Here is a 57671-nt window from a genome sequence, read left to right on the forward strand (position 1 = left end):
TGCGCGGATTGATTGGCAACGCGCCGGCCACGGTTGCGCTCGACGCGTCCGACCCGGCCGTCCTCTACGGCACGGCGATCCGCTGGCCCGAGCCGATGCGGATGACCGCGGTGCAGAACGCGGACAGTGCCGATGACGCGGACGACGCGGCGTGTACAGGCGGAGCCAAGCCGATGCGTCGCGCGGGGTCGATCGTCGTGTTGCGCGGCGGCGACGCGCTGCTGTACGCGGCGCCGAAGTCGGGACGACTCGTCATGTTCGACGAGCCGATCAGCCTCGCCGAACGCGCATGCACGGCGCTCGCGGACATGCTGCGGCGCCTGCCGGGCGGATCGGTCACGTTCCGCGACTGCAACGGCGTGCCGCTCACGGCGAGGCTCGCGGTCACGCCGGCGTTGCGCGCCGCCGGTTTCGCTCCATCTCCGCAAGGCATGAAGCTCTACCGGTGAGCTCGCTGCAGACGGGCGCGTCGGAGCAATGCCGCGACGCTATGAGCAAAAGACGGCCACGTCCTGCCACATGACGGGCATAGAATAACTGACGTCGTGCCGCCGTTCGTCCCGATATACGGCGGACGGCGCCCCCGCGCGCCGCCGTGGCGTTCGTGGATTCGCGACGACGGACACTCGCACACGGAAAGGCAAGGGAGGGCGTCTTTCGCATGGACATGCTCATCGCGCTGCTGCCGGCGCTGTTCCTCGGATCGAACAGCGTCATCACGGCGAAAATCGACGGCAAGCCGAGTCAGGGAACACTGGGCACGACGATCGGCGCTGTCATATTCGCCGTGCTCGTCTCGGTGTGCTACACGGTGCCGAACGCCGGACTGGCCTTCGCATTCAATCCCAGCATCTGGCTCGTAGGCCTGTACTCGGGCGTCTTCTGGACGATCGGCTCCTTCGGCCAGTTCTCCGCGCTCAAGCCGTTGGGCGTCTCGATGGCGATGCCGATTTCGACGGCCGGACAGGTCGTCGGCAACGCGCTGCTCGCCGCGATCGTGCTCGGCCAGTGGCGCACGCTCAACGTCTGGATCATCGGTGTCATCGCGATCATCCTCGTCACATCCGGCGCCGTGCTGTGCTCGGCGAAGGACTCGGCCGCTGACGCGCGCCGGATCAGCGCGAAGGACATGCGTTTCGGTCTGGGCGCGCTGCTGTTCTCGACGATCGGCTTCATGCTGTACTTCATCTTCCCGAACCTGCTGCACCATACCGGATTCATCTCCGACGCCATCTACGATGCGCCGAGCGGCGACGGACTCTATTACATGACCGCCGTCATCCTGCCGCAGTCGATCGGGCAGATCATCACGGCGCTCGCGATCGTCAACTTCGTCGAACGCGACCGCACGCTCATCCTGCACCGCAAGACGGCGTTCAACATCATCACCGGCCTGCTGTGGGCGGTCGGCAACATGCTCATCTTCGTGTCTGCGGCGAACCCGCACGTCGGACAGGCGATCGCGACGACGTTCTCGCAGCTCGGCGTCATTGTCTCCACCTACGGCGGCATCGTCGTGCTGCACGAACACAAGACGAAACGCCAGATGGTCGCGATCCTGCTCGGCACGTTGCTCATTGTCGCCGGCGCCGTCCTGATGGGCCTCTATACGACGACCTGAGGCCGGCGCACGCGAAGTCCGCGAACGCGGCATATGCATGATGCACCCGAACCGTTCGCGAGGACGACCGTCCGCGAACGGTTCGGGTGCATCATCTGACCGATGCGTTCGCGGCGACGCCCGTCCGTGAACGCATCGGGTGTCTTATGCGACGTAACCGATCGGGGCGGGCAGTTCGCTGCCGGAGCCGTCGCGACGCATATCCGGGGCGGGCAGTGCGACCATGTGTCCCGATTCGGTGCACGCGACGAGCGGCCACGCGTCCACATACGCGCGGATCAGCGTGTTCTGTCCCTTGAGGAACCGCTGCGAACGCACGCCGCCGGTGCCGCGCCCCTTCGTCGGATACAGCGCGAGCGGCGAGACCTTCGCCGATCCGGTGTCGGTGCCCAGCAGCGATGCGCCGTCGCCGGCCACCGTGAGCACGACCGCGCCGTGCGCCGGCGACGTCGTGCCGTCCTCGCGCGTCTCCTCGGCCGTCCACGCCAGTTCGTCCTCGTGCACGACGGCGAAGGCGAGCACCTCGCAGCCTTCAGCGAGACGGATGCCCGCCATGCCGCCCGCTGTACGCCCCTGCGGACGCACCTGTTTGGCGTCGAAGGTGAGCAGCGACGAATCAGTCGAGACGAAGACGAGCCGGCTGCCGTCCGGCGCCTCGCGCGCCGCGAGCAGCTCGTCGCCGTCCTTGAGATCGATGACGCCCCACGAATCCATCGTCGTCGGCGACTCCCTGTTCCACCGTTTGACGACGCCGCCGCGCGTGCCCAGCGCGAGCGGCGCGGCGTCCTCGCCGTCCTTCAGCAGTGCGACGACGGCGATGACGCGTTCGCCGTCGACCGGCTCCGTGCTGGCCGTCGACGACACGAGTTCGCGCGCGTCGATGCCTGCGGACAGGTCGAGCGGCGCGGTCGCGGTGATATGCGGCAGCTCGACGGCGTGGGCGAGCACGAAGCGTCCCGCCGACGTGACGATGCCGTAGTCGGCGCGCGTGCTCGTCGTGATCATCGACGTAATGCACATGTCGCCGTCCGTCACATCCGATGGCGTGCGCGCCGCCCAGACCTCAGCCGCCGACGGGTCGAGGCGCGCGATGCGTCCGGCCGCGCTCAGCGCGACGACGCACGGCTCGTCCTCAATCTGTAGCGCGCTCGCCGCGTCGCCCTTGCGCGCGGCCGCCACGTCCGCCGCGGCCTCGGAGACCTGCTCGACGTGGCGCGCCGCATTGAGCGCGAACTCGTTGAGCGTGCCGTCAGCGTCGCGCGCCGTGACCGGCGTGAGCCTGCCGTCGGCGTCCACGTCGAGCAGCACGGTGCGCCGCGGCGTGCCGTAGGCGGCGACGGTCTCGTCCATCTCGCGTTCGACGACCTCGTCGAGGGCCGCGTCGGACGCGAGGATCGCCTCGAGTTCGTCGATCCTGCCGCGCAGCTCGTCGCGTTCGGCCTCGAGCTCGATGCGGCTCATCTTCGTGAGCCTGCGCAGACGAAGGTCGAGGATGTACTGCGCCTGCACATCGTCGAGGTCGAAGACGGCGATGAGCTTCGTCTTCGCCGCGTCCGCGTCGTCGGACGAGCGGATGACCTGGATGACCTCGTCGATGTCGACGAGTGCGAGCAGCAGACCCTCGACGAGGTGCAGTCGTTCGAGCGCCTTGCGCCTGCGGTATTCGCTGCGCCGGCGGATGACGCCGCGCCGATGCCCGATCCACACGTCGAGCATCTCGCGCAGCCCCATCGTGTGTGGACGACCATCGACGAGCGCGACATTGTTGATTGTGAAGTTCTCCTGCAGCGGCGTGTGCTTGAACAGCTGCGAGAGCACGGCGTCCGGGTCGAAGCCGGTCTTGAGTTCGATGACGATGCGCGTGCCGTTGTGCCGGTCCGTCAGATCGATCGCGTTTGAGATGCCTTCGAGCTTGTGGTTCTTGACGCCTTCCGAGATGCGTTCGAGCACGCGTTCGGGGCCGACCATGTACGGCAGCTCGGTGACGACGATCGCCTTCTTGCGCGCCGTGACATTCTCGATGTGCGTCGCCGAACGCGTCGTCAGCGAGCCGCGTCCGCTTTCGTAGGCCTCGCGGATGCCGTCGCGGCCGATGACGATGCCGCCGCCCGGCCAGTCCGGACCGGGCAGGTAGTCCATCAGCTCGTCGAGCGTGGCCTCGGGATGGCGCATGACGTGCTTGGCGGCGGCGACGACCTCGCCGAGGTTGTGCGTCGCCATGTTCGTGGCCATGCCGACGGCGATGCCGGAAGCGCCGTTGACGAGCAGGTTCGGGATCGCCGCGGGCAGCACCTCGGGTTCCTTGAGCTTGTTGTCGTAGTTCGGCGTGAAGTCGACGGTGTCCTCGTCGAGTCCGGCGTTCATGCCGAGCGCGGCCGGCGCCAGACGCGCCTCCGTGTATCGGGAGGCCGCCGGGCCGTCGTCGAGCGAACCGAAGTTGCCGTGGCCGTCGACGAGCGGCAGCCGCATCGCGAAGGGCTGCGCAAGGCGCACCATCGCCTCGTAGATCGCCGAATCGCCGTGCGGGTGCAGCTTGCCCATGACCTCGCCGACGACGCGCGCCGACTTCATGTACGGGCGCGTCGGCAGCAGGTTCATCTCGCCCATCTGGTAGACGATGCGTCGTTGCACCGGCTTGAGGCCGTCGCGCGCGTCGGGCAGCGCGCGGGCGTAGATGACCGAATAGGCGTATTCGAGGAAGGATTTGCTCATCTCCTCGCCGAGCGGCGTCTCGACGATGTGTTCCTTGACCGTGCGCGGATCATAGGCCGCTGCTGGCGGCTTGCGACGCGAAACCATGCTGACTTCCTCCATATGACTTGAGAACCGTACCATTCTAGCAAGCGGGCGGATGGCTGCGCGGCGGCGTCCGCGCATCGGCGGCTGTCGCTACACTGGGCGGTGCGGACGTGCGCCATGCATGAGCGTGCAGCGAAGGGACATGCCCGCGCAGAGAGCATCCTGCAGCGGAAGGAAACCGAAGATGTCAGGTACCCCCATGCCGCCGCAGCGTCCGGCGCCGCCGAATCCCGTGCGCCCGCCGCAGGCCGGCGTGAACCGTTCGATGCCGGCGCCTCGCCAGTCACAGGGCGTGCCGCAGCCTCGCGTCGCGGCGCCGCGTCCGCAGCAGCCGCCGCGCGCCGCCGCCGACCAGACGCGCACGTTCTTCGGAGGCGGCCATTTCGGTCCCGAAACCGTCGTCATCATCGAGGATGGCAACGCGAGCGTCTACCCGCTTGCCGGCCACGAGGTCTGGGCGTTCGGGCGCGCGATGAGTCAAGATTCGGGAGTACCGACGCTGCGTGTGCATTCGAGCATCGTCAGCGCGAACCACGGCGCCTTCGTGCTCGTCGACGGCCGCTGGCACTACCAGTCGCGCCAGACGACGAACCCGACCTACATCAACGGACGCAGACTGCAGCCGGACGCGCGCTATCCGCTCGCCGACGGCGACCTCATCCGCATCGACGGCGATCTGGGCAATCCCGATGCGCAGGGCGTCATCATCATCTTCACCGTCGACCAGAACCTCGGCCTGTGGCGTTCGTACCCGCTGCCACGGCAGGAGGGGCGCACGACGTACATCGGCCGCGCCGCCGCGCCGGACACGATCGTGCAGAACGTGCCCTATGTCTCGCGCAGGCACGCGCGCATCGACTTCGTGCGCGGGCAATACGTGATCCGCGACATCAAAAGCCGCATCGGCACCTATATCGACGGCCGTCCGCTGCGCGGCGCGCATGTGCTGCAGGAGAAGGACGTCATCGCGATCGGCGACTGCCGCTTCTATTTCACGAAAGGCACGATCGTTTACGACCAGCGCGTCGGCGCCGGCGTGCGAGCGGCCGCGCAGCCGACGCCCATGCCGTCGATCGCCGTGCCCGCGCCGGCCGCCGCGACGGGACCTTTGGCGATGCCTGCGCCGATCACGACGGCGCTCGGCAAGCGTCCGGCATCGCCGGCGCCGAGCACGGCCGTGCAGCCGACGGCCGCGCAGATCGCGCAGCCCGTCATGCTCGACGTGCAGATCGACGACAAGACGGTCGGCGGCAGGCATCCGAAGACGCTGCTCAAGGACATCCATTTCCAGATCCCGCAGCACAGCCTCGTCGCGATCATCGGCACGTCGGGCGCCGGCAAGACGCTGCTGCTCAACTGCCTGTCCGGCAAGGACTCGCTGTACAACGGGCACACGCGCTACAAGAACCAGAAGGACCTGCGCGCCCACTACAAGAACCTCGGGCCGATGATCGGCTACGTGCAGCAGAGCAACGTGTTCCTGCAGGAGCTCACCGTCTTCGAGGAGATCTACTCGTCGGCGAAGCTGCGCATGGCCGAGGATTCGTCGCGCGCCGAGATCAAGGAGCAGGTCGACTCGGTGTTGCGCAAGCTCGACATCTACGCATTGAAGGATTCGCCGATCAAGAAGCTCTCCGGCGGCCAGAAGCGCCGCGTGAGCGTCGCACGCGAACTCGTCGGCTACAAGCCGGTGCTGTGCCTCGACGAACCCGACGCCGGCCTGAGCTACATCGACAAGGACAAGCTGTTCACGAAGCTGCGCGACATCGTCCACCCGCCGCGCGACATGCGGCGCACGGCCGGCGAGGACGGTTCGGAACGCGTGCTGTCGATCATCATGGTCATCCACGAGATCGACATGCTCGACATGTTCGACGAGGTCATCGTCGTCGCCGCGCCACGCGCGAAGGACCCGGGGATGCGCAATCCCGGACGCCTCGCGTTCGCCGGCACGCCCGCCGACGCCCTTAGGCACTTCGGCGGCGCGAAGGACTTCCGCGAGATGTTCAAGAACCTCAACGACCAGATCAGCGACCCCGATCACATCACCTTCACGCCGTATGAGGTGCCGGGGCTCGCTCCGCAGACGCCGCTCGGCGCATGAGACGACGCATGTGCGGCCGGCGAATGCTAAGAACGAGAGTGGACGAGAGTAGGGGAGTGCAACGATGAAGATGGTGCTCAGGCAGTTCGCGAGCTGTTTGGACGTCGCGTTCAAACTACTGTTCCGCGGAGGCAAAAGCCTCGTCATCATGATGATGTTCCCGATCGCGGGCGTCGCGATCGTCATCGCCGTCGCAGGAGACAACGTCTACCATCTGCAGACGGCGACGAAATCGGTCGCGTTCCTGCTCATGTGCACCTGCATCTGGGGCGGCCTGTTCAACTCGGTGCAGGTCGTCGTCAAGCAGCGCACCGTGCTGCAGGCCGACCTCGCCGCCGGACTCTACCCGGTCGCGTTCACGCTCGCAAACGCGATCGTGCAGTTCCTGCTGTGCGCGTTCCAAAGCGCCGTGCTGTGCCTGTGCTTCCCCGGCATCGCGCTCGTCTACGACGCGCGGCCGCCATCCTCGGGCGCGCTGATCGGCGGCCCCGGCGGCGTCTACTGGGAGTACTACATCACATTCCTGCTGTTGTTCTACGCCTCCGACGCGCTCGGCATGGTCGTCTCCACATTGATGAAAAGCGCCGAGACGGCGACGTCGGTCACGCCGTACATCCTCATCGTCGAACTCGTGTTCTGCGGCATGCTCTTCGAACTCAAGGGCATCCTCAACAAAATCTCGTACGGCATGATCAGCCGCTGGGGCATGGAGGCGCTCGGCACGACGAGCGACCTCAACTGCCTGCCGCTCAAGGACCCGAAGGAACAGGACGAGAACTCGTCGTCCGGGGGTGCGGCCGGCGGCGCGAGCGGCGAGCCGTCCGCCTCGCCGTCGCCGTCCGTCTCCGACGACGACGCGATGCCGTCCGGCGACCCGTCCGCGTTGGGCGATGCCGCCGATGCCGCAGGCGCCGCGAACCCCGACGCCGCCGCGGCGGCCGACCCATCGGCGCTCGCGGCCGCGAAGCCGAAGCTTCCCGACGACCTGTCCTACTGCCCGGCCGGCATGAAGGACGAGATGCTCGACGGCGGCGGCTTCAAATACAGCGACGACTACCTCTACAACGACTGGCACATCGCGAAGGCGTGGATCATCCTCGGCTGCTCAGCGCTCGCGTTGTTCGTCATCGCCGACCTGCTCGTGCACCGCTTCAAGAACACGAACAACCTCGGCAGGGAGTGAGGGGACGGGCGTGGAGGCTGCGGCATCGTCGATGACTACAACGATTCCGTGCCCACGGCGTTTCCGAATGGTTCCTCGTCGGCGTGGTATTCCTTGTTCCGTTTCTCGAAGAGCCGGGAAAGATCGGCGATTCGGATGATGCGTGTTGATTCGGCATTCTCGTCGTATGCGTTCATGCCGCTTGCCGACGAGCTCTGGTGCTGAGGTTCTTCTTCCGATATCTTCATTATGTCGTCCTTCGCAGGCTGATTGTGCATGTGCAGTGATATGAGCGGCATAGATCTGATGCGTTATTCAGATGCCTCGATGCCGGTGTCGTCATGGCCGATTGTGCTCTGTGGTCGATTGTGCATCTGCGCTTTGTCGCACATCGTACTTCGGCATATAGGATGCCGTATCGAGACGATGATTGCCGAGAAGCGGAGATGTGTTTTTTCTTACGGGTAGTCGACCATTTCTCACTTCTCTCGACATGTGCGACCGTCGTGTTGGCAATGTGGATGCCGACAGGGGCATCGTGGACCCTACTGATTGTGACGAACGGCAGAGAGCGGAGCGTGGTATCGATGAGGTCGGAGATGGCTGATCGGCACATGTGTGCCGTCGGTCAGTACGAAATCGCTTTTCGTGATCGCGTTGACGAAGTCGAAGTTCACCAGATAGCTCGAATGGCAGCGGTGGAAGCGCGACGGCAGGCGTTCGGCGACGTCGGACAGCTTCATGTACGTGCGCACAGTGCCGTTGTTCTCGCCGTGGAAGACGGCCACGCGCAGCTTGCTCTCCACATACATGACCTGCGCTGGCCTGACGACGTAGGAGGTATTGTTGAAGCGCACGGCGCAGGGCTGCTCGCGCAGGTCGCGCAACCGGTTCAGCGCGCGGCGGAACGTGTCGGAGAGCTCCTGACGCCTGACCGGTTTGAGCAGGAAGCCGATGTGCCGCGTGTCGTAGACGACCGAGCAGTATTCGACGTGCCCAGTCACGTAGATCACCTGCACGCAGGGACGGTCGGCGAACATCTGCATCACCTCTTCGATGCCGTTCTCCCCGTCGCCCAGACAGATGTCGGCGAAGACGATGTCCACCTGCTGCCCGTCGAGTTCGCCCAGACTGGCGTACATGTCGATCCTGCAGTCGAGTTCCGCGGGAATGAGTTCCCGGAGCATGTCGTGCAGGCCGGCGCATTGCTCGGCGTCGTTATCCACAATCGCGATACGGTACATGATTTCCCTTTCCTGCTCGTGCCCACCAGCTTTCTCCACTAGCACCGATAAGCGGAAATCGTTATACAACGCCGGATATGCCTGATATGCCTCGACGTCATAAGTTCCCGACGCCGTGTCAGAAATGACGTCCCCCGCGCATGTATCGTCATGATTCCACATGACGATTATGACATGAACCCGTACGTTTCTTACATCATACATTCAATGTGGTCATGTACTGCTGCTACGGGCGGACGGCGGCGCGGCCGTCCCGACCGCCGCACACACACCGCGTCCGACAAGCGCGGTTGAATGGGAGCCATGAGCATTGACGTTCCGGATATGACGACCCTGTTGCGATTCGTGCCGACCGCGCAGTACGGGGACACGATCGACACGGCGCGCCGCTGTGACGTGCCGGCGCCGTTCACGCCGGCCGATACGGCGCCGCGCGGGGGAGCGCTGCACCTGTCGTCGGTGCTGCCGGCGCTGAGCGCGGCGATCGGCGTACCGACGACGACAGCCGTGCATGAGGAGCCCGCGGCGCTCGCATCAGCGCTCGGCATCCCCCAGGCGCGCAGCGCGATCGTCGTGCTCGTCGACGGCCTGGGCTTCTGGAACCTCAAGATGAGCCTCGGCCACGCGCCGTATCTGCGCGCATTGCTGCACGACGCGGTAAACGACCGGCCGATCTGCACCTGCTCGCCGAGCACGACGACGGCCGCGATGGCGACCTTCGGCACCGGCACCTGCCCGGGGCTGACGTCGATGACCGGATACACGCAGCGCAACCCGCTGACCGATGAGATCTGCCAGCTTATTCAGTTCCGCGGCGCGCCGCATCCCGAGGATCTGCAGCGCGTCGAGACGGTGTTCGAGAAACTCGCGGCGCAGGAGGTGCGCGTCACAAGCGTCAGCCTGACGCGGTTCATGGCGTCGCCGCTGACGCGCGCGGCGCTGCGCGGCGCGCACTACATCGGCAAGGACAATCCGCTCGACCGCATCCGCGCGGCCGCCGACAGCGCGAAGGAGCCGGGACTGACCTACCTGTACCTGCGCGACGTCGACAAGACCGGACACGCCGAAGGATGGCGGTCCGAACAGTGGACGACGACGCTCGAGAGGATCGACGGCCAACTGGAGACGCTGCGCAGGCTCGCGCCGCGTGGCACCGTGATCGTCGTCGTCGCCGACCACGGCATGGTTGCGATCGACCCCGAACGACAGATCGACGTCGCCGCCGAGCCGCAGCTACTCGACGGCGTGCGCATGTTCGGCGGCGAACCGCGTTCGGTCATGGTGTACACGGACGACGGCGCCGACGTCGATGCGCTCGCCGCACGCTGGCGTGCACGGCTCGACGGGCTCGCGTGGGTGCGAACGAAGGACGAGGCGATCGACGCGGGATTCTATGGCCCGGTGAGCGAGGAGACGCGGCAGGTGCTCGGCGACATCGTCGTCGAAGCCGCCGACGATGTGACGATCGTCGATTCGCGCACGCAGACCGAGCTCGCGATGGCGATGCCGGGCGTGCACGGCTCGCAGACGATGCTCGAAATGGACATTCCGTGCATCGTCGACATGACCTGAACATGAGGACATCGTCTGCATCGACAATCTGATTTGCGCGGACGATCTGATCTGCGCAGATCAGATCGTCGATGTGGCTACAGCGGATACCGCATGAGGGCGTGTTGTCTGGTTTGGCTACGCCTTCGGCTTGCCAGCAGTGTTGTCTGGTTTGGCTACGCCTTCGGCTTGCCAAACATGATCTCATCCCAGCTGGGGACCGGGGGACGGTGGCGGTCGGTGCGGCGGTCGGACTTGGATTCGTCGGCGCGCGCGTCGGCATGCCGTTCGTCCGTGTGAGAAGCCGTCTGGGCGTCGTCGCAGGAGGCAGTTGTCCCGGACGGCTGCGGCTCGGGGGAGATCTCAGGCTGCTGCGGCGCGGACTGTGCTGCGGACTGCGCCTGCGCCTGCTCAGCCTGCTGCGCCTGCGGCGGCGCGGCGTCGGCGGGGTCCATCATATCCGGCTGCTGCGTGGCCGGCGTATCGCGGGGTTGGTTCCATGCGGCGACCGTCTGCTCGATGCGGGCGGAGCGCGCCGAATCGCCGGGCAACGAAATCGACGAGGGGATCGCGTCGTCGGGCACGTCGTCACCGCCGTTCACCGTGGCGGCGGTCATATCCGTCTCGCCGATGAGCTTGCGCGCGGCGTTGTTGATGCACACGACCGAATTGTCGTGCATGTTCCATGACCATTCCGCATGGATCGGGTGTCCGGCGGATGTGAAGGAGGCGGTGATGCGCCACGGTTCGAGGCCTCGCCGCGTCGCCTTCCACTCGACCTCGTCGCGCCGCACGCGCGCCGCGGCGAAGGTGCGTTCGATGACATCGCCGAGCGAGCGCATCCGCGACTCCTTGGGGGCGGGCACGCGCAGGAACTGCTCGATCGCGTAGTTCTTCTCCGATTCGATGGCCGACGAGAAGCGGCGCACGAGGATCGGGCTCAGCCCGTAGCGTTCGGCGACCTGATCGGGCTCCATGCCGGCGCGGATGAGCGCCTGGATCTGCGAGATCGGCAGCGTGCGCTGCTGCGCGGGCGCCTCCTCGACGTGCCGTTCCGATTTGATCTGCTTGGCTTCGAGCAGGGCGCGCTCGAGCGTCTCGTCGATGTCCACGGCGAAGGAGGAGCCGCCCACGGCGAACACCAGCAGGCCGGTCTTCGTGACATGGTCGAACCGTGCAACCGGGTAGGAGTCACCTGCCATAGCCAACACCTCTTTCATCCAGAATGTGAACGCTTTCCATTGTGCCCCACGTGTCGGATTTTGCGTAACGACTTCATCGTGTATCCTATGCGGGGAAAACCATGTATTGTATGGTGCGTCGCAATGATTAAGTCGCCATCAATCGATGAAAGGAATCGCTATGGCACAGGATTATGATTCCCCGCGCAACAAGGACGAGGATGAGGAGTCGCTGCAGGCGCTCGGCAAGAGCTCGCAGAACTCCGCGACCGATATGGACGACGACGAGAACGCGATCGCCGAGGACTACGAGCTGCCCGGCGCCGATTTGAGCAACGAGGACGCATCGGTGACCGTCATCCCGATGCAGGGCGACGAGTTCATCTGCTCCGAATGCTTCCTCGTCAAGCACCGCAGCCAGCTCGCGTACACGACGCCGGACGGCCAGCCGGTGTGCAAGGAGTGTGCGGCCTGATGAGCTTCGACCCCGCATACAACGAACCCGAATCTACCGAGGTGCTCGTCTGCCCGGTCGACCCGGCGCATCCGGTCGAACTGCGCTACGCGCACGCCGGGGACGCCGGCGCCGACCTGATCACGACCGAGCATGTGGAGCTCGAACCTTTCGAACGGGCGCTCGTGCACACCGGCGTGCGCATCGCGCTGCCGGCAGGCTATGTGGCGCTCGTGCATCCGCGTTCGGGCCTCGCCGTGAACAAAGGCGTGACGGTGCTCAACGCGCCTGGCACCGTCGACGCCGGATACCGAGGCGAGATCATGGTGCCGTTGATCAACCTCGACGCCCACGAACGGGCCATCTTCGAGGCGGGCGATCGCATCGCACAGCTCGTCATCCAGCGTTATGTCGAGGCGACTTTCGTGCCAGCCACGGCGCTGCCCGGATCCGACCGGGCCGAACGCGGCTTCGGGTCGACGGGGGCATAGAGGCGTGCCGATCGGCGGCGTGCCGCGCGTAGAATGAAATGACGCCCGTGGGAAGACGGCGCGTGGATGAGAGAGGAGCATGGACGATGGCGGACATGGACGAGGAGATGCAGCCGGCCAACATGCTCGGCTGCGAAATCAGCGAGAACCCGCTCGATCCGCTTGCCCCGATCTTGGCCATCTGCCGGCAGCACCATCCGGACGAGGACATGGAGATACTCTCGCGCGCCTACCGGCGCGCCGTGCTCCAGCATTCGACGCAGCGGCGCAAATCCGGCGAGCCGTACATCATCCATCCGCTCGCCGTCGCGCAGATCCTCGCCGACCTCGGCATGGGTCCGCTCGTCGTCGCAGCAGGCCTCCTGCACGACACGGTCGAGGACACCGACTACACGCTCGAGGAATGCCGCGCCGAGTTTGGCGACACGGTGGCCGGGCTCGTCGACGGCGTCACGAAGCTGACGAAGATGGACTACGGCGACTCGGCGCAGGCGGAGACGATCCGCAAGATGGTCGTCGCGATGAGCCGCGACGTGCGCGTGCTCGTCGTCAAGCTCGCCGACCGCGTACACAACGCGCGCACCTGGCGCTACGTCAAGCCGTCGAGCGCGCAACGCAAGGCGCGCGAGACGCTCGACGTCTACGCGCCGCTCGCGAACCGTCTGGGCATGAACGCGATCAAGACGGAGCTCGAGGAGCTGAGTTTCAAGGTCCTCTACCCGAAGATCTACAACGAAATCGTCATGCTCGTCGCGCACCGCGCCGGCCAGCGCGAGGTCTACCTCAAGCAGATCATCGCCGAGATCAACGAGGATCTCGGGGATCTCAACATCCACGCGATGGTCACCGGACGACCGAAGGACTACTTCTCGATCTATCAGAAGATGATCGTGCGCGGCCATGATTTCTCCGACATCTACGACCTCGTCGGCGTGCGCATCATCGTCGACACAATTCAGGACTGCTATGCCGTGCTCGGCGCCGTGCATGCGCGCTGGAGCCCGGTGCCGGGCCGGTTCAAGGACTACATCGCGATGCCGAAGCTCAACATGTACCAGAGCCTGCACACGACGGTCGTCGGCCCCGGCGGCAAGCCGGTCGAGATCCAGATCCGCACGTGGGACATGCACCGGCGCGCCGAGTTCGGCATCGCCGCGCACTGGAAGTACAAGGCGAACGGGCAGGCCGGACGCGCGCTGAGCACGCCGGACAAGGCGGACCGCGAACGCGGCAGGCAGGAGCTCGAGGAGGCCGACAACCTCAAATGGATCCAGCAGCTCGCCGACTGGACGAGCGAGACGCCGGATTCGAACGAGTTCCTCGGTTCACTCAAGGAGGACCTCGGTTCGGCCGAAGTGTACGTGTTCACGCCGAAGGGCAAGATCGTCTCGCTGCCGGCGGACGCCACGCCGGTCGACTTCGCGTACGCCGTGCACACCGAGGTGGGTCACCGCACGATGGGCGCGCGCGTCAACGGGCGTCTCGTCCCGCTCGACACGACGCTCGAGAACGGCGACACCGTTGAGGTCCTCACGAGCAAGTCGGATACGGCCGGCCCGTCGCGCGACTGGCTGAGCTTCGTCAAAAGCCCGAAGGCCCGCAACAAGATCCGCCAATGGTTCAGCAAGGAGCGGCGCACCGAGGCGATCGAGGAGGGCCGCGACGAGCTGACGCGCGCGATTCGCAAACGCAACCTGCCGGTCAACGCGCTGCTGACGCCGGAGGCGATGGTCGGCGTGGCCGACGACCTCAACCTGCCGAACGCCGAAGCGGTCTACGCGGCGATCGGCGAGGGGCAGGTCTCGACACAGAACGTCATCTCCCATCTGGTCAAGGACGCCGGCAGCGACGAGGTCGCCGAGGAGGCGGAGGAGGAGGTGCTGCCGCTGCGCGTGCCCAAGCGCCGCCACGCCGGCTCCGGCCCGGGCATCGCCGTCAAGGGAGTCACCGACATCTGGGTCAAGCTCGCCAAATGTTGTATGCCGGTGCCCGGCGACAGCATCATCGGCTTCATCACGCGCAACGAGGGCGTCTCGGTGCACCGCGTCGACTGCCTCAACATGATCAACCTCAAACACCGTGAACCCGAACGCGTCGTCGAAGTGTCGTGGACGAACGACAAGGGCCTGTTCATGGTGCGCATCCAGGTCGAGGCGCTCGACCGTCCGCATCTGCTTTCGGACGTGACGCGCGTGCTCTCCGACCACGGCGTCAACATCCTGTCCGGTTCGATCGCGACCGGCTCGGACCGCGTCGCCACGAGCCAGTTCAGCTTCGAGATGGCCGATCCGCAGCATCTGAACACGTTGCTGTCCGCGGTGCGCAAGATCGACGGCGTCTTCGACGTCTACCGACTGACCGGCGCGAAGGACTCCGCGCAGCCGCGCATGCGCCGCATCCGCGACGGCCTCGACGCGCAGCACTGAGCGCACGGGCGGCATCGACACGTCATCAGCAACGACAAGCGGACGGGAGGGGTGTCCCTCCCGTCCGCTTATGTCGTCACGAAACCGGCCGCCGTCGCGACGTCGTTCGTCGTCGCGGGGCCTCGGCGGCCGAAAAGCCTCAGTCCTTGACTTCGATCGATTCGATCATGACCGGCTCGAGCGGGCAATCGCGCGCATCGGTCGCGACGGAGTCGATCCTGTCGACGATCGCCTTCGACGCCTCGTCGGCGACCTCGCCAAAGATCGTGTGGTGGCCGTCGAGCCACGGCGTCGGCACCGTCGTGATGAAGAACTGCGAGCCGTTCGTGCCGTGCAGCTTGCCGTCGGCGCCGCGGGCGAGGCCGGCGTTCGCCATCGCGAGCAGGTAGGGGCGGTCGAACTTGAGCGTCGGGACGATCTCGTCGTCGAAGTCGTAGCCGGGGCCGCCGGTGCCGGTGCCGAGCGGGCAGCCGCCCTGGATCATGAAGTCCTTGATGACGCGGTGGAAGGTCAGGCCGTCGTAGAAGTGTTCGTTGGACTGCTCGCCGGTGAACGGGTCGCGCCAAGCCTTCTGGCCGGTGGCCAGACCGAGGAAGTTCTCGACGGTCTTGGGCGTCTTGTCGTCGAACAGGTCGATCGTGATATCACCTTCGGAGGTGTGCATGATAATAGTGGTCATACCTCGACACGGTAGCATACGGCCGCGCTCGCGCACGACGCTGCGCCCGACGGCGAACGGAGCGCCGCGCGCAGAATCGATGATGTCAATGAATCGATGATGTTGCTGAATCGATGATGCCGATGTCGTCACAGCACACCGAAATGCCGCAGAGCACGCACGACGCCGTCGTCGTCAACGCTTCGCGTGACGTAGTCGGCGGCCGCCTTCGCGTCGTCGGTGCCGTTGCCCATCGCGACGCCGATATGCGCGTAGCGCAGCATGTCCACGTCGTTGCCGCCGTCGCCGAAGGCCATTGACTGTTCGCGCGTCAGTCCGGCGTCGGACAGCAGCGCTTCGATGCCACGGTCCTTGCCGCCCGAGGCCGGGATGAGGTCGACGAAATCGGGATGCCAGCGCACGCCGCGCACATTACGGCATTCCCCGACGATCGCATGCTCGTCGTCGCGGCCCACATAGGGGCTGATTTGGTAGATGCGATGGTCGCCGATGCGCGTATGCGGGTCGATGAAGCGCAGCTTCGGCGCCGTCTTGCCCAGCGATTGCCACATCGCGCGCATCCGTGCGGAATCGTGGTTGAAATATGCGGTGTCGCGTTCGCCGAACACGGCGACGACGTCCGGATGACGGTCGAGCCAGCCGACGATCACGCGCACGTCCTCCTCGTCGATCGGCCGGTCCGCGACGATCGTGCCGTCGCTCCTGTAGCAGATTTGGCCGTTGACGGCGGCGATGCCGTCGAAACGGATCGGCAGCGCGTCGAGCACGACTTTCATCTGTTCGGGGGAGCGGCCGGTGCAGATGTAGATGCGGATGCCCTTCGCGCGCAACGCGTCGAGCGCGTCGATCGTCGAGGGCGGCACCTCGTGCGTCGTGAAGCTCGTCAATGTGCCGTCGATGTCGAAGAACACGGCGCGCACGTCGCGCCCCGCCTCGCGGGCGGCTGCGTCGTTCGCGTATCGGTCGGAGTCGGTTGTGGTCGTCGTCATGGAGGTCAGTCTATCGTGCGCCGCTGCCGTTATTGTCGTCGCCGTCGTCGTCGCATGTGGACGCAGACGGCAACGTCGCCGGATGCGCGATCGTTGGCGTTGCCATGCGTGAACGCCGCTTATAAGAGGAAACGATAACGACACGGCACCGTCGCGTCCCGCGCGGTCGTATCCTTGAACACGTCGCGGCGCCGACGGGCACGTTCGGGCGCACGCGGGACCTACGCACACCAAGGAACCATCGAGAGAGGAACGAGAGGAAACGAGATGAGCCAGAACAACGCCAACGAACCGGGCAAGGCGCCCGAGCTGAACACCGACGAGCCGGTGCGCGTCAACCACACGGCGCGCAACATCATCATCGCCGTCGTCGTCGTGCTGCTCGTGGCGGCGGGCGCCTTCTTCGGCTTCCACCGCGCGAACAACGGCGGGAAGGCGGCCGCGAGCGCCGAGACGAAGGGCACGAAGGACAATCCGGTGAAGATCGGCGTCGTCGGCGCGACCGATCCGCAGTGGATCGAATTCAAGAAGCAGGCCGAGGCGAAGGGCGTCTACGTGGACATCGTGGACTTCCAGGACTATACGAGCGAGAACCCGGCGCTCGACGCCGGCGACCTCGACATGAACGAGTTCCAGCATCTGCTGTATCTGGCCAACTACAACGTGCAGAACAACAAGAACCTGCAGCCGCTCGGCGGCGTGGCGATCTACCCGCTCGGCGTCTACTCCTCCTTCGACAAGGACGGCAAGCCGAAGTACACCGACATCAAGGATCTGCCGGCCGGCTCGACGGTCGCGATTCCGAACGACGAGACGAACCAGGCGCGCGCGATCGGCGTGCTCAAGGCCGCCGGCGTCGTCACGCTCAAGGGCGACTGGACGGCGTTCACGATTCCGCAGGACATCGACGAGGCGAAATCGAAGGTCAAGGTCGTGCCGATGAAGGCCGAGCAGATCGCAAACACACTCAAGTCGGGCGGCGACGACCTGTCCGCCGGCGTCATCAACAACGACTACGTCGCCGACGCCGGCCTCGACCCGACCGACGCGATCTACCATGACGACGCAGAATCTGAGGAGTCGCGCCCCTACATCAACATCTTCGCCGTGCGAGCCGACGACGTGGACAACGCCGTGTACCGCAAGTGCGTCGAGATCTACCAGACGAAGCCGGTGCTCGACGCGCTGCAGGAGGAGTCGGCAGGCACCGCCGTGTTCGCAGACAAGTTCTCGCAGACCGAACTGGCGAAGTACCTGACCGACATCGAATCGGACATCCGCGCGAGCGGCAAGTGAGCCCTTCGCCGCACACGGCGCGCCGCCACGGGGCAACGCGCACGATGAGCCGCCCGTGCCGCTACAATGGCGGCCGGCGGCTTTCTCTCGCATTCGGCGCGATGCGCGGGCGACGGGGGAGAGGCGGGGCAAATCAAGGAGACAAAGGCGACACAATGACGCAAGGCAAGGAACCCATCATCGTCTTCGACCATGTGGTCAAGGAGTTCAGGCAGCGCGGCGCGAAGAAGACGATGCGCGCCGTCGACGACGTCTCGCTGAGCATCGACGAAGGCGACATTTTCGGCATCATCGGCTATTCGGGCGCCGGCAAGTCGACGCTTGTGCGCATGATCAACGCACTCGAGCAGCCGACGAGCGGCACCGTCACCGTCATGGGCCACGACGTGTCGCATATGGGCGAGGGCAGGCTGCGGCCGGTGCGCCAGAAGATCGGCATGATCTTCCAGCAGTTCAATCTGTTCTCGCAGAAGACGGTCGCGCAGAACATCGCCTATCCGCTGAAGCTCGACCATTGGCGCAAGGACTATCAGGACAAGCGCGTCCGCGAGCTGCTCGAGTTCGTAGGCCTGTCCGAACATGCGAACAAGTACCCGTCGCAGCTGTCGGGCGGCCAGAAGCAGCGCGTCGGCATCGCGCGCGCCCTGGCGACGAACCCGAAGATCCTGCTTGCCGACGAGGCGACGAGCGCGCTCGACCCGGAGACGACGACCGAGGTGCTCCAGCTGCTCGAACGCGTCAACCGTCAGCTCGGCATCACGATCGTGCTCATCACGCATCAGATGAACGTCGTGCAGCAGATCGCCAACCGCGTCGCTGTCATGAGCGCCGGCCGCGTCGTCGAACAGGGCGATGTCTACGACGTCTTCGCCGCGCCGAAGCAGCCGGTCACGAAGCGCTTCATCGCCACGGCGATGGACGGCCTGCCCGACCCGGCGCGCATCGCCGTCATGCGCGAGCAGTGGCCGGGACGTCTCGTCACCGTCGTCGTGCGTCAGCGCGACATCGTCGACGCCGACGGCAACGTGCTCGTGCCCGCCTCCGGACAGGACATCTCCGAACTCATCGCCCGCCACGGCATCAGCAGCGGCCTGCTGTACGGCGGCATCGACACCGTGCAGGACATCGCGATCGGCGCGATGACCTACGAGTTCACCGGCGACGAGGCGCGGATCGACGCCTTCCTCGACGACCTGCGCCGCCACAGCGACATCGTCGACTTCGGCACGAAGGCACATCCGGTCGATTACGACACGGCCGTCGAACGCGCCCGCATCGCGCTCGGCCCCGACGAGGCGACAGCCACGTCGACGCCCACGCTCGACGACGATCTCGAAATGATCGAACAGAACGACGACGTCGTCGACATGACGCCCACGACCCCGCGGGAACGCAAGGCCGCACGAAAGGAACGTGACTGATGTACACCCTCGCATCCGCATCCGCATCCGCATTCGCCCCCGCCGCGACGCTCGCGAGCCGCAGCGACTGGAGCGTCCTCAAGCCGCTGCTCGCGCAGTCGGTCGTCCAGACGCTGCAGATGGTGCTCATCACAATCGTCATCGGCGGCGTGCTCGGCCTCGTGCTCGGCGTCATCCTCTACGGCACGCGCCCGGGCAACCTCTTCGAGAACCGCGTCGTCTATCGCGTGCTCGACATCCTCGTCAACATCGTGCGTCCGATTCCGTTCATCATCTTCCTCGCCGCGATGCAGCCGCTGACCGTCAAGGTCGTCGGCACGTCAATCGGCACGACGGCGGCGATCTTCCCGATGTGCATCATGTGCACCTTCGCGACGTCGCGCCTCGTCGAGCAGAACCTCGTGCCGGTCGACCACGGCGTCATCGAAGCGGCGCGCGCGATGGGCGCGTCGAAGTTCACGATCATCCGCACCGTGCTCATCCCCGAGGCGCTCGCGCCGCTCATCCTCGCCTACGCGTTCCTGTTCATCGGCGTGCTCGACATGTCCGCGATGGCCGGCTACATCGGCGGCGGCGGCCTGGGCAACTTCGCGATCGCGTACGGCTACCAGAAGTTCGACCAGACCGTCACCTGGACGGCCGTCATCATCATGATCGTGCTCGTGCAGGTCGTGCAGGCCATCGCGAACGCGATCGCCAAGCGGCTGCTGCGCCGCTGAGCGACGGCGTAGCCGGGGAAGGCCAAACGCAGCAGAGAAGAACAAACAACAGGGAAGAAGGCAATCATGGCCGTGAGCATCGAACTGAGCGACGAACTGCGCGCGATCCGCCACCATCTGCACCGCCATCCGGAACGTTCCTTCGAGGAACGCGAGACGAGCGCATATCTGCGCTCCGTGCTCGCCGCGCACGGCGTCGAACTGCTCGACGACCCGATGCCGACCGGCGTCGTCGCGCGCATCGAGGGCGCGCACGATGGACCGGTCGTCGGCCTGCGCGCCGACATCGACGGCCTGCCGGTGCGCGAGGATTCGGGACTCGACTTCGCGTCCGTCAACGACGGCGTCATGCACGCCTGCGGTCACGACCTGCACATGGCGAGCCTGCTCGGCGCCGTGTTCTGGCTCAACGCGCACCGCGACCTCATCCACGGCACGCTGCGCGTCATCTTCCAGCCGGCCGAGGAGCTCGGACGCGGCGCACGCGCCGTCATCGACGCCGGGCTCGCCGACGGTCTCGACGCGATCATCGGCACGCACAACAACCCGAACTACGCGCCCGGCGTCCTCGCCGCCGGCGCGCAGCCGATGATGGCCGGCTGCGTGCGCTTCCGCGTCGACCTGCACGCCGACGGCGCGCACGGCGGCTACCCGCACAAGGGCACCGGCCCGTTCGAGGCGATGAGTTCGATGATTCTCGCGCTGCAGACGATCGTCAGCCGCAACGTCTCGCCGTTCCACCCGCTCGTCGTCTCGGTGACCGAGGTGCACGGCGGCGACGTGTGGAACGTCATTCCCGCCGAAGCCGGATTCCAGGGCACCGCCCGCTACTTCCACCGCGAGGACGGCGACCTCGCCGCCCGCCGTTTCAAGCAGATCGTCATGTCGACGGCCGCGGCCTACGGTATCCGCGCCGACATCGAATGGGACGACTTCCAGGCCCCGCTTGTGTGCGACCCCGACCTGATCGCGCCGGTCGCCGCCGCGATCGGCGCCTACGCCGAGGCCGCGCCGATCATGCCGTCGATGGCGGGGGAGGACTTCGCCGAATACGCCGAGGTGACACGCCTCGTCTTCGCCTTCGTCGGCTCGAATGGCACGCCCGGCTGCGCCGACTGGCACAGCCCGCGCTTCGTCGGCTTCGACGAGACCGTGAAGACCGGCGCCGAGTTCTACGCGAACGCCGCGCTCGAGACGCTGCATACGCTCGCGAACGAATAGGAAGGCGCGCGGCGCAACACCTGGGCGCTACACTTGGTGGGCATGAGCACACTACGTTTCGCACTCGCGCAGATCGACACCTGCGTCGGAGATCTCGACGGCAACGCCCGCAAGGTCCTCACGTTCACCCGGCGCGCCAAGGAGGGCGGCGCCGACGTCGTCATCTTCCCGGAGATGACGCTCACCGGCTACCCGATCGAGGACCTCGCGCTGCGCGCGACCTTCCGCAAGGCCGCCTGGGAAACCGCCGACCGGCTCGCCGCCGCGCTTGGCGACGAAGGCCTGGGCGAGCTGTATGTCGTCGCCGGCACGATCGGCACCGACCACGCCAACGGCAAGCCGCGCAACCGTCTCGTCGTCCTGCACGACGGACGCGTCTGGGCGGGCTACGACAAGCACTTCCTGCCCAACTACGGCGTCTTCGACGAATTCCGCATCTTCTCGTCCGGCGAGCGCGCCGTCGTGCTCGACATCGCCGACGCACGCGTCGGCGTCGCGATCTGCGAGGACATCTGGCAGGACGGCGGCCCCGTCGCCGAACTCGCACGCCTCGGCATCGACCTGCTGCTGACGATCAACGGCTCGCCGTACGAGGAAGGCAAGACGCACACGCGCCTCGAGCTGGGAGCGCGGCGCGCGGCCGAGGTCGGCGCGCCGATGATCTACGTCAACCAGGTCGGCGGTCAGGACGACCTCGTCTTCGACGGCGGCAGCTTCGTCGTCGACGTCGACGGCACGCTGCTCGAACGCTCGCCGATGTTCGTCGAGGACCTCGCGTACTTCGACCTCGACACGCAGGCCGACCGCCAGCGGCCGACGACGATCGCCGCGCCGCTCGACGAGGACGAGGAGGTCTACACGGCCTGCGTGCTCGGCCTCAAGGACTACATGGCCAAGAACGGCTTCACGACGGTCACGCTCGGCCTGTCCGGAGGCATCGACTCGGCGCTCGTCGCCGCGATGGCCGCCGACGCCGCCGGCGGCGAGGCCGTGTACGGCATCTCGATGCCGAGCATGTACTCGTCGGACGGGTCCAAGGACGACGCGGCCGACCTCGCCGCGAACCTCGGCGCCCACTACGACGTGCAGCCGATCGAACCGCTCTTCGACGCCTTCCAAAGCCAGCTGCAGCTGGAGGGCGTGGCCGCCGAGAACCTGCAGGCGCGCATCCGCGGCGTCATCGTCATGGCGTATTCGAACTCGAAGGGTGCGCTCGCGCTCGCCACCGGCAACAAATCCGAACTCGCCTGCGGCTATTCGACGATCTACGGCGACGCCGTCGGCGGCTACGCGCCGATCAAGGACGTCTTTAAGACGAAAGTGTGGGCGCTCTCACGCTGGCGCAACCGCGCGGCCGCCGAGGGCATCGGCGTCGGCGGCCTGTGCATCGTCGGCAACGAGGAAGGCGACGCGGGCGTCATGCCGGCCGGCGGCGTCGTCATCCCGGTCCGCTCGATCGAGAAGGCGCCGAGCGCCGAGCTGCGCCCCGGACAGAAGGACTCGGATTCGCTGCCGGAGTACGCGCTGCTCGACAAGGTCCTCGAAGCCTACATCGAACGTGCGCACGGACGCGCCGACCTGCTCGCCGACGGCTTCGACGAGAAGACCGTGGACACGGTCATGCGTCTCGTCGACCGCGCCGAATGGAAGCGCCGCCAATACCCGCTCGGACCGAAGGTGAGCGCGCTCGCGTTCGGCCGCGACCGGCGTCTGCCGGTCACCGACAGGTTCCGCGAATAGCGGACCCGCACGCCCCCGGCGTACAGTGGTGAGCGCAACAGGCGTCTGCGGCGGCGCAATCGCGCAGCGGCAGAAATTGCATGGGACACGGCTCGGTCGGCACGCCGGCCGAACGCAATACAAGGAGCGAGAGCATGAGCGAAGCGCAGCAGTGGTATTACAACACGGCGACCGGGCAGGTCGAGCTCGGTCCGCAGTCGCCGATGGAGCACCGCATCGGGCCGTACCCGACGAAGCAGGCGGCGATGGACGCGCTCAAGACGGCGGCCGAACGCAACAAGCGCTGGGAAGACGAGGACCACGCGTGGAACAGCTGGGGCTCGTCGAAATGACGGGTCCCACGGGACGCTGAAGACGACGAAGGCCGTGCCGCTCGAACGGACGTCGATCGGCGCGGCCTTCGTCGTCGATGAACGGAGTCGGTTATCGATACGCGGCATCGATCATCGATGAATGTGCACGCTCACATTGACGATGAGTGACGCGCATCACATGGAAAAACCGGGAATGTGATCAAGGTCACGCGTGTGCGCAGCCGTTCGCCGATGACGAACGGTTATCATGAAACAGGCAACGACACGAAGACGCGTCGCAACAGACCCCCCAAAAAGGAGTGAATATGGCAGCAGTTGAGGCAACCGCGGTCTCCCCGGAGGACATCAAGGAGCAGGCCTGGAAGGGCTTCGTTCCCGGCAACTGGGAGAAGGACATCGACGTCCGTGACTTCATCCAGAAGAACTACACGCCGTACGAGGGCGACGAGTCCTTCCTCGCGGACGCCACCGACAAGACGAAGCATCTGTGGCAGTACCTCGACGACAACTATCTGGCCGTCGAGCGCAAGCAGCGCGTCTACGACGTCGACACCCAGACCCCGGCCGACATCGACGCGTTCCCGGCCGGCTACATCGATTCGCCGGAAGTCGACGACGTCATCGTCGGCCTGCAGACCGACGAGCCGTGCAAGCGCGCGATGATGCCGAACGGCGGCTGGCGCATGGTCGAGCAGGCGATCAAGGAAGCGGGCAAGGAGCCCGACCCGGCCGTCAAGGCAATCTTCACGAAGTACCGCAAGACCCACAACGACGGCGTCTTCGGCGTCTACACGAAGAACATCAAGGTCGCGCGCCACAACAAGATCCTCACCGGCCTGCCGGACGCGTACGGTCGCGGCCGCATCATCGGCGACTACCGCCGCGTCGCGCTGTATGGCGTCGACACGCTGATCAAGTTCAAGCAGCGCGACAAGGACGCGATCCCGTACCGCAACGACTTCTCCGAGACCGAGATCGAGCACTGGATCCGCTACCGCGAGGAGCACGACGAGCAGATCAAGGCGCTCAAGAAGCTCATCAACCTGGGCAAGGAGTACGGTCTCGACCTCGCGCGTCCGGCGATGAACGCGAAGGAGGCCGTCCAGTGGACCTACATGGGCTACCTCGCCTCGGTCAAGAGCCAGGACGGCGCCGCGATGAGCTTCGGCCGCGTCTCCACATTCTTCGATTGCTACTTCGAGCGTGACCTGAAGAACGGCACGATCACCGAGCAGGACGCGCAGGAGATCATCGACAACCTCGTCATGAAGCTGCGCATCGTGCGCTTCCTGCGTACGAAGGACTACGACGCGATCTTCTCCGGCGACCCGTACTGGGCGACCTGGTCGGACGGCGGCTTCGGCGACGACGGCCGCACGATGGTCACGAAGACGTCGTTCCGCCTGCTCAACACGCTCACGCTCGAGCATCTCGGACCCGGTCCGGAGCCGAACATCACGATCTTCTGGGATCCGAAGCTGCCGGAAGGCTACAAGGACTTCTGCGCGAAGATCTCGATCGACACCTCGGCTATCCAGTACGAGTCCGACAAGGAGATCCGCTCGCATTGGGGCGACGACGCCGCGATCGCATGCTGCGTCTCGCCGATGCGCGTCGGCAAGCAGATGCAGTTCTTCGCCGCGCGAGTCAACTCCGCGAAGGCGCTGCTGTACGCGATCAACGGCGGCCGCGATGAGATGACCGGCATGCAGGTGATCGACAAGGGCATCATCGACCCGGTCCAGCCGGAGGCCGACGGCTCGCTCGACTTCGAGAAGGTCAAGGCGAACTACGAGAAGGCCCTCGAATGGCTTTCGGAGACTTACGTCGAGGCGCTCAACATCATCCACTACATGCATGATAAGTACGCCTACGAGTCGATCGAGATGGCGCTGCACGACCGCGAGGTCTACCGCACGCTCGGCTGCGGCATGTCCGGCCTGTCGATCGCGGCCGACTCGCTGTCTGCATGCAAGTACGCGAAGGTCTACCCGATCTACAACAAGGACGCCAAGGACATGCCGGGCCACGAGTTCGAGTACGTCGAGGGCGCGGACGACGACCTCGTCGTCGGCTACCGCACCGAAGGCGAGTTCCCGCTCTACGGCAACGACGACGACCGCGCCGACGACCTCGCCAAGTGGGTCGTCTCGACGGTCATGGGTCAGGTCAAGCGCCTGCCGGTGTACCGCGGCGCCGTCCCGACGCAGTCGATCCTGACGATCACGTCGAACGTCGAATACGGCAAGAACACCGGTTCGTTCCCGTCCGGCCACGTCAAGGGCACGCCGTACGCGCCGGGCGCGAACCCGGAGAACGGCATGGACTCGCACGGCATGCTGCCGTCGATGTTCTCGGTCGGCAAGATCGACTACAACGACGCGCTCGATGGCATCTCGCTGACGAACACGATCACGCCCGACGGCCTGGGCCGCGACGAGGACGAGCGCATCGCCAACCTCGTCGGCATCCTCGACGCCGGCAACGGCCACGGTCTGTACCACGCGAACATCAATGTGCTACGCAAGGAACAGCTCGAGGACGCCGTCGAGCATCCGGAGAAGTACCCGCACCTGACCGTGCGCGTCTCCGGCTACGCCGTCAACTTCGTCAAGCTGACGAAGGAGCAGCAGCTCGACGTCATCTCCCGTACCTTCCATCAGGGAGCCGTGGAGGACTGAGCGCCGATGAGCGCACCGGCGGACCCGTCATAGGACGGCGGGTCGCCTGAGGACGACAGGCAAAGGGCGGGGTCGCGCACCCTGCCCTTTGCCGTATCCGGCCGCCGACGCCGGCGGCATCGCACGACATCGAAGACGAATGGACGAATGGAGGAACCGATGGACGAGCAGACGGCATTCCGCTCGACGACGCGGCACATGCTCAAGGAATCGAAGACCTATGCGAGCCAGACGCTCATGGGCGGCCTGTCCGGCTTCGAATCGCCGATCGGCCTCGACCGGCGCGACCGCATCCGCGCGCTGAAGACCGGCGACATCGGCTTCGTGCATTCATGGGACATCAACACGTCGGTCGACGGCCCCGGCACGCGCATGACGGTGTTCATGAGCGGATGCCCGCTGCGCTGCCAGTACTGCCAGAACCCCGACACATGGAAGATGCGCGACGGCAAGCCGGTCTACCTCGAGGCGATGGTCGACAAGGTGAAGCGTTACGCCGATCTGTTCAAGGCGACCGGCGGCGGCATCACGTTCTCCGGCGGCGAATCGATGATGCAGCCGGCCTTTGTCTCGCGCGTGTTCCATGAGGCCAAGGCGATGGGCGTGCACACCTGCCTCGACACCTCCGGTTTCCTCAACCGCAACTACACCGACGAGATGATCGACGACATCGACCTGTGCCTGCTCGACGTCAAATCGGGCGACCCGGACACGTACGAACGCGTCACCGGCGGCATCCTGCAGCCGACGATCGACTTCGGACGACGTCTGGCGGCACGAGGCAAGAAGATCTGGGTGCGGTTCGTGCTCGTGCCGGGGCTGACCGACGCCGAGGAGAACGTCGACAAGGTCGCGCGCATCTGCCAGAGCTTCGGCGACGCCGTCGAACACATCGACGTGCTGCCGTTCCACCAGCTCGGACGCCCCAAATGGCACGAGCTGCGCATCCCGTATCCGCTCGAGGACCAGAAGGGGCCGTCGAAGGCCTGCAAGGACCGTGTGCGCGAACAGTTCGAATCCTACGGGTTCCGCGTCTACTGAGACGCCGGAGCCCCGACCGGAGGCGCCGCGCTGTCCGCGATTGGCTGCATCATGCGTTATGTGACATCGCAAGGATCTGAAGGAGAGCACACGTGGACGCTGAGCCGGTCCTGCTGACACAACCACGCGAGGGCGTGCCGGAGGTCATCGACACGGCCGCCGGCTACGAACGGGCCTGCGAACGCCTCGCCGCGGCCACGGGGCCGCTCGCCGCGGACGCCGAGCGCGCATCCGGATACCGCTACGGCCACGAGGACAGGCTCATCCAGTTCAAGCGCGAAGACGCCGGCATCATCCTGCTCGACCCGATCGCGCTCAGTGGCCGGGGCGTCGACTGGGGACTGTTCAATGAGGCCGTCGGCGACGCCGTGTGGATCCTGCACGATTCGCGGCAGGATTTGCCGGGATTCGCCGACCTGGGCCTGCGCCCCGGGCGGTTGTTCGACACCGAGATCGCCGCGCGCATGCTCGGACTGCACCGCTACGGGCTCGCCTACGTCACCGAGCACTATCTGGGTATCGCGCTCGCCAAGGAGCATTCGGCCGCCGACTGGTCCTATCGGCCGCTGTCGCGCGACCTGCGCAACTACGCGGCGCTCGACGTCGAGCTGCTCATCGAACTCGACGAGGCGATGACACGCGACCTCAAACGCCAGGGCAAGCTCGCGTGGGCCGAGGAGGAGTTCGCCCACGCGCTGATGGCAGGCCTCGAACCGCGCCGGCCGCATCCGACGCCGTGGATGCGCGTCTCGCATATCACCGACCTCGGGGGAGACACCCGCGCGCTCGCCGTCGTCAAGGCGCTGTGGGAGCGGCGCGACGAGCTCGCCCGGCACTACGACATCGCGCCGACGCTGCTGCTGTCCGACGCCGCGATCATCGAGGCGGCCAAGCGCAAGCCGCACAATGCCGCGCAGTTCCGCGCGATCCGTTCGCTCAACGAGCGCGTGCGCATCCAGCTTGGCACCGAACAGGACAAGATGTTCGAACGCTACGCGCCGATCCAGCGTCAGATCAAGCCGCGCGTGTGGAAGGAGACGATCCAGCAGGCGCTCGACCTGCCTGACGCGCAGCTGCCGCAAGCCGTGCGCCAGCAGGGCGGCGCGGAGGCCGGCAACGCGCCGAAGTCGATGCGGATATGGCGCCAGCACCATCCGCAGCGATACCGGCTGCTGCAGGAATGCCGCGCCGTCGTCAACCAGATCGCCGAGGACGTGCGCATCCCGCCGGACATGGTGCTCAAGCCGCAGATCCTGCGCAACCTGTGCTGGACCGATCATCCGAAGCGGCGCGACGTGGCCGATTTCCTGCGCGCGGAGGGCGCCCGCGCATGGCAGATCGGGCTGTTGAACGCGTCGCTGACTCGCGTTATCATGTAAAAGTTGCCTTCGGGCAGACCATACGACCATATCTTTTCAGGAGCTAAGCGTGAAAATCAGCGTCAGGAACCTCGAGCCCACCAAGGCCAAGCTCACCATCACCGTCGATCAGGACGAATTCGAACCGTACCTCGACGAGGCCCGCAAGGAGATCGCCGAGCAGATCACCGTCCCCGGTTTCCGCAAGGGCCACGTGCCCGGCAAGCTCGTCGACCAGCGCGTCGGCTTCGGCGCCGTCGCCGGCGAGGCCGTGAACAAGGCCCTGCCGGACTTCTACTCCCAGGCCCTGCAGGAGAAGGACATCCGTCCGATGGCGCAGCCGGAGATCGAAGTCGTCGAACTGCCGGAAAGCGCCGATGACGACACGAAGCTCAAGTTCACCGCGACCGTCGAGCGCCGTCCCGACTTCGAGCTTCCCGAGCTCGACGGCATGACGATCGCCGTCGAGAAGGACGAGGTCTCGGACGACGACGTCAACGCGCGCCTCGACATGCTCCGCCAGCGCTTCGCGACGCTCGTCGGCGTCGACCGCCCGGCCCAGAACGGCGACTACGCGAACATCGACCTCACGGCGACGATTGACGGCGAGCCCGTCGACTCCCAGGAGGGCGTCAGCTACGAGATCGGCTCCGGCACGATGCTCGAGGGCCTCGACGAGGCGCTCGACGGCCTGTCGGCCGGCGAGGAGACGACCTTCGAGTCGAAGCTCGAAGGCGGCGAACACGAGGGAGAGACCGCCACGGTCAAGGTCAAGGTCAACTCCGTCAAGGCCGAGGAACTTCCGGAGCTCGACGACGACTTCGCGCAGGAGGCCTCCGAGTTCGACACGCTCGACGAGCTCAAGGACGAGATCCGCAAGAACGTCGAGGCCGACGCCGAGGGCCGTCAGGCCACGAAGGCGCGCGACGCGTTCATCGAGACGATCGAGAAGGACCTCGACATCCCGGCGCCGAAGGGCGTCAAGGAGCACATGGTCGAGCAGCAGCTGCAGTCCATGGGCGTCGACAAGGACAAGGCGACCGCCGAGCAGAAGAAGCAGGCCGAGGAAGAGGTCGACAAGCTGCTCAAGGACCAGATGGTCCTCGACGCGCTCGCCGAGAAGCTCGACGTGCAGGTCTCCCAATCCGACGTCTTCAACTTCCTCGCCTCGATCGCCCAGCAGTACGGCATGGACCCGAACCAGTTCATCCAGGCCATCATGCGCAACGGCCAGATCGGCTCCGCCGTCGAGGAAGTTGCCCGTTCCAAGGGCCTGCTCGCCGGCATGCGCGCCGTCACCTTCACGGTCGACGGCGAACCGCTCGACCTGAGCGCGTTCCTCGGCTCCGATGACGCCGCCGCCGAGGTCGACGAGGACGAATCCGTCGCCGCCGCGGCCGCCGCCGCAGCCGTCGCCGATTCGCTCAACGCCGGCGACGAGACCGAAGCCTGATTCTTCGGTTTCCTCGGCTGAACGGCCATAGCGCCGATCCGTTTGTGATGCCCCGCATCCGCACGCCGCGGACGCGGGGCATCGCCTTTGACGTAATCCCGTCGCTGCGGCGGGCATCATGGAGGGCATGGGCATGAACATCACCGCAGGGCATTTCGACAACGGCGAGGCCGTGGCCGGCGAACTGCGCGACGACGACCTCGATCCGGGGCGCGCGCCGCTCGGCTCGCGGCTGACGGCGCTCGTCGTCACCGTCGTGCTGCTCGGCATCGCCGTCGGCGTGTGTTCGGGACTGCTCACGCTGCTGCTGTACGCGATTGAGCATCTGGCGCTTGGCTTTGTCGAATCGCCGGCGATGCCCGGGCCGTTCCTGACCCATCCGCTCAGGCGCGCCGTCTCGCTGATTGGCGGCGCGACGATCGCCGCCGTATGCTGGTGGCTGCTGCGTACGCGCACGACCGCTGTGCCGTCGGTGCGCCAGGCCGTGCGCGGCGGCCTGATGCCGGCATGGCAGACCGTGTGCCACGTGCTGCTGCAGATCGGCATCGTCGGATGCGGATTGTCGGTCGGCCGCGAGGTCGCGCCGCGTGAACTCGGCGCGATGCTCGCGCAGCGCCTGTGCCGATGGACGGGGCTGCACCGGCGCGACCTGATGGAGGTCGTCGCGATTTCGGCGGGTGCGGGCCTCGCTGGCGTCTACAATGCGCCGCTCGCCGGCGTGTTTTTCGCAATCGAGATCCTGCTCAAGGACGTGACGGCGGCCACCGTCGCGCTGTCGATGCTGTGCTCGAGCCTCGCCGCGTGGGTCGCCACGCTCATCAAGGGGACGCATGCGTTCTACGTCATCGGCACAGTCGACGCGCATTTCACGCCCGACCTGTTCGCCTTCGCGATTGTCGTCGGCACGCTCGCCGGTGTATGCGGTGCTTGGTTCCGCCGCGGCGCGTCGTGGGCGGAGTCGCACAAGGCCTCCGGCACGGCGATTCTGTGGCAGCTGCCGCTCGCCGGCGCCATCACCGCGCTCATCGCGATCTGGATTCCGCAGGTCATGGGCAACGGGCGCGCGACGGCGCAGATGGGCTTCTCCGGACGCCCCGAGCTCGCGTTCATCCCGTTGCTGCTCGTCTCCTTCGCCGCGAAGGCCGTCGTCACGCTGATGACGATCCGCGCGGGCGCCTCGGGCGGCGTGCTCACGCCGGGCATCGCGCTCGGCTCGTCGCTCGGATGTGCGCTCGGCGTGCTGTGGCTGCTCATGTTCGGCACGAACTCGATCGGCGTGTATGCGCTGCTCGGGGCGTGCGCGCTGCTCGCCGCCTCGCAGAACGCGCCGCTGATGGCGATGACGCTCGTCATGGAGCTCACCGAGGCACCATCGAACCTGTATGTGCCGGTCGCATGCGCATGCGCCATCTCGGTCGGCGTCGGACGATTCGTCGCGTCCGTGCACGAGCGCCGGCTTTCGGAGGCTGCGCACGCCGTGCGCGCGGGTCGGGAATAGAAACGGGTCCGCGTCGTTTGAACCAAGTAATGTGACTGTTCAGGACACACCAATGAAGGAGACAACGTGAGTAACCTACTTACGCCGACGATGGACGACGGCGCGATGCCGGCGGGCCCCGCCGATCCGATCTTCAACCGACTCCTCAAGGACCGCATCATCTGGATGGGCGAGGAGGTCAAGGACGACATGGCGAACCGCATCTGCGCGCAGATGCTCATGCTCGCCGCCGAGGATCCCAAGAGCGACATCTGGCTGTACATCAACTCGCCGGGCGGCTCGATCACGGCGGGCATGGCGATCTACGACACGATGCAGCTCATTGAGCCGGACGTCGCGACGGTCGGTATCGGCATGTGCGCGTCGATGGGCCAGTTCCTGCTGAGCTCGGGCACGAAGGGCAAGCGCTTCCTCACGTCGCATGCGCGCGTGCTCATGCATCAGCCCTCGGGCGGCATCGGCGGCACGACGACCGACGTGCGCATCAGCGCCGAACTCATCATGAACATGAAGAAGACGCTCGCGGAGCTCACGGCGGAGCAGACGGGGCACACCGTCGAGGAGATCTACCGCGACAACGAATACGACCACTGGTTCACCGCGCAGGAGGCACTCGAGTACGGCTTCGTCGACAAGCTCGTCTCGACGCACGACACGATGAACATGGACAAGGAGTGAGCATGGCATCCGAGGAAGCGAAATTCGTCGCCCGCGCCGAACGACTCGCGGGACCGCGCGGCATCGCCGGTTTCCAGACGCCGCAGAACCGGTACATCGTGCCCGAATTCGAAGAGAAGACGCCGTACGGCTACAAGCGGCAGAACCCGTACACGAGGCTCTTCGACGACCGCATCATCTTCATGGGCGTCCAGGTGGACGACACGACGGCCGACGACATCATGGCGCAGCTGCTCGTGCTCGAAAGCATGGACCCGAACCGCGACGTGATGATGTACATCAACTCGCCGGGCGGTTCGATGACGGCGATGACGGCGATCTACGACACGATGAACTACATCCAGCCGGACGTGCAGACCGTGTGCCTCGGCCAGGCGGCCTCGGCGGCGGCGATCCTGCTCGCTGCGGGCACGAAGGGCAAGCGCCTGATCCTGCCGAACGCGCGCGTGCTCATCCACCAGCCGGCGATCGACCAGGGATTCGGTAAGGCGACCGAGATCGAGATCCAGGCCAAGGAGATGCTGCGTATGCGCCAGTGGCTCGAGGACACGCTCGCGAAGCACACCGGTCAGCCGATCGAACGCATCCGCAAGGACATTGAGGTCGACACGTTCCTGACGGCCCAGGAGGCCAAGGAATACGGCATCGTCGACGAGGTGCTCGCGCCGCGCGGCGCGAAGGCCTGAGCCGTAATCGACGACGCACAATCAACGCACAATCAACAACGACGGCGGCGCGGACAGTAGAGGGGATATTCCCGGTTGTCCGCGCCGCCGTCGCCATAGCGGCTCAGCGGCGTCGGCCGATGCGCGGTGTAGCCTGACGGCTATCATGGGTCGCGGCGGCGCACGGCGCGCCGCGGCCGGCGACGACGGCATCCGCGACGTGACGAGGACGGCGACGATGGGACGAGTGATCAGCTACAACGACGGCATGCAGCGCTGCGCGTTCTGCGGCAAAAGCGAACGCGAGGTGAACCGCCTCGTCGCCGGCGCGGGCGTGGCGATCTGCGACGAATGCGTCGCGCTGTGCGTCGAGATCATCGCCGACGAACAGACGAAGGACACGAAGCTCGAGGTCATGAAACTGCCCAAGCCGGCGCAGATCAACGCCGTGCTCGACGAATACGTCATCGGGCAGGAATCGGCCAAGCGCACGCTGAGCGTCGCCGTCTACAACCACTTCAAACGCATCGAGATCGAGAAGGCGCGTCGTGCGCGGCACGGGGGCGCCGACGGCGACACGCTGCTGACGGCCGCCGCGCGGCGCATCGCAGATCCGGACGACGACATCGACGTCGCCAAATCGAACATCCTGATGCTCGGACCGACCGGCGTGGGCAAGACCTACCTCGCGCAGACGCTCGCGAAGGCGATGCGCGTGCCTTTCGTCATCGTCGACGCGACGACGCTCACCGAGGCCGGCTACGTCGGCGACGACGTCGAGACGGTGCTCCAGCGGCTCATCCAGACCGCCGACGGCGACGTCGCGCGCGCGAGTCACGGCATCATCTACATCGACGAGATTGACAAGATTGCGCGCAAGAGCGGCGAGAACACGTCGGTGACGCGCGACGTGTCCGGCGAGGGCGTGCAGCAGGCGCTGCTCAAGATCATCGAAGGCACCGTCGCGAATGTGCCGGTCGAAGGTGCGCGTAAGCACCGCGAGGCCGAATCGGTGCAGATCGACACGCGCGACATCCTGTTCATCTGCGGTGGCGCCTTCGTCGGTCTCGACGACATCGTCGCCGACCGGCTCGGACGGCGCACGAGCGGCTTCGGCACGTCGTGGGGTGCGCGGCAGGTCGGGCGTGCCGAACTGCTCGCGCAGGTCACCGCCGACGACCTCGAGAACTTCGGGCTGCTTCCCGAGTTCATCGGTCGCCTGCCGGTCGTCACGGCGCTCGACGAGCTTGGCGCCGACGACCTCAAGGAGATCCTGACGAAGCCGGCGAACGCGTTGACGCGCCAGTACCGCAAGCTGTTCGCCGTCGACGGCGTGACGCTCACCTTCACCGACGACGCGATCGAGCGCATCGCGCGCATCGCGCTCGAACGCGGCACCGGCGCGCGCGGGCTGCGCTCGATCATCGAACGCACGCTCGAGGACGCGATGTATGACGTGCCGGGTGACGACGCGGTGAGCGAGGTCATCGTCGACGCCGAGGCCGTCGACGGCACACGCGGACCGAGGATCGTCTCCGAAGGGCACCGGCCGGTGCTGCGCCTCGAACGCAGCGGCGTGTGAGGGGAGTGCGACGGGTCGCCGAACACGCGGAAACATTGGCGACACGCCGTCGATTTGATGTGATTGTGAAAGCGTTGTATATTTTTCGAGTTGCCGAAAACAAGCAACATGCGCGAGTAGCCCAGCGGATTAGAGCAGCTGACTACGGATCAGCAGGTCGCAGGTTCGAATCCTGTCTCGCGCACTTGGCCGTTGTAGTGGAGGCGTGCAAACGTCGGTCACTTCGGATGCAGCGGTGCTGCGCGAGTAGCCCAGCGGATTAGAGCAGCTGACTACGGATCAGCAGGTCGCAGGTTCGAATCCTGTCTCGCGCACAATAAGCCCTTGGTCGCGTATGCGGCCAAGGGCTTAACCAATTTCGGTTGCGTCCCCTTCGTGCGCGTGCACAGAAGACCAGCCGATGGGCCATGAAGGTGTGTGCCCGGTTGCCGCGGCATACGCGCCCATGAGCGGCATGGGCGACCGGGCATCATCAGGGTGGCGGCAGTGGTGAAGGTCCGGTGAACCGAGGCGGGGGAGTGCGCCGTCCGTAACACGGCGGCACTAGGGTGGCGTTCCGTACAGAGCGGACGGCGCGCCCCAATGGCGTGCACAGAGTATGGAGACAGCATGTTCGATTTCGACACACGCCCCGAACGCCGGCACACGACGTCGGCCAAATGGAAGCTCATCGAGGACGAACTCGGCGCGGGGCATGACGACGTCGTCGCGATGTCGGTCGCCGACATGGAGTTCGTGCCGGCGCCGCAGATCGTCGACGCGATCGTCGACGCGGCACGCCGGGACGTCTTCGGCTATGACTACGCGACCGACGCCTACTACGAGGCGGTCGTCGGATGGATGTGCCGCCGTCACGGCCTCGAGATCGACCCGTCGTGCATACGGCTGTCCGACGGCGTCATGCCGGCGATCAACACGGCGCTGCGCGCGTTCACGCATCCGGGCGATACGATCGTCATCCAACGTCCCGTCTACTACCCGTTCACCGACGCCGCGCGCGGCAACGGGTTGACGATCTCGAACAACGCGCTTATCTACGACGAGGCGTCGCGCCGCTATACGATCGACTTCGACGACCTCGATGCGCGTCTCGCCGACCCGCGCTGCACGGCGATGCTGCTGTGCAACCCGCACAACCCGGTCGGCCGCGTCTGGACCGCCGACGAGCTGCGCCGCATCGGCGACCTGTGCCGTGCGCACGACGTGCTGCTGCTTGTGGACGAGATCCACGCCGACTTCGGCCGCGACGGCCACCCGGTGACGATGTTCGGCGCGCTCGGCGAACCCTATGCGAGTCAGGCGATCGAATTCACGGCGCCGACGAAAACCTTCAACCTCGCTGGATTGCTGTGCTCGAACGCCTTCATCCGCGACGCACGTCTGCGCGAACGCTACGACGTCGCCGCCGCGAACATCGGCGGCATGACCGTCAGCCATTTCGGACTCGTCGCCTGCATCGCCGCCTACAACGACGCCGAGGCATGGTTCGACGAACTGCTCGGCGTGCTCGAGCGCAATCGCGGCGTGCTCGCCGACTTCGCGCGCACGCATCCGGACGTCGCGCTCGTTGAACCGGAGGGCACCTACCTCGCATGGATCGACCTGCGCTTGCTGGGACTCGAGACGGACGCGCTGCGCGACTTCATGCACGAGCGCGCCCGCGTCTACTTCGACGAAGGCGTGATGTTCGGCGACGAAGGCGCCGGCTTCGAACGCGTCAACCTCGCCTGTCCGACGCCGATGCTCGAGGAGGTGCTCGCGCGCCTCGAGACGGCGCTCGCGACGCTCGGACGGTGACGTGCGGCGCCTGCGACGCCGGATGGCACACGCGGGCGGCGAGGTCGAGAAAGCGTGAACATCGCCGCCCGGCGCATGTACGGACGGCGTCGGATGCGGCATAATGGAAGACGTTTTGTGTGTGGAAGGGCGGCCGTCATGGCCGCATGAACGGGAGGTGTGATGAGCGGAACGGCACAGGGACCATGGGCGGCCATCAGAAGAGTGGCGGCGTCGGACCGCATATCCGGCCTGATCATGCTCGGCTTCGCGCTCATGGGCCTCGTCCTGGCGAACATCCCGGAGACGGCCGCATGGTTCGAGCATCTGTCGCATTTCGAACTGGGCGTGCCCGGTACGAACATCACGATGGGTGTCGGCCACTGGGCACAGGACGGACTGCTGACGATCTTCTTCCTCGTCGTCGGCCTTGAGCTCAAACAGGAGTTGACGACCGGGTCGTTGTCGAACATCCGCGCCGCCGCCGTGCCGATGCTGTGCGCCGTAGGCGGCATGATCGTGCCGCCAATCCTGTTCATCGCCGTCGTCGCGCTGTTCTCGCGCTACGGCGCCGGCGATCCGGGCAGTCTGCTCATCGCGAACGGCGCGACCTTCCCGTTCTCCGAGGCGGCGCATGGATGGGCGATTCCGACGGCGACCGACATCGCGTTCTCGCTCGCCGTGCTCGCGCTGTTCGCCAAGGCACTGCCGGGTTCGATTCGCGCGTTCCTGATGACGCTCGCGACCGTCGACGATCTGCTCGCGATCATCCTCATCGCCGTGTTCTTCTCGTCGCTCAACGCTTGGTATTGGTTCGTCGGCATCGCCGTGTGCGCCGTGGCATGGTATTTCCTCGTGCGCATGCGCAAGGTGCCGTGGTTCGGCGTCGCCGTTATCGGCATCCTCTCGTGGGTCATGATGTACGAGGCGGGCGTGCACCCGACGCTCGCTGGCGTCCTCGTCGGCCTGCTCACGCCGGCGCGCGCGATGTACGGGGAGCGTTCCCCGCGCGCCGAACGCTACGCCGACAAACTCCAGCCGTTCTCGGCGCTGCTTGCGCTGCCGATCTTCGCGTTCTTCGCCACCGGCGTGCATTTCGACGCGATCACGCCGATGCTGCTCGTCTCGCCGATCGTCATCGGCATCATCGTCGCGCTCGTCGTCGGCAAGCCCTTGGGCATCATGGCCGTCGCATGGTGCTCGACGCATCTGGGATCCCTGCGCATGCCGAAGGGACTGCGCGTGCGCGACATGTTCCCGGCGGCCGTCGCCTGCGGCATCGGCTTCACCGTCTCCTTCCTGATCGCCTCGCTCGCCTACGCCAACGCCGAACTGTCCGCCGAGGCGCGCTTCGGCGTGCTGCTCGCGTCGCTGCTCGCCGCGGCCGTCTCCGGCGTGCTGCTCAGCCGCCAGTCGAGGCGTTTCGAGGCGCGCGCGGCCGCCGAGCAGACCGTCCCCGACGTGCAGCGCGGCTCGGGACGCACCGAGACCACGCTCGCCGATGGTACTGTGGTGCTCAGCCAGAGCATCGGCGGCAGACGAAAGGAGCCGGCACATGACGACGGAGCAGGAAGCTCGGGACGACGCACGAAGCGAGGACGCCGCGCGCGTCGATGAAGTGACGTGGGGCGAGGGGAGCGAAGGCGCCTCGCCGCTGGGGCAGACCTACCGGCAGGGCGCTGTTCTGCTGCGCGGCCAGATGATCCCGCAGGAGAGCACGACTGAACGGCTGCTCAAGCCGGACGCGTCGACCGACTGGCTGCACCGCGACCCGTGGCGCGTCCTGCGCATCCAAGCCGAGTTCGTCGACGGCTTCGGCTCGCTTGCCGATCTGGGTCCCGCAGTCAGCATCTTCGGATCGGCGCGCATCCGGCCTGACGAGGACGCCTACCACGCCGCGCTCGCGATGGGTGCACGCATTGCACGCCGCAACGTCGCCGTCATCACCGGCGGCGGCCCCGGCATCATGGAGGCTGCGAACAAGGGCGCCGCGCTCGCCGGCGGCAAATCGGTGGGACTTGGCATCGAGCTGCCGCATGAGCAGGGCATCAACGAATGGGTCAACCTCGGCATGACCTTCCGCTACTTCTTCGTGCGCAAGACGATGTTCATGAAATACTCGCAAGGCATCATCGTGTGCCCCGGCGGCTTCGGCACGCTCGACGAGACCTTCGAGGCGCTCACACTCGTGCAGACGCACAAGGTGGCGCGCATCCCGATCGCGCTGTACGACACGGCGTATTGGAAAGGCCTGTTCGATTGGATCAACGGCACCGTCAAGGACCGCGGCCTGATCTCGACGCTCGACCCGTCGCTCGTGACGATCACCGACGACGTCGACGAGGCCGTCGCCGTCGCCACGTCGCAGATCGACTGACGTATGCGCGCATGCCGCAGCCGATGATAGAGACGATTGATAGATACGATCGATAGAGAACATCGATAGAGAGCCGCCCCCGCGTTGCAATGGTCGCGGGGGCGGCTCTCTATCGATGTTCTACACCAGCATCTGCGCTGTGCCGTTCAGCGCAGCACGGCGATGAACACGCCGTCGCCGGTCGGCGTCATCGCGCTCGTGAAACGCTCGTCATCCTCGATCCGTTCGAGCAGTTCGCGCATGAGCACCGCTTTCTTGCCGCGGTCGGCCGGATTCGTCAGGCCGCCCTTGGCGTGCGGCGCGCGCATCGCGAGCGCGTCGGTGAACACGATGGCGCCGCCGCGGCGCAGCAGTCGCGGCGCCTGTTCGAGGACCGGCATGTAGTTCGAGGCGTCGCCGGCCACGACGATGAGGTCGTAGTCGTTGCCGTTGAGCCGCTGGAGGAAGACGGCGGGTGCGGCGTTGACGGCGCGCAGCGTCGTGCGCGTCGTGTCGTCGATCGCGGAAAAGAACGTGCGGATCGCCGCGACGCCGGCCGCCGACGAGTCGACGGCGGTGAGTTTGCCGGCGCCGTCGAGGCCGTCGACGAGCTGCGCGGTCTCGACGAGCGAGCCGGTACCGACGACGATCGCGGACGTGGCCTTCGTCATCCGCGCGAAGGCGGCGAGCAGGAACCCTTCCGAGGCCGGGCACGGCGAGAGTTCGGCCTGCGTCGCCAGCTCGCGCGCCCGGCGCACGGACTGCGGCTCGCGCGCCGCCTCGTGATCCTCGATGCAGACCCACGCCTTGGCGTGGTTGTCGTATGTGCGTTTGTCCATCATCGCCGCGTCACGCCTCACGTTCCCTGACCTGTGCGATGAGCTGCCAGATCTCCTCGCCGACGTCGATGCCCACCGGGCATTCGCGCGAGCAGGCGCGCACCGATTGGCAAGCCTGGATGCCGTCGGCCGTGTCGATCGCCTCGAGCCGCTCATAGGTGGCCTCGTCGCGCGAATCGTCGATGAAGCGCGCCTGGTTGATGAGCGCGGCCGGCCCGACGAAGGCCTCGCCTCCCGCATACACAGGGCATGCGCCCTCGCAGGCGCCGCAGACGATGCACGTCGTCAGCGCCTCGTATTTGGCGAGCTGTTCTGGGCTTTGCAGGTATTCGAGCACGTCGACCTTGCCGTCCTCGGTCGTCGCGAGTACGCCGTCGGCGATCAGATATGGCTTGAGGCGTTTGATCTGTTCGAGCATCGGGTCGATGTCGGCGATGAGGTCGCGGTCGACGGCGAATCCGGGCAGCGGCGCCAGTTCGATGACGCCGAGGCCGGCCGCCGCATTGTTCGCTGTGTCTTCCGCCGTCTCGACGTCCGTCGTTTCGGCGTCGGCCGTCTCGGACACGGTGCGGCGGAAGCCTTCGGCGTCGACGACGCGTTCGGGCTGCGCCCAGTCGGCGATCTTCGCCTTGCACAGCAGCGTCGGCGTGCCGTTGACGGCGGCCGCGTCCGATCCGCACATGCCATGGCCGCACGAGTAGCGGAACATGAGCGTCGGGTCGACGGTGCGCTTGATGCGCAGCAGGCAGTCGAGGATCGTCTCGTCGCCGCGCACATCGAGCGTGTAGTCCTGCGTCCACTGTTTGCCGCGCGGACGGCGTGCGGTGCGCGCCGGCGAGTCGCCGAACGGCGACGCCTTGCGCGCGAAGGGGCTGGAGCCGCGCGCGCGGTCGCGTTCGCGCGCCGGCTTGGGGGAGAAGCGGTGCACGCGCAGCGTGACCGTCGTCCCGGATGATGCTAATTGAGCCATGCGTTGCCTTTCATGCCTGTTCCACTATAGACGCCGGGCGTTTTCAGTAGGAGCGCGCGCCCGGCTCGATGTCGACGACGTGCACCGGCTGGCGCAGCGGGGCGGCGCCGGCGGCCGTCATCGAATGGTTCAGGCATGTCGCGTCGTCGCGGTCGGGGAAGTCGGTGCGCTTGAGCGATCCGCGCGACTCGTGGCGCGCGTCGGTCGCGGCGATCATCGCCTCGGCGAGCCGTACGAGATGGCGCGCCTCCCAGATCGCCGTGAGCTCCTGGTTGAAGGTGCGCGCATCGGAATGCGGGCGCAGGCGGCGTGCGCGTTCGGCGATCGGGCCGTTGACGACGACCTGCGCGCGCGCGATCGAGCCGGCGTCGCACAGCACGGCGACGCCGCGCTCCATCGTTTCGGACAGGTCATCCATGACACGGTACGCGTTGTCGTCGTCGCCGTCCTTCGCGTCGGCGAGCAGCGTGTCGATGTCGGCGTCGCGCGCCGTCTTCGCCGCGTCGAGCGCGTCGGAGAGCGCCGGGTCTGCAGGCGTGCCGGCGGCGACCGGATCGTCGGCGACGCGCGCGGCGACGGCTTGGCCGGCGCGCGTGCCGAACAGGCATGCGTCAAGCAGCGAGTTGCCGCCGAGGCGGTTCGCGCCGTGCACGCTCACGCATGAGCATTCGCCGGCGGCGTACAGCCCCTCGACGATGTTGCGCCGTTCGCCGTCCCAGACGTAGACCTCGCCGTCGGTTGTCACGGGGATGCCGCCCATCGTGTAGTGGGCGGTCGGCTTGACCGGCACGAGGTCCTTCGTCGGGTCGAGTCCGGCGTAGTCCTCGATCGTCTCGACGACCTGCGGCAGCGCGCGGCGCATGCGTTCGGGGTCGATGCCGGTCATGTCGAGCCAGACGCAGTCCTTCGGGCCGTCTGGGTCGCGCGGGTCGGCGACGCCGCGGCCGGCATCGGTCTCGCTGCGGATTGCGCGGCTGACGACGTCGCGCGCCGCCAGATCGGCGTGGCCGGGCGCATAGGAGGCCATGAAGGCCTCGCCGTCGGCGTTGCGCAGCACGCCACCCTCGCCGCGCGAGGCCTCGGACAGCAGGATGCCGGTGTGAGCCAGTCCGGTCGGATGGAACTGCACGAATTCGATGTCCTCGAGCTGCAGGCCGGCGTCAAGCGCGAGCGCCATGCCGTCGCCGGTCAGGTCGTGGGAGTTCGACGTCGTGCGGAACAGACGGCCGGCACCGCCGGTCGCGAGGATCGTGTTGCGCGCGGCGATGGCGCGGGTGACGCCGGCGTGCGTGTCGAAGGCGATGACGCCGGCGGCGCGCCGGAGCGTCTCGTCGAGCACGAGGTCGGTCACGTACCATTCCTCGGCGAAGTCGACGCCGTAGTGCACGCACTGCTGCCACAGCGTGTGCAGGATCTGGTGGCCGATGCGGTCGGCGGAGTAGGCGGCGCGTTTGACCGGGCGCGCGCCGAAGTCGCTCGTGTGGCCGCCGAAGCGGCGCTGCGCGATGCGTCCGTCGGCGGTGCGCGAGAACGCGACGCCGGAACGTTCGAGGTTGATGACGGTCATCGGGGCGTCCTCAGCGAGCAGTCTCGCCGCGTCCTGGTCGACGAGCCAGTCGCCGCCCTTGACCGTGTCGTAGTAGTGCCAGCGCCATTCGTCCGGTTCCATGTCCGCAAGGCTCGCGGCGATGCCGCCTTCGGCCGAACCGGTGTGCGAGCGCAGCGGCTGCAGCTTCGAGACGACGAGGACCTTCGGTTCGACGCCGGCCTCGCGCAGCGCGCGGGCGGCGTCGCTGCGGTGGAAGCCGAGCGCGGCGGACAGTCCGGCCGCGCCGGCTCCCACGATCACGGCGTCGTATTGTTCTTCGATGTGCTTCGGGGTCATATCCGGTATTGTGTCACAAGGCATTCCGCGCCCGCGAGGCCGGCGTCCTACGGCTCGTTCGGCGTGGCTCGGGCCGTAGGCGCATGGCGCGGATGGCAGTATTCGTCAACGGCGCGCGCATCGGCCAGCAGGATCGCCCGGTGGTCGCGGATGAGTGCGTTGCATCCGGCGTTCGACGGGTTCGTCACGTCGCCGGGCACCGCGTAGAGGCGCCGGTTGAGCTCGTTCGCCCAGTTCGCCGTGTTGAGCGCGCCCGAACGCAGCCGCGCCTGTGTGACGGCGACCGACGACGCCATCGCGGCGATGAGCCGGTTGCGCAGCAGGAAACGGTGCGCCAGCGGAGGCGTGTCGGGGCACAGTTCGCTGATGAAGGCACCGCCGGCCTCGAGGATCGCCGCGAACAGCCGTTCATTGCACGAGGGGCCGATGTGCCCCAGACCGCCGGCGAAGACGGCGACGGTGCGTCCGCACCTGCCGGCGCACGACGACCCGGCCGCACGCACGGCGGCCCAATGGGCGGCCGCGTCGACGCCCATCGCGCCGCCCGAGACGACGGTGTGCCCGGCCAAGCACGCCTCCTCGGCGACCGCCGACGTCACCTCGCGCCCGTAGTCGTTCATGCCGCGCGAACCGACGACGGCGAGCGGCTCGGCGCATGCCGTGAGCGCGCCCGCGTCGCCGCGCACCCACAGGCACACCGGCGGCGCGTAGTCGGAACGCACGTCCAGATCGGAGAAACCGCCCGGCCACGCCTCGTCGCCGGGTGTGAGCAGTGTGTAGGCGCCGTCCGCCGTCAGCCATGCGCGCAGCGAGTCGGGATTCGCGCTCGGCAGCGACGCGAGGCGCGCATGCCAGCGTTCCACGGCCTGCACGAAGCGTTCGCGCGTGCGCGGCCGCAGCGTGCACCCCCAACGGGCGATGCCGAGCGCGAGGTCGCGTTCGAGGATCCGCATGCCTTCGTCGCGCCCCGGCTGCGGCATGTCCTGCATCGACATGACGAGGGACGTCAGGACGACGCGCGCGTCGTCGGCGCCCTTGAGCAGCGCGGCCATCATGATGTCCGCGTCGTCGATGCACAGCGTGAGCAGGCAGCGGGCGAGCGCGTCATCGGCTTCGCCGGCCATCTTCAGCATCGCGTCGCTCATGTCAGCTCCTTCGTGCGCAGCGCGATCGCCTCGGTCATGTCGTTCGCATCCGGACGGCCATGGCCGGCGAGGTCGGCGAGCGTCCACGCCAGACGCATCGAACGGTCGGCGCCACGCAGACTCAACCGCTGCGCGCCGAGCGCCTCGTTGACGACGTCGAGGGCCTCCGTCGGCGTATGCGCGCGCAGCCACGTGCCCGACGCCTGCGCGTTGCAGCCCCATCCGGTCTCGGCGAACCGCCTGCGGGCGATATCGCGCGCCGCGACGACGCGTGCGCGCACCGCCTCGCTCGTCTCGCCGCGGGCCGTCGGCGCGACGCCGATGCGTGAGATCGGGTTGACCGGCACCTGGATGTCGATGCGGTCGAGGATCGGCCCGGACAGGCGCGCGAAGTAGCGGATGCGGTCGCGCTCGCGGCATGTGCAGCGTTCGCCGGTGCCGTAGCCGTAGCCGCACGGGCACGGGTTGGCGGCCATGACGAGCTGGAACGAGGCCGGGTAGATGGCCGTGCCCTTCGATCTGGAGACGGCGACGACGCCCGATTCGAGCGGTTCGCGCAGCGTCTGCAGCGCGCGCGGCGCGAATTCGGGGGCCTCGTCCATGAACAGGACGCCGCGGTGGGCGCGCGTGACGGCGCCGGGCTTGCCGATGCCGCTGCCGCCACCGACGAGCGCGGGTACCGTGGCCGTGTGGTGCGGCGCCTCGAAGGGCGGCACATCGGTGATGCCGTACGCGCCGAGCGTGCCGCACAGCGAGCGGATCGACGCGACCTCGAACTGGTCGCGTTCGTCGAGCGGCGCCATGATGCCGGGCATGCGCGAGGCAAGCATCGTCTTGCCGGTGCCGGGAGGGCCGACCATGAGCACATGATGACCGCCGGCCGCGGCCACCTCGAGTGCGCGCTTCGCCGGCTGCTGGCCGACGACCTCGGCCATGTCGCCGACCGGCATCGCCATCGTGCCCAGGTCGGCGCGGCCGTCGGCGATGCCGGGATCCTCGTCGCGCAGCGTGTACGCCGCATGTGCGCCGAACATCTCCATCAGTTCGCCGACATGGGAGACGTAGCGCGGCTCGACGCCGTCGACAAGTTCGGCCTCGTCGCGGTTCGCGCGCGGCACGATGACGTGGCGCAGCCCGGCGTCGCGCGCATGCAGCAGTATCGGCAGCAGCCCGTCGATGGCGTGCACGCTGCCGTCGAGGTTGACCTCGCCGAGCACAACGACACCGACCATGCAGTCGTGCGGGACGACGCCGCTCGCGCTGAGCACGGCGGCGGCGATCGCCAGATCGTGCGACGATCCGCGCTTGGGCAGCGAGGCGGGGGACATGTTGACGGTCACGCGCGTCTGCGGCCATGTGAAGCCGCTCGCCGCGCAGCCCGACTTGACGCGTTCGCGCGCCTCGCTCAGCGACGCGTCGGGCAGTCCGATGATCGAGAAGTACGGCAGTCCGGGCGAGATGAAGGCCTGCAGCTGGATTGTGAAGGCCTTGAGTCCGATGAGCCCGACCGACAGGGCGTTGCCGATGACCATCAGAACGCCCCTGGGATGTGGCGCACGTCGACGTCGTCGCCGGACACGCTCAGCGCGATCACGTCGAAGCGGATGGCGACGTGCGGAACCTTCGCGCCGCGCGTCGCGAGCCACTGCCCGGCCGCGCGGCGCAGATTGACCTGCTTGGCCGGGTGGACGGCCTCCTCGGGGGCGCCGAAGCGGCGTGTGCGCCGCGTCTTGACCTCGACGAACAGGATCGTGCGGTTCGGCGTGACGGCGATGACGTCGATCTCGCCGTAGCGGGTGCGGTAGTTCATGCCGATGACGCGCACGCCCCGGCATTCGAGCCATGCCCGCGCGGTCTCCTCGCCGGTGGCGCCGAGCTCGCGGGCCGACATGCCTGGCATCGCGAGGCGGGCGAGGCAGGCGTGCAGCCGCGCGGCCGCCTCGTCGTCGCCGTCGGCGAACTCGTCGCCGATGAGGTCGCCACCGAGGAAGTCGTCACTGCTGAGGTCGTCGCCGGTCCCGAAGTTGGCGGCCTCGCCTCTCGCCGTCTTCGTCATCGGCGTGGTAGCCGGCGCGGCGCCGAACGCCGGCGCATCCCATATGTCCTCGTCGTGCTCGAACACGGTCCATGCGTCGCTTTCGGCGGTTCCGGTCCCCGTCCCGGCAGTCCATGTCCCGGTTTCGTCCATCGTGGTCTTCTCCATGTCATCCTCCTTGCGGCCGGCGCCGCGATTGCATGCGCGGCGTCACGAACGGTCGCGTCCATCGAAGCAGCGGATGGGGCGGCTGTGGATGACACGCCGGAAGGGTGTGTCGAATGTGGATGGAGCCGCCCGTTGTCCACAACGGGTCGCCGCCGCTGTGGACAACGGATGGCCGAAGGCGGCGAAACGGCCTTGTGGCGCCGATGCGCGCCCGAGACGACGAAGGGGCCGTGTCCGGCACATCGGTCGGACACGGCCCCTGCAAGGCCTCTGGAGGAGGCGATCGCCGCCGGCGAAACCGGCGGGGGAGAAAAATCAGTCGACGAGGCTCGTCAGCTCGCCGAGGCTCAGCTCGAAGCTCACGCCGCGCTCCTCGTAATGCGGCTGGAAGCGCGTCTGCTCCATCGCGTTGTGCACGAACTCGCCGGCGAGACGGGCCGCGGCGGCCAGATCGAGGCCGGCCATGACGCCGCCGATCATCGCCGACGCGAAGGCGTCGCCGGTGCCATGGCACATGAACGGCAGCTTCTCGTGCACGCATTCGGTCATCGAATCGAGCCCGGCCTCGCGGTTCGCGACGAAGTTGCGGATGCGGCCGTCGTCATGGTCGATGCCCTTGAGCACGACGTTCTTCGCGCCCAGATCGAACAGGCGGCCGATGATCGCGCGCACCTGTTCGTCGGTGATGTCCTGGCCCGGATAGTCGCGCCCCGTCAGGATCGACGCCTCGGTGAGGTTCGGCATGAGCAGGTCGGCGCCTTCGACGAGCGCGCCCATCGCCTCGCACAGCTCGGCCGTGTACGTCGGATACATCTCGCCGGCATCGCCCATGACCGGGTCGACGAAACGCAGCGCCTTCGGATACTCGCGGTACAGGCGTTCGATGATCGCCACCTGGTCAGGCGAGCCGAGGAAGCCCGAATAGACGCCGTCGAGGTCGACGCCCTCCTTGCCCCACGCGTCGAGATAGGCGCCGAGCATATCGGTCGTGTCCTCCATCGTGAAGACCTTGTAGCGCGTATGCGCCGAGAACAGTGCGGTCGGCACCGGGCACACGTCGCAGCCGGCGGCCGACAGGATCGGGATCGCGGCGGTCAGCGAGCATTTGCCGTAGCCGCACATGTCGTGCACGGCGGCGATGCGGGGGATGTATTCACGGTTGCGGTTGTACAGGGTGATCTCGGTCATGGCGTCCTTCCTTGATGCGTGGCGTGCCGATCGGTCGTTCGTACGCCACTGTAGGACGACGGATCGCGTTTCGCATGTCGCGTACGGTCGTCGGGCCGCGGTTACGGCGTGTCGCGCAGGGCGGCTCGGGGCATCTGGCACACCACCCGTGCTCGTATGCCGCGCCGTGATAGACGGGTATAGGAAACGGCGATAACGCGGCGCTTGCACCGGCCTCGCGCCGCCCCGTACAGTCGGCCGTGGGCGGCGATTCGCGCCGCGGACGACCACCAATCACCACGACAACCACAACCACACAACAACGACCACAGACCACAACGACCCCGCGCACCCGGCGGGGAGCAAAGGACGGATACGATGACCGACGAGAGGAACCCACGCCAGCATTTCGAGACGCTGCAGCTGCACGCGGGGCAGGAGAGCGCCGACCCGGCAAGCGACGCGCGCGCCGTGCCGATCTACCAGACCACGAGCTACGTCTTCCACGACTTCGACCATGCTGCCGCGCGCTTCGGACTGGCCGACCCGGGCAACATCTACGGAAGGCTGACGAATTCGACGCAGGCCGTCCTCGAGGAGCGCATCGCCGCGCTCGAAGGCGGCACGGCGGCGCTCGCGGTCGCCTCGGGCGCCGCCGCCGTCGACTACGCGGTGCGCAACATCACGCAGTCCGGCGACCACATCGTCGCCGCGAAGAACATCTACGGCGGCACCTACAACCTGCTGCGGCACACGCTCGAACGAGACGGCATCCACACGACCTTCGTCGACCTCGACCCCGCCGCCTTCGAGGATGCGATCGGGGAGGACACGAAGCTCGTCTACTTCGAGACCTTCGGCAACCCGAACGCCGACTTCCCTGACTTCGAGGCGATCGCCGAGGTCGCGCACCGCCACGGGCTGCCGGTCGTCGTCGACAACACCTTCGCGACGCCCTACCTGTTCCGCCCGCTCGAGCACGGCGCCGACATCGTCGTCGAATCGGCGACGAAGTTCATCGGCGGCCACGGCACGACGCTCGGCGGCGTCATCATCGAAGGCGGCGACTTCGACTGGTCGGCCACTCCTGGCAAATTCCCGACGCTGACCGAACCCGACCCCTCCTACCACGGGCTCAACTTCCACGAGGCGCTCGGCCCGGCCGCATTCGTCACGCGCATCCGCGCGATCCTGCTGCGCGACACCGGTGCGACGCTTTCGCCGCTGTCCGCCTTCCTGCTGCTGCAGGGCACGGAGACGCTGTCGCTGCGCGTCGAACGCCACGTCGCCAACGCGCTCGACGTCATCGACTACCTCAAGACGGTCCCCGAGGTCGTCTCGATCTCCCACCCGTCGATCGAGGGGCGCGCCGACCACGAACGCTACGCAAAGACCTTCCCGAACGGCGCATGCCCGATCTTCACCTTCGACATCAGGGGAGGACGCGGCGCGGCGCGCGTGTTCATCGACAACCTCCACCTGTTCTCGCTGCTGGCGAACGTCGCCGACGTCAAGAGCCTCGTCATCCATCCGGCCTCGACGACGCACGCACAGGAGTCCGAGGCCGAGCTCGCCGACCAGGGCATCCATCAGGGCACGATCCGCCTGTCGATCGGCACCGAGCACATCGACGACATCATCGCCGACCTCGACGGCGCCTTCCGGGCGGTGCGTGGGAGCGGCTACGCGGACTGAGCCTCCACAGCGACGACCACATGGGCGACCCCGCGGCGCATCCGCCGCGGGGTCGCCCATGGCGGCGTGTACGGCCTGTTATGCTGGATTAGGCGCACCCCCGCCGTTTGTCTGAAGCAGTGGATACGTTCACCTGTGGTGGACCGCTTCCCCGGACGCGAACGGCCGGGGCGCCGTGTCCGTTCCTGCTATCCCGATGGAGTATGGTGTGGCCGACATTATCACCGTGATGAATCTTGGATGGGCGTACGCGCCCGCGTCCGAAGGGGACGACGCGCGCACCGCGCTGCACGACGTGAGCTGCTACGTGCCGCGCGGCGGCGTCATCGGCGTGCTCGGACCGAGCGGCTCGGGCAAATCGACCTTCGCGAAGGCGCTCGTCGGACTCGTCCCGCACTGCACGGCGGGCACGCTCACCGGCTATGCGCGCATCGCCGACATGAACGTCAAAAGCACATCGGTGTCCAATCTTTCGCTGCGCGTCGGCTACGTCGGACAGGACCCGTGGGGGCAGACCGTGGGCGAGACGGTCGAGGAGGAGATTGCGTTCCCGCTCGAGAACCGCGGCGTGGCGCCCGACGAGATTCGCGCGCGCGTCGACGAGGTCCTCGCGATGCTGCACATCGAGGCGCTGCGCCACCGGCTGACGGCGACACTGTCCGCCGGCGAGCTCGAACGCGTCACGATTGGCTCGGCGATCGCCGCCGGCCCCGACGTGCTCATCCTCGATGAACCATCGAACACGCTCGACGCGCAAGGCTGCGCCGACCTGTTCGCGATCGTTGAACGCATGCGAGAGAACGACCATATGACGACGCTCGTCGTCGAACAGCGCACACGCGAGCTCGCGCGCCACGCCACCGGCGTCTTCCTGATGGTCGGAGGCGAGATCATCCGCCGCACCGGCGCCGACATCTTCGAACGCGAGGGCGCGCTGCTCGAATCGGTCGGCGTCGACGTGCCGCGCGGCGAGGCGCCCACGCTCACGCTCGCCGACGACGAGCCGACGGCCGCGCGACAGACCGCCGTCGTCTTCGACCACGTCGCTCTGCGCCATCAGGGTTCGGCGCCCGACGAGCCGCCCGCACTCGAGGACGTCACCTTCGCCGTCGAACGCGGATCCTTCGTCGGCGTCGTCGGCGCGAACGGCTCGGGCAAGTCGACGCTGTTGCGGCTGCTCGACGCGCAGCTGCGCCCACAAGCGGGCCGCGTCACCGTCGCCGGCGTCGACGTCGCGCAGCGGCGCACACAGCAGATGGCCAGACTCGTCTCCTACGTCGGTCAGGACCCGTCCGCGACGCTGCTCGGCGGCACTGTACGCGAGGAGATCGCATGCGGCGCACGCGTCGGCGGCATCCGCGAAACGGACGCGAACGCGCGCGTCAACGAGATGATCCGGCTGTTCGACCTCTACGGCGTCGAGGACACGCCCGTTGCGCGGCTTTCGAGCGGGCAGCGGCGCGCCACGGCGCTCGCCGCCGCGCTCGCGTCGCGCACGCCGGTCATCGCCCTCGACGAACCGCTCGCAGGCTTCGACGTGCGGCTGCGCACGCGCGTGCTCGACGCGCTCGCCGAAGCCTGCGAGCGCGGCACGACGGTTGTCATGGCAAGCGTCGACGTGGCCGCCGTCGACGAATACTGCACGCATGCGGCACGGCTCGACGCCGGACGCCTCGTCGGCTACGGCCGCGTCGCGCACGGCGAGTCAACGCAAGGAGGCGCACGATGATGAACGGACGGTTCTGCACGCCGGGCGACGGCTGGCTGCATCGGCTCGACACGCGCGTGAAGATGCTCATCTCGATCCTGCTCGTCGTGCTGTGCGCATGGTGGGGCAACTGGGTCTTTCTCGCCGCTGTGCTCGTGCTCGAACAGCTCATGTTCGTCGCCGACCGCACGCCGGCGCGCTCCGTCGGCGGCGTGTGGGCCGTGTTCGCGCCGGTCGCCGCGCTCGTTGTGATCGTCATGGCGCTGTGTCTGAACGACTACGGCGACACGACGCTGTGGCAGTTCGGTTGGTGGCGCGTGAGCGCGCAGTCGCTGACGCTGTGCGGCGTCGTCGCATTGAGGATCATCGACATCGTCTTCGCGTTGATGCTCACCGTGCTGACGACGAGCAGACGCGACTGGATCCGCGCGTTGAGCGCATTGCGCGTGCCGTATCCGGCGGCGAGCCGCTTCGTCGACCGGCTCAACTGGCTGCCGCGCTGGCGGCAGGCGGTGCGTGAGGCGCGCCGCCGTCAGGACGTGCGCGGCGTGGCCCGCACGCCGCTGTCGCGCCTGCGCCGCTGGTTGATCGCGCACGACCTGATGGAGCGCTACGACGACCACGCCGTCATCGCCGAACGGCTGCGCGGCGTGTACATCGACCGCGGCGCGGTGCGGCGCACGCTGATGCGGCCGGCGCATATGCGGCCCGTCGATTGGCTTGTGGCATGCGCCGCCGTGGCGCTTGCGGCTGGAGTCGTCGCGATGATCATGGTCGGCTGGTGACGCGCGTCCGGCACGGTCGCGTTCGTTCACTGTTTCACTGTTCACGGTGCGGGCATCATCCTTACGGATGATGCCCGCACCGCTTTTCCGTCGCTCGGCCGATGCCGCCGACGCCGCGGGACGCCTAGCGTGGATGCCATCGAAACCACAAACGGCGCGGAGCAACCGCGCCGGCGAAAGGAAACGAAGATGGGCACTGCAACCACACAGATGACGCCGAACACCACGGCACGGCCTTTCACGGCCGCCTCGCCGCGCACGGCGATCGAGACGATTGACCTCGTCAAGGACTACGGCGAGGGCAGCAGCGTCGTCCACGCGCTGCGCGGCGTCAACGTCGCCTTCGAACAGGGCCGCTTCACGGCAATCATGGGACCGTCCGGCTCGGGCAAGTCGACGCTCATGCACACGATGTCTGGACTCGACGGCGCGAGTAGCGGCCGCGTCATGTTCGAAGGGCACGACCTGACGAAGCTCGGCGACAAGCAGCTGACGATGCTGCGCCGCACACGCATCGGTTTCGTCTTCCAGAGCTTCAACCTGCTGCCGATGTTCACGGCCGAACAGAACATCCTGATGCCGCTCACGCTCGCCGGCGCGAAGCCGGACCGCCAGTGGTTCGACCTGCTCGTGCGCACACTTGGCATTCAGGACCGCCTCGCGCACCGGCCCAACGAGCTTTCGGGCGGCCAGCAGCAGCGTGTCGCGATCGCTCGCGCACTCATCACGAAGCCTGCGCTCGTCTTCGCCGACGAGCCGACGGGCGCGCTCGATTCGGTCTCGAGCGCCGAGGTGCTGAGCTTCCTCAAGAGCTCCGTCAAGGAACTCGGCCAGACGATCATCATGGTCACCCATGATCCGGTCGCCGCGTCCTACGCGGACCGTGCGATCGTCTTCGCCGACGGCAACATCGTCGCGGACGTCGACGATCCGACGGCGGCGCAGATGAGCGAACTGCTCATGCGGGAGCGTGAACAGGCGACGCGCGGAGGCGGGACGGTGCCTTTGCCGGTCCACAAGGCGCTGCGCACGCAGCAGCCCATGCGCTGAGACGCCACCGGGACGTCCATCGGAACACAAGGGAGGATATGACGATGCTATCGGTGACGATGCAGATGATGAAAAAGAACATGAGGATGCTCATCCCTGCGGGGATCGCGATTCTCATCGGCACGGCGTTCATCACGGCGACACTGCTATTCACGAACGCGCTCAACATTTCGCTCGTTGATCAGACGACGGGCAAATACGGCCAATCTAACTATGCGGTCAGCCTCGACGACGCGACGTTGCGCAGCGATGGGGAAGTGCCGTCGCTCACCGGTGCCGAGGTCGAGCGGATCGGCGGGATCGACGGTGTCGAAAGCGCCCGCCTCGACGTCAACACGAACATCATGCTGACCGAAGGCGATGCGCATGCGAGCGGCTACGGCATCCTCGGCGCCGAAGACGGCAGGATATTGCCGGTCAAGGCGTCACAAGGCCGTTTGCCGTCGTCGATGACCGATGATGAGATCGCGATCCCGGCCAAGACGGCCGACCAGCTTGACGCGCATGTCGGGGACACGGTCACCGTGCGCGGCACCTATGTCGACAGGCCCGTCGACATCACCGCGAGGATCGTCGGACTGACGACCGATCCGCACAACGTGTACGGGTACTACGGCGGCGCATCGGTGCTCTCCGCGGCGCTCATGACCAAGCTGTTGTCCGATCCGTCGTATGACGACCTGAACGGCTATGGCGCGTTCCTGTACGTCGACCCGGCCGATGCGTCCACAGTCGCCGGGAAGATCAAGGCGCAGCTGCCCGAACACTACCGGCTTATGACGCGCGAGCAGCTCAACGAGCAGGCGATCAAACAACTCAGCGATAGCGGCGGCGACGTCACGAAGCAGTTCCTGCTCGCGTTCGGTGTGCTTGCGATGGTCGTCGCGGCGCTTGTCATCGCGAACACATTCCAGGTGCTCGTCGCACAACGGCGCAAGACGCTCGCATTGCTGCGCACGATCGGCGCGACGAAACGCCAGCTGTACATCTCGGTCCTTGAGGAGGCCGGTATGCTCGGCTTCGTCGCCTCGGCGCTCGGCGTCGGCGCGGGCATCGGCCTCATGGCGATCGCCGCGCAGACGACGCGCCACCTCGACAACGGTCTCGGTATGCTCACGCTTGATGTCACATGGCAGTCGGTCGTCTATCCGATCGTCTTCGGCATCATTGTGACCGTGCTCGCCTCGGTTGGCTCGGCGCGCGCCGCGACGAACGTCACGCCGCTTGAGGCGATGCGTCCGATCGAGCTGAGCGAGAACAGGAAGTCGCGCACAGGCAGGGCGGTCTTCGGCGTGCTGCTGCTCGCCGGTGGCATCGCCGCGATGGTCGCATCGATCCCCATGGCCAAGCAATCCTCCGATTCGGCAAGCCAGATGGCGCTCCTGCTCGCCGTGCTCGGCTGTGGACTTGCGTTCATCGGCCTCGCGTTGACGGCGATCTTCTGGATGCCGAAGCTCATGAAGGCCGCGGGCGCGTTCGTCTCGCTCTTCGGGCCGTCCGCGAAGCTCGCGGACGCGAACATCCAGAAGAACCCGCGCCGCATCTCGGCGACCGGCACCGCGCTGCTCATCGGCGTCACGCTCATCTCGACGCTCGCGACGGGCGCCGCCGCCGCGAAGGCGACGATGAACAAAGCGCTCGATACACGTTATTCGGTCGACATCGTCGTGACCAGCGACGACCTCGCGCAGTCCGATACGCGCAAGGCCGCGGCCGAGCAGGGCATCGCGGCGTCGCTTGAGGCGCCGACGGCGATGGCCGTGTTCACCGATGGCAACGGCAACAAGGTGAGCACGCAGGTCATCGGCATCCCGGACGTCGCCTCGCTGCAGCGCGTGTTCAACATGAAGCTCGACAACCCGGTCCCGACACTTGGCGACGGTGACGTGATCCTGCCCGACGCGAACATCCAGACCGGCAAGTCCTTCGGCATCAAGGACGGCAAGGTCGAGATGACCGGCTACACGGTCCCCGAGGAGGGCGACGGCGAGCCGGACGGTGACGTCATCTACGGCAAGACGGTGACGCTGCGCGCTGAACAATACGGCTTCCACCGCGTCTCGCAAGGCGCCGAGGCCGTCGCGTTCGTCAACCGCGCGCTCTTCGAGAACGGCACGTTCACACAGACCGGCGACATCGCGATGTTCAAGGTCAAGCCCGAACAGGGCCAATCACTGTCCAACGTCGTCGAAGCCATCCAGAAGGACTATGCGGGATCGCCCACCGCGGTCTTCACCGGACCGGTCGCCGAACGCAGCCAATGGGAATCGATGGTCAACATGATGCTCATGCTGCTCGTCGCGCTGCTCGCCGTCGCCGTCGTCATCGCCGTGATCGGCGTCGCGAACACGCTGAGCCTGTCGGTCATCGAACGCACCCGCGAATCGGCGACGCTGCGCGCGATCGGCATGACGAAGGGACAGCTCAAGCGCTCGCTCGCGATCGAGGCGATGCTCATCTCGGTCGTCACGAGCATCGTCGGCATGGTCGTTGGCACGTTGTTCGGATGGCTCGGCATCTACATCGTGATGAGCTCGATCGCCGACGTCGTCTACGTCGTCGACTGGGCCACCTACGGCATCATCCTCGCGATCGCTGTCGTCTGCTCGCTGCTGGCGAGCGTGTTCCCGGCGCGGCGCGCCGTGAAGACACCGCCGGTCGAGGCGCTCGCCGAATCCTGATTGTGGCCGGCGCGGCGGCACCTTCCCTCTCCTCGCATCCACGCCGCGCCGGCCATCGTCATCGGTACGCTGATGACGGATTGCCCCTCCGCCCCGCATCGCGGGGCGGAGGGGCAATCGTATGCGCAGGGGCGTGCGCGGACGCTACACCAGATGGTTCTCGTAGGCGAAGACGACGGCCTGCACGCGGTCGCGCGCGTTGATCTTCTGCAGGATGTGCGCGACATGCGTCTTGACGGTCGGCAGCGAGATGAACAGCCTGTCGGCGATCTCCTGGTTGGACAGGCCGTGCGCGATTTCGACGAGGACCTCGCGTTCGCGTTCCGTGAGCGTCGCGAGTTCTGGGTCCACATAGTCGTCCGCCGCGCGCTCGGCCTCGGTCTGCGCGCGGGTGATGCCACCCTCCATCATCTTCTCGATGAGCCGTTTCGTCGCCGTCGGCGCGATGATCGCGTTGCCCTGGTAGACGGTGCGGATCGAGTTGAGCAGCGTCTCCGGTTCGGTGTCCTTGAGCAGGAAGCCGGAAGCGCCCGCGTTGATCGCCGACATCACGTATTCGTCAAGGTCGAAGGTCGTCAGGATGATGACGCGCGTATGGCGTTCGCCTTCCTCGTTCGCATGCGCGTATGCGGTGATGCGCGCCGTCGCCGTCAGACCGTCCATACCCGGCATGCGCACGTCCATCAGGACGATGTCGGGATGCAGTTCCTCGACGAGCTCAACGGCCTTTCCGCCATCGGAGGCCTGTCCGACGACCTGCATGTCGGGTTGTGAATTGATGACCATCGTGAATCCGACGCGGATGAGTTCCTGATCGTCGGCGATCACGATGCGGATTCTGCCATTGTCTGCCATGCCGTCCAGTCTAGCCGGACGGGTGCGCCGCGCTCAGCGCCGCGCGCGGTCGGATCCGTCCGTCCTTCTGAGCTGCTCGTTGAGCGGCCGCGCTGGTGTGAGGTTCGGTGTCCGGTCATGGTCGCCCTCATCGCTGAACCCGGTTTCGCGCAGTACGCTGAGCAGTTCGCGCATATGGGCGAGCGCCGTGCGTCCTTGTGCGCCGATCTGCGCGAACGCGTCGGTGATGAACTCGGGCGATGGTGTTCTGCCATGTGCGAGTTCGTCGTCGATCGTCGACAGTTCCGTCGTGGTCTGCTCGATGACCGCGTTGAGTGTATCGCTCACTTCCGAGCGGATGTTCGCGCTGATGCGGTCGCGTTCGTGGTTCGCCGCGATGATGCGCTGTTTGTCGCGTTCGGCTTCGAGCGCCTCGGCGCGCGCCTGGAGCACCTGTGGATTCGTCCCGCCGAGTTTCGTCCACGCGCCGAGTGCGTACGCCATGATGCAGAAGAACAATGCGAACGCGCCGTATTGGATGAACACGGCATCGGGGGAGCCGTAGAACCCCGCGTCGATCAGCTGCTGCGGCGTATGTGAGAGCCATGCGAACAGGCTCCGGTATCCTGCGACGTTCATCGCGCATCGCGCAGCGAACACCGTGCATCCGAGCGTGAAGAGCGGTACGACCCATTTCCAGCTGGCCGGTTTGCCGTAGAGAGCGACCGCGTATATCGCGAAGAGCACATAGAGGTCGGCCGTATAGAAGCCGGGGAGTGCGAGCAGTTGCAGCAGGCAGATGGCCGCGACGGTCACGGCGACGGCGCGTGGGAAACGCCTGCGCAGCATGAGCGGTGCGACGATGCACCATGTCACGAACACGCCGAGCGCACGCATCCGCGGGGAATTGTCCGGCGTGCCCAGGAACATGACCGGTTCCGCCAACGAGGTGAAGCATCCGAGGAGTGTGAACATGATGACGTCCATGAGCACATAGTGGCGTTGCGTCCAGCGCGACATCCTCGAGATCCAGTTGCGTGGACTATCGTCCTCGACCTGTTCGAACGGTTTCGAACGCAGTTTGTCGCCGAGTTTGACGAAGAACGGCCATACGATGCGTTCGTCGGACGCATGCCGCTGCGGTGGTGCTGTGACGCCGCTCGCTGTGATGTCGCCGTCTGTGACATCGTCTACGGTGCCGTCCGCGTCGTGCGAGACGCCGTCGCTGCCGGACGTCGCATCCGCCGCATGCACGGTGGTGTACCCGGTGTCGGCGTGCATCGCCTCCGATGCGGGCACGGACGTCTCGGATCCGCCGGTCTCCCCGTGTCCTCCTCGTCCGAGCGGGACGCTCGCATGCACGTTGAAGCCGCCGGAGAGCCGGGGTCCGGAGGCGACGGCGCCGCCGACCGCCTCGATGCGTTCGCGCATGCCGAGCAGGCCATAGCCGGGCTTGTGCCCGTCCAATGACGATGCCGCGCCACGGCCGTCGTCATCGATGTCGATCGTCAACGTGTGCACGTCCCAACGGACCGTCACCGTCACGTCGACATGCGCCCCCGCATACTTGCGGATGTTCGTGAGCGCCTCCTGCACGACGTGGTACATCGCGACGCTCGACTGCTCGCTGAGCGCGGACGGGCGTTCCTGTCCGATTGTGCGCACCGTGAGTGTCATATCGGGGGAGACGGCGCGCGCCTGGTCGATGAGCGCATCGATGTCCGTGATGTCCGCGTGCGGCGAGCCGCCGAAGACACCGAGCAGCCGTTTCATATCGTGCAACGCGCGTTCGGATTCGCGGCGGATCGTCTCCATCGTCTCGCGCGCGAGCTTCGCGTCGTCGCGCGCGGCGTAGCGGCCGCCGTCCGATTGGATGATGATGATCGACAACGTGTGCGCGACGATGTCGTGCATGTCCCTCGCGATGCGTGCGCGTTCCGCCGACGCCGCGATCTGCCGTTCCTCCTGCTCGCGTGCGACGATCGCGTTGTTGCGTTCGTTGAGCAGTACGACCGTCTGTTGGCGTGCACGCTGCCAGAACGCGACGATGATGGCCATAGCGAGCGGCAGCGAGATTGACACGAGCACGATGACGAACGCCTCACCGAACATGCGTCCGCATACGGCCTGATGGTCCGGGGAGAGGGCCGGGCACGCGAAATACGCGTTGAGATCATCCGCGCTGCGTGATGGGTGCAACGGCCCGAAG

At 66.7% G+C, this 57671-nt stretch carries 45 protein-coding genes and 2 tRNA genes (2 of these 47 running past the window's edge); 32 read left to right on the plus strand and 15 right to left on the minus strand.

What is annotated here, in order from left to right; translation table 11 throughout:
* Together CGZ88_RS00955 and CGZ88_RS00960 are read left to right on the plus strand one after the other, a co-directional pair.
* A protein-coding gene (locus CGZ88_RS00955) for an Lhr family helicase (RefSeq protein WP_101670880.1) crosses the window boundary here: on the plus strand, positions 1–449 show its 3' end. Its footprint begins 4471 nt before the window's first position; the window shows 449 of its 4920 coding nt (coding positions 4472–4920); its start codon lies beyond the left edge, outside the window; its stop codon occupies positions 447–449.
* A gap of 212 nt (positions 450–661) precedes the next feature.
* Positions 662–1621 (plus strand): GRP family sugar transporter, encoded by a 960-nt coding sequence (locus CGZ88_RS00960; protein ID WP_101670881.1) that lies wholly within the window; start codon positions 662–664, stop codon positions 1619–1621.
* Positions 1622–1765: 144 nt separating this feature from the next.
* Here the strand turns inward: CGZ88_RS00960 and CGZ88_RS00965 are convergent, their stop codons facing one another.
* Positions 1766–4420: a DNA gyrase/topoisomerase IV subunit A gene (locus CGZ88_RS00965; protein WP_101670882.1), complete on the minus strand. Its 2655-nt coding sequence runs from the start codon at positions 4418–4420 to the stop codon at positions 1766–1768.
* A 184-nt stretch (positions 4421–4604) separates the two neighbouring features.
* On the opposite strand from CGZ88_RS00965, the gene CGZ88_RS00970 reads away from it, so the two are divergent.
* Entirely contained in the window at positions 4605–6524 is a 1920-nt protein-coding gene (locus tag CGZ88_RS00970; protein WP_165778677.1) for an FHA domain-containing protein, read from the plus strand.
* A 64-nt stretch (positions 6525–6588) separates the two neighbouring features.
* Complete coding sequence (locus tag CGZ88_RS00975) at positions 6589–7707, plus strand: ABC transporter permease (RefSeq protein ID WP_101670884.1); 1119 nt, start codon at positions 6589–6591, stop codon at positions 7705–7707.
* 35 nt (positions 7708–7742) lie between these two features.
* Here CGZ88_RS00975 and CGZ88_RS00980 read toward each other — a convergent pair whose 3' ends face one another.
* The gene (locus tag CGZ88_RS00980) at positions 7743–7934 is read right to left on the minus strand and encodes a hypothetical protein (protein WP_026645082.1); all 192 of its coding nucleotides are present in this window, start codon (positions 7932–7934) and stop codon (positions 7743–7745) included.
* A gap of 297 nt (positions 7935–8231) precedes the next feature.
* Complete coding sequence (locus CGZ88_RS00985; RefSeq protein WP_165778678.1) at positions 8232–8930, minus strand: LytR/AlgR family response regulator transcription factor; 699 nt, start codon at positions 8928–8930, stop codon at positions 8232–8234.
* A gap of 303 nt (positions 8931–9233) precedes the next feature.
* Between CGZ88_RS00985 and CGZ88_RS00990 the strand changes: the two genes are divergently transcribed.
* Positions 9234–10502 carry an alkaline phosphatase family protein gene (locus tag CGZ88_RS00990; protein ID WP_101670886.1) on the plus strand — a complete coding sequence of 423 codons (1269 nt, stop codon included), beginning with the start codon at positions 9234–9236 and terminating at the stop codon, positions 10500–10502.
* 155 nt (positions 10503–10657) lie between these two features.
* Here CGZ88_RS00990 and sepH read toward each other — a convergent pair whose 3' ends face one another.
* Entirely contained in the window at positions 10658–11683 is a 1026-nt protein-coding gene (gene sepH, locus CGZ88_RS00995; RefSeq protein ID WP_101670887.1) for a septation protein SepH, read from the minus strand.
* 160 nt (positions 11684–11843) lie between these two features.
* Here sepH and CGZ88_RS01000 point away from each other — a divergent pair, with 160 nt between their 5' ends.
* From CGZ88_RS01000 to CGZ88_RS01010, 3 genes are all read left to right on the plus strand, one after another.
* Complete coding sequence (locus tag CGZ88_RS01000; RefSeq protein ID WP_026645078.1) at positions 11844–12137, plus strand: DUF4193 domain-containing protein; 294 nt, start codon at positions 11844–11846, stop codon at positions 12135–12137.
* On the plus strand, positions 12137–12607 hold the full coding sequence (gene dut, locus CGZ88_RS01005) for a dUTP diphosphatase (protein ID WP_026645077.1): 471 nt from the start codon (positions 12137–12139) through the stop codon (positions 12605–12607). Before CGZ88_RS01000 ends, dut begins: the two co-directional genes overlap by 1 nt.
* Before the next feature lie 86 nt (positions 12608–12693).
* On the plus strand, positions 12694–15033 hold the full coding sequence (locus CGZ88_RS01010) for a RelA/SpoT family protein (protein WP_026645076.1): 2340 nt from the start codon (positions 12694–12696) through the stop codon (positions 15031–15033).
* Between the two features lie 139 nt (positions 15034–15172).
* Here CGZ88_RS01010 and CGZ88_RS01015 read toward each other — a convergent pair whose 3' ends face one another.
* Both CGZ88_RS01015 and CGZ88_RS01020 read right to left on the minus strand, forming a co-directional pair.
* Positions 15173–15712, minus strand: coding sequence for a peptidylprolyl isomerase (locus CGZ88_RS01015; protein ID WP_026645075.1), 540 nt, complete (start codon positions 15710–15712; stop codon positions 15173–15175).
* Between the two features lie 128 nt (positions 15713–15840).
* Entirely contained in the window at positions 15841–16701 is an 861-nt protein-coding gene (locus CGZ88_RS01020; protein ID WP_081664052.1) for a Cof-type HAD-IIB family hydrolase, read from the minus strand.
* A 267-nt stretch (positions 16702–16968) separates the two neighbouring features.
* On the opposite strand from CGZ88_RS01020, the gene CGZ88_RS01025 reads away from it, so the two are divergent.
* The 19 genes from CGZ88_RS01025 (at position 16969) to CGZ88_RS01115 (ending at position 38521) form a co-directional block, all read left to right on the plus strand.
* Entirely contained in the window at positions 16969–17997 is a 1029-nt protein-coding gene (locus CGZ88_RS01025) for a MetQ/NlpA family ABC transporter substrate-binding protein (RefSeq protein ID WP_026645073.1), read from the plus strand.
* Between the two features lie 155 nt (positions 17998–18152).
* A complete protein-coding gene (locus CGZ88_RS01030) occupies positions 18153–19418 on the plus strand; it encodes a methionine ABC transporter ATP-binding protein (RefSeq protein ID WP_026645072.1) in 1266 nt (421 codons plus the stop codon).
* Entirely contained in the window at positions 19418–20137 is a 720-nt protein-coding gene (locus CGZ88_RS01035; protein ID WP_034523743.1) for a methionine ABC transporter permease, read from the plus strand. Before CGZ88_RS01030 ends, CGZ88_RS01035 begins: the two co-directional genes overlap by 1 nt.
* A gap of 66 nt (positions 20138–20203) precedes the next feature.
* Positions 20204–21358, plus strand: coding sequence for a M20 metallopeptidase family protein (locus tag CGZ88_RS01040; RefSeq protein WP_026645070.1), 1155 nt, complete (start codon positions 20204–20206; stop codon positions 21356–21358).
* Positions 21359–21400: 42 nt separating this feature from the next.
* Positions 21401–23098 carry an NAD+ synthase gene (locus CGZ88_RS01045; protein WP_101671095.1) on the plus strand — a complete coding sequence of 566 codons (1698 nt, stop codon included), beginning with the start codon at positions 21401–21403 and terminating at the stop codon, positions 23096–23098.
* A 134-nt stretch (positions 23099–23232) separates the two neighbouring features.
* Positions 23233–23430, plus strand: coding sequence for a hypothetical protein (locus CGZ88_RS01050; protein WP_101670888.1), 198 nt, complete (start codon positions 23233–23235; stop codon positions 23428–23430).
* Between the two features lie 287 nt (positions 23431–23717).
* The gene (gene pflB / locus CGZ88_RS01055; protein ID WP_026645067.1) at positions 23718–26093 is read left to right on the plus strand and encodes a formate C-acetyltransferase; all 2376 of its coding nucleotides are present in this window, start codon (positions 23718–23720) and stop codon (positions 26091–26093) included.
* Positions 26094–26252: 159 nt separating this feature from the next.
* Positions 26253–27134: a pyruvate formate-lyase-activating protein gene (gene pflA, locus CGZ88_RS01060; protein ID WP_026645066.1), complete on the plus strand. Its 882-nt coding sequence runs from the start codon at positions 26253–26255 to the stop codon at positions 27132–27134.
* 92 nt (positions 27135–27226) lie between these two features.
* Entirely contained in the window at positions 27227–28513 is a 1287-nt protein-coding gene (locus tag CGZ88_RS01065) for an HRDC domain-containing protein (RefSeq protein ID WP_101670889.1), read from the plus strand.
* Between the two features lie 49 nt (positions 28514–28562).
* Positions 28563–29945: a trigger factor gene (gene tig, locus CGZ88_RS01070; RefSeq protein WP_101670890.1), complete on the plus strand. Its 1383-nt coding sequence runs from the start codon at positions 28563–28565 to the stop codon at positions 29943–29945.
* A gap of 133 nt (positions 29946–30078) precedes the next feature.
* Complete coding sequence (locus CGZ88_RS01075) at positions 30079–31443, plus strand: chloride channel protein (protein WP_231371429.1); 1365 nt, start codon at positions 30079–30081, stop codon at positions 31441–31443.
* Positions 31444–31533: 90 nt separating this feature from the next.
* Positions 31534–32121, plus strand: a complete 588-nt coding sequence (locus CGZ88_RS01080) for an ATP-dependent Clp protease proteolytic subunit (protein WP_026645062.1) — start codon at positions 31534–31536, stop codon at positions 32119–32121.
* 2 nt (positions 32122–32123) lie between these two features.
* On the plus strand, positions 32124–32807 hold the full coding sequence (locus tag CGZ88_RS01085) for an ATP-dependent Clp protease proteolytic subunit (protein ID WP_026645061.1): 684 nt from the start codon (positions 32124–32126) through the stop codon (positions 32805–32807).
* Between the two features lie 217 nt (positions 32808–33024).
* Positions 33025–34368: an ATP-dependent Clp protease ATP-binding subunit ClpX gene (gene clpX / locus CGZ88_RS01090; RefSeq protein WP_101671096.1), complete on the plus strand. Its 1344-nt coding sequence runs from the start codon at positions 33025–33027 to the stop codon at positions 34366–34368.
* Between the two features lie 110 nt (positions 34369–34478).
* Positions 34479–34552: transfer RNA gene (locus CGZ88_RS01095), tRNA-Arg, on the plus strand.
* A 56-nt stretch (positions 34553–34608) separates the two neighbouring features.
* Positions 34609–34682 (plus strand) — tRNA-Arg (locus CGZ88_RS01100).
* A 295-nt stretch (positions 34683–34977) separates the two neighbouring features.
* Complete coding sequence (locus tag CGZ88_RS01105) at positions 34978–36165, plus strand: MalY/PatB family protein (protein ID WP_101670891.1); 1188 nt, start codon at positions 34978–34980, stop codon at positions 36163–36165.
* Between the two features lie 162 nt (positions 36166–36327).
* Positions 36328–37761, plus strand: coding sequence for a Na+/H+ antiporter NhaA (nhaA, locus tag CGZ88_RS01110; RefSeq protein ID WP_101670892.1), 1434 nt, complete (start codon positions 36328–36330; stop codon positions 37759–37761).
* On the plus strand, positions 37646–38521 hold the full coding sequence (locus CGZ88_RS01115; protein ID WP_423734391.1) for an LOG family protein: 876 nt from the start codon (positions 37646–37648) through the stop codon (positions 38519–38521). The genes nhaA and CGZ88_RS01115 overlap by 116 nt, the downstream gene beginning before the upstream one ends.
* A gap of 146 nt (positions 38522–38667) precedes the next feature.
* On the opposite strand, the gene CGZ88_RS01120 is transcribed toward CGZ88_RS01115, so the two are convergent.
* The 7 genes from CGZ88_RS01120 to CGZ88_RS01150 form a co-directional block, all read right to left on the minus strand.
* Positions 38668–39339, minus strand: coding sequence for an O-methyltransferase (locus CGZ88_RS01120; protein ID WP_101671097.1), 672 nt, complete (start codon positions 39337–39339; stop codon positions 38668–38670).
* A gap of 10 nt (positions 39340–39349) precedes the next feature.
* Entirely contained in the window at positions 39350–40309 is a 960-nt protein-coding gene (locus tag CGZ88_RS01125; protein ID WP_026645056.1) for a succinate dehydrogenase/fumarate reductase iron-sulfur subunit, read from the minus strand.
* Between the two features lie 43 nt (positions 40310–40352).
* Entirely contained in the window at positions 40353–42194 is a 1842-nt protein-coding gene (locus CGZ88_RS01130) for an FAD-binding protein (protein ID WP_026645055.1), read from the minus strand.
* Positions 42195–42241: 47 nt separating this feature from the next.
* Positions 42242–43339: a DNA-processing protein DprA gene (locus tag CGZ88_RS01135; protein WP_243390023.1), complete on the minus strand. Its 1098-nt coding sequence runs from the start codon at positions 43337–43339 to the stop codon at positions 42242–42244.
* Complete coding sequence (locus CGZ88_RS01140) at positions 43336–44871, minus strand: YifB family Mg chelatase-like AAA ATPase (RefSeq protein ID WP_026645054.1); 1536 nt, start codon at positions 44869–44871, stop codon at positions 43336–43338. The genes CGZ88_RS01135 and CGZ88_RS01140 overlap by 4 nt, the downstream gene beginning before the upstream one ends.
* Positions 44871–45542 (minus strand): YraN family protein, encoded by a 672-nt coding sequence (locus tag CGZ88_RS09065; RefSeq protein WP_243390024.1) that lies wholly within the window; start codon positions 45540–45542, stop codon positions 44871–44873. The genes CGZ88_RS01140 and CGZ88_RS09065 overlap by 1 nt, the downstream gene beginning before the upstream one ends.
* A gap of 315 nt (positions 45543–45857) precedes the next feature.
* Positions 45858–46730, minus strand: a complete 873-nt coding sequence (locus CGZ88_RS01150; protein ID WP_026645052.1) for a pyridoxamine kinase — start codon at positions 46728–46730, stop codon at positions 45858–45860.
* A gap of 357 nt (positions 46731–47087) precedes the next feature.
* Here CGZ88_RS01150 and CGZ88_RS01155 point away from each other — a divergent pair, with 357 nt between their 5' ends.
* The 5 genes from CGZ88_RS01155 (at position 47088) to CGZ88_RS01175 (ending at position 54628) form a co-directional block, all read left to right on the plus strand.
* Entirely contained in the window at positions 47088–48404 is a 1317-nt protein-coding gene (locus CGZ88_RS01155) for an O-acetylhomoserine aminocarboxypropyltransferase/cysteine synthase family protein (protein ID WP_101670893.1), read from the plus strand.
* A 208-nt stretch (positions 48405–48612) separates the two neighbouring features.
* A complete protein-coding gene (locus tag CGZ88_RS01160; RefSeq protein ID WP_243390025.1) occupies positions 48613–50133 on the plus strand; it encodes an ABC transporter ATP-binding protein in 1521 nt (506 codons plus the stop codon).
* On the plus strand, positions 50130–50897 hold the full coding sequence (locus CGZ88_RS01165; protein ID WP_081664047.1) for an energy-coupling factor transporter transmembrane component T family protein: 768 nt from the start codon (positions 50130–50132) through the stop codon (positions 50895–50897). The genes CGZ88_RS01160 and CGZ88_RS01165 overlap by 4 nt, the downstream gene beginning before the upstream one ends.
* 210 nt (positions 50898–51107) lie before the next feature.
* Positions 51108–51947: an ABC transporter ATP-binding protein gene (locus tag CGZ88_RS01170; RefSeq protein WP_101670895.1), complete on the plus strand. Its 840-nt coding sequence runs from the start codon at positions 51108–51110 to the stop codon at positions 51945–51947.
* 44 nt (positions 51948–51991) lie between these two features.
* Positions 51992–54628 (plus strand): ABC transporter permease, encoded by a 2637-nt coding sequence (locus tag CGZ88_RS01175; protein ID WP_101671100.1) that lies wholly within the window; start codon positions 51992–51994, stop codon positions 54626–54628.
* Between the two features lie 144 nt (positions 54629–54772).
* On the opposite strand, the gene CGZ88_RS01180 is transcribed toward CGZ88_RS01175, so the two are convergent.
* Together CGZ88_RS01180 and CGZ88_RS01185 are read right to left on the minus strand one after the other, a co-directional pair.
* Positions 54773–55483, minus strand: a complete 711-nt coding sequence (locus CGZ88_RS01180; protein WP_026645048.1) for a response regulator — start codon at positions 55481–55483, stop codon at positions 54773–54775.
* A 33-nt stretch (positions 55484–55516) separates the two neighbouring features.
* Positions 55517–57671, minus strand: partial view of a sensor histidine kinase gene (locus tag CGZ88_RS01185; RefSeq protein ID WP_101671101.1) — the 3' portion only. It continues 446 nt past the right edge of the window; 2155 of the gene's 2601 nt are visible here — the last part of the coding sequence; its start codon lies beyond the right edge, outside the window; its stop codon occupies positions 55517–55519.

This window comes from Bifidobacterium anseris (genome assembly GCF_002860345.1).
GTDB classification, from domain to species: domain Bacteria; phylum Actinomycetota; class Actinomycetes; order Actinomycetales; family Bifidobacteriaceae; genus Bifidobacterium; species Bifidobacterium anseris.

Bases quoted from the DNA above. Each gene is read 5' to 3' on its own strand.
- CGZ88_RS01085 (WP_026645061.1), top strand. From the start codon at position 32,124: ATGGCATCCGAGGAAGCGAAATTCGTCGCCCGCGCCGAACGACTCGCG.
- CGZ88_RS01175 (WP_101671100.1), top strand. From the start codon at position 51,992: ATGCTATCGGTGACGATGCAGATGATGAAAAAGAACATGAGGATGCTC.
- CGZ88_RS01115 (WP_423734391.1), top strand. From the start codon at position 37,646: ATGGTACTGTGGTGCTCAGCCAGAGCATCGGCGGCAGACGAAAGGAGC.
- CGZ88_RS01000 (WP_026645078.1), top strand. From the start codon at position 11,844: ATGGCACAGGATTATGATTCCCCGCGCAACAAGGACGAGGATGAGGAG.
- CGZ88_RS01025 (WP_026645073.1), top strand. From the start codon at position 16,969: ATGAGCCAGAACAACGCCAACGAACCGGGCAAGGCGCCCGAGCTGAAC.
- CGZ88_RS01140 (WP_026645054.1), bottom strand. From the start codon at position 44,871: ATGGTCATCGGCAACGCCCTGTCGGTCGGGCTCATCGGACTCAAGGCC.
- CGZ88_RS01030 (WP_026645072.1), top strand. From the start codon at position 18,153: ATGACGCAAGGCAAGGAACCCATCATCGTCTTCGACCATGTGGTCAAG.
- CGZ88_RS01045 (WP_101671095.1), top strand. From the start codon at position 21,401: ATGAGCACACTACGTTTCGCACTCGCGCAGATCGACACCTGCGTCGGA.
- CGZ88_RS01010 (WP_026645076.1), top strand. From the start codon at position 12,694: ATGGCGGACATGGACGAGGAGATGCAGCCGGCCAACATGCTCGGCTGC.
- CGZ88_RS01080 (WP_026645062.1), top strand. From the start codon at position 31,534: ATGGACGACGGCGCGATGCCGGCGGGCCCCGCCGATCCGATCTTCAAC.
- CGZ88_RS01165 (WP_081664047.1), top strand. From the start codon at position 50,130: ATGATGAACGGACGGTTCTGCACGCCGGGCGACGGCTGGCTGCATCGG.
- CGZ88_RS01180 (WP_026645048.1), bottom strand. From the start codon at position 55,483: ATGGCAGACAATGGCAGAATCCGCATCGTGATCGCCGACGATCAGGAA.
- CGZ88_RS01130 (WP_026645055.1), bottom strand. From the start codon at position 42,194: ATGACCCCGAAGCACATCGAAGAACAATACGACGCCGTGATCGTGGGA.
- CGZ88_RS01170 (WP_101670895.1), top strand. From the start codon at position 51,108: ATGACGCCGAACACCACGGCACGGCCTTTCACGGCCGCCTCGCCGCGC.
- CGZ88_RS00985 (WP_165778678.1), bottom strand. From the start codon at position 8,930: ATGTACCGTATCGCGATTGTGGATAACGACGCCGAGCAATGCGCCGGC.
- CGZ88_RS00980 (WP_026645082.1), bottom strand. From the start codon at position 7,934: ATGAAGATATCGGAAGAAGAACCTCAGCACCAGAGCTCGTCGGCAAGC.
- pflA (WP_026645066.1), top strand. From the start codon at position 26,253: ATGGACGAGCAGACGGCATTCCGCTCGACGACGCGGCACATGCTCAAG.
- clpX (WP_101671096.1), top strand. From the start codon at position 33,025: ATGGGACGAGTGATCAGCTACAACGACGGCATGCAGCGCTGCGCGTTC.
- CGZ88_RS01135 (WP_243390023.1), bottom strand. From the start codon at position 43,339: ATGAGCGACGCGATGCTGAAGATGGCCGGCGAAGCCGATGACGCGCTC.
- CGZ88_RS01105 (WP_101670891.1), top strand. From the start codon at position 34,978: ATGTTCGATTTCGACACACGCCCCGAACGCCGGCACACGACGTCGGCC.
- CGZ88_RS01075 (WP_231371429.1), top strand. From the start codon at position 30,079: ATGAACATCACCGCAGGGCATTTCGACAACGGCGAGGCCGTGGCCGGC.
- CGZ88_RS01050 (WP_101670888.1), top strand. From the start codon at position 23,233: ATGAGCGAAGCGCAGCAGTGGTATTACAACACGGCGACCGGGCAGGTC.
- CGZ88_RS01155 (WP_101670893.1), top strand. From the start codon at position 47,088: ATGACCGACGAGAGGAACCCACGCCAGCATTTCGAGACGCTGCAGCTG.
- CGZ88_RS00970 (WP_165778677.1), top strand. From the start codon at position 4,605: ATGTCAGGTACCCCCATGCCGCCGCAGCGTCCGGCGCCGCCGAATCCC.
- CGZ88_RS09065 (WP_243390024.1), bottom strand. From the start codon at position 45,542: ATGGAGAAGACCACGATGGACGAAACCGGGACATGGACTGCCGGGACG.
- CGZ88_RS01125 (WP_026645056.1), bottom strand. From the start codon at position 40,309: ATGGCTCAATTAGCATCATCCGGGACGACGGTCACGCTGCGCGTGCAC.
- CGZ88_RS01035 (WP_034523743.1), top strand. From the start codon at position 19,418: ATGTACACCCTCGCATCCGCATCCGCATCCGCATTCGCCCCCGCCGCG.
- CGZ88_RS00975 (WP_101670884.1), top strand. From the start codon at position 6,589: ATGAAGATGGTGCTCAGGCAGTTCGCGAGCTGTTTGGACGTCGCGTTC.
- pflB (WP_026645067.1), top strand. From the start codon at position 23,718: ATGGCAGCAGTTGAGGCAACCGCGGTCTCCCCGGAGGACATCAAGGAG.
- sepH (WP_101670887.1), bottom strand. From the start codon at position 11,683: ATGGCAGGTGACTCCTACCCGGTTGCACGGTTCGACCATGTCACGAAG.
- CGZ88_RS01020 (WP_081664052.1), bottom strand. From the start codon at position 16,701: ATGACGACGACCACAACCGACTCCGACCGATACGCGAACGACGCAGCC.
- CGZ88_RS01150 (WP_026645052.1), bottom strand. From the start codon at position 46,730: ATGACCGAGATCACCCTGTACAACCGCAACCGTGAATACATCCCCCGC.
- CGZ88_RS01015 (WP_026645075.1), bottom strand. From the start codon at position 15,712: ATGACCACTATTATCATGCACACCTCCGAAGGTGATATCACGATCGAC.
- CGZ88_RS00990 (WP_101670886.1), top strand. From the start codon at position 9,234: ATGAGCATTGACGTTCCGGATATGACGACCCTGTTGCGATTCGTGCCG.
- CGZ88_RS00965 (WP_101670882.1), bottom strand. From the start codon at position 4,420: ATGGTTTCGCGTCGCAAGCCGCCAGCAGCGGCCTATGATCCGCGCACG.
- CGZ88_RS01120 (WP_101671097.1), bottom strand. From the start codon at position 39,339: ATGGACAAACGCACATACGACAACCACGCCAAGGCGTGGGTCTGCATC.
- dut (WP_026645077.1), top strand. From the start codon at position 12,137: ATGAGCTTCGACCCCGCATACAACGAACCCGAATCTACCGAGGTGCTC.
- CGZ88_RS00960 (WP_101670881.1), top strand. From the start codon at position 662: ATGGACATGCTCATCGCGCTGCTGCCGGCGCTGTTCCTCGGATCGAAC.
- CGZ88_RS01040 (WP_026645070.1), top strand. From the start codon at position 20,204: ATGGCCGTGAGCATCGAACTGAGCGACGAACTGCGCGCGATCCGCCAC.
- nhaA (WP_101670892.1), top strand. From the start codon at position 36,328: ATGAGCGGAACGGCACAGGGACCATGGGCGGCCATCAGAAGAGTGGCG.